The organism is Avibacterium volantium (assembly GCF_049366555.1).
GTDB classification, from domain to species: Bacteria; Pseudomonadota; Gammaproteobacteria; order Enterobacterales; family Pasteurellaceae; genus Avibacterium; species Avibacterium volantium_A.
This window is the reverse complement of sequence record NZ_JBMMGT010000002.1, coordinates 1-57,671: the sequence shown is the minus strand read 5'-3', so window position 1 is coordinate 57,671 and position 57,671 is coordinate 1. Positions and strand designations below refer to the sequence as shown.

Genomic DNA, 57,671 nt, shown 5'->3' with positions numbered 1-57,671 from the left:
TCGTTGGATAAACTCGCGCTGCTTAACTTGATAGCACTTCCGATTGCAGGAAAATTATTTTTTGCCTTAGTGGTTGATCATATACGCACGTTCTTCCAAGGAATGTACCGTGGCTGGCTAATCATCGCACAAAGTTGTATGACAATTTTATTAGCCATTTCTAGTTTTTTTGAGATTACTCAGCATTTTTCTATCGTATTAGTGCTATTTCTTTTGTACAGTGTGATGACCTGTATCCAAGATGTTGCCATTGATGGGTTAGCCTGTAAAATTTTTATAGAATCCGATCGCCAAAAAGCAAATGCACTACAATACGCCAGTAATTTATTTGGAAATATTATTGGCGGAGGCATAATATTAATATTCTACAATACGCTCCAATGGCAAGGTTCGCTATTCGTATTATCCGCACTGACTGCAATCTCAGTCGTTCAACTTATTTTTTATTACGAACCCGAAGCAGAAAAAGTGGCGTACAAAGAAAGTCGCAAAAAATACCCTCTGATTGCACAAATGACTGTTTTTATGAAGGCTAATAAAATGTGGTTTTTCCTTCTGCTTATCTTACCAAGCGGATTCAGCTCAGCATATACGCTCATTAACCCAATGTTAGTTGATGCCGGGTGGTCTATCGCGAATATAAGTATAGCTACAAAAATTTATGGCTCAATCATAGGCGTATTTTCAGCCTTACTAATCATTCCTTTAATCAAACGTTTTGGGCGGATTAAAACACTACAATATTTGTTAATATTACAAACGTTGCCATTACTCTGCTTACTGATGCTTACGCAACAAAAAATAGAAATATTAACAGCTTATGGCGTGATCGGCTTATATTCTCTTATCCAGCCTGCCTTATTAGCTTCAATAAGTACGGTTATTATGGATAAAGCCGCCCCAATGCAAGCTAAAGCCACGTTCTTTTCATTACAACTCAGTATTATCGTCATTATGGGATTTATTTATGCAACGATGGCGATGTCTTTTGCCGGTCAATACGGTTATTTCCCTGTATTACTTTCATCTATTGCACTCAATCTGATTGCTGCGATATTTACCTTTAATTTTAGTTATGGCAAATAAAGCATACATAATAGATATAAAATTTACGCCTCAAAAGCACCGCACTTTTTCTTTTTCCCCCAACTGCAAAATGATACACTTCAGGCTTTTAAATCAATTAGGAACAAAAATGCAATTACCTTCATTACAATCCGCGACACTCATTCGCCGTTATAAACGCTTTTTGGCTGATGTGGAACTGGCAAATAGCGAGGTGCTGACGATTCACTGTGCCAACACAGGGGCGATGACAAGCTGTGGCGAGAAAGGCGATACCATTTGGTATTCCACCTCCGATAGCAAAACCCGCAAATACCCCCATTCGTGGGAACTCACCCAGCTCAAAAATGGGCAAATGGTGTGCATTAACACCCACCGTTCCAATCAGCTTACCTTTGAAGCCTTACAAAATAAGCAAATTAAGGAATTGGCGGAGTACAGCGAAATCCTGCCTGAAATGAAATATGGTGAGGAAAACAGTCGCATTGATTTTCTGCTCAAGGGCGAAGGGTTACCCGATTGTTATGTGGAAGTGAAATCCGTAACGCTGGTAAAAGGCAATCTTGGAATGTTCCCCGATGCCGTAACCACACGAGGGCAAAAACATTTGCGTGAATTAATGGCGATGAAAAAGCTCGGGCATCGTGCAGTGATTTTTTTCGCGGGCTTGCACAACGGTTTTGATCATTTCAAAGTGGCAGAATACATCGATCCTGAGTACGCCAAATTGCTCAGCCAAGCGATAAAAGAAGGGGTTGAGGTGTATGCCTATGCAGGCGAATTTGAATTTTCGGGTCAAATTCCTACCGCACTTTCTTTGACCCATTGCGTGCCTTACATCGAATAAAAAATATTGAGAATTATTTTCATTTATCTATTGACTTTGTATTTGAGAACTATTATCATCTAACCATTCAAACAATAATAGATAATCACTCCAACACTTTAGTGCCTCTCCCCCCACAGAAAGAGGCACTTTTTTTGTGTGTGAAATTGAGAAGTGCGGGGATTTTTCCTTGATTTTATGCCATTGTCGCGGCATCTAAAATCAGTTGCGTTACCGCTTCGGCTTGCGACATTAGCGAAGCGTGGCTTGCATCAAGGCTGATGATTTTACGTGGAGAAATGCGTTCCGCCATCATTTTTTGGTTAGCAGGAGAGATCATTCTATCTTGAGTAGAAATTTGATAAAAACTTGGTTTCACCTTCCAAGCGGCTTGGCTGACGGTATCCGCAAAAGTGGAAGCTAATGGGGCTTTTTGTGTAATCGCCATTGGGTACGCTTCGTCCTCGCTCACATCTTGACAAAAACTTTGCTGATAACGACTGCGGTCAATCCATAAATAACCATCACTATCGCCAATAATGGCAGAAAATGCTTCAGGTGGATTTTGTTGACTAATTCCGCCCGCACTTTCACCCACTTCAGGGGCAAAGGCGGCGATATAAACTAAAGCTTTCACATTGGGTAAATCGCCCATTTCTGTAATCACTTTACCCCCATAAGAATGCCCTACCAGCACCACAGGCTTCTGAATTTGCGCCACCATTTTGCGTGTACGCGCTGCATCATCAGCTAATGAAGTGAGCGGATTTTCTACCGCATACACATCAAAATACCCCTGTGCTTTCAATGCGTTAATCACGTTATTCCAATGGCTTGCACCGCCCCAAAAACCGTGTACTAAAACAATTGCAGGTTTTTCCATTTTTTACTCCTAAGTTTACATAAAGTTTATGATAAATTTTGTGTAATCAAACGCTCATCATAAGCAAAAACAATAGGTAAAAATAGGGTCATCTCTCTAAATTCAATAGGCTTTACCAATAAGAAATAACAAAGTGCGGTCAAAATTTGGCAAATTTTTAGCATTCATTTAATGCGCGTAATTGCTTGCCCTCAGCATCAAAATTATCAGCTGAAAGCCAGCGTTGGAATTTGGGTTTCATTGCCTGCCATTCTTCTTGCAACATTGAAAACCACGCCGTATCACGGTTACGCCCTTTATACACCAGCGCACGCCTAAAAATCCCCTCAAATTGAAAGCCAAGGCGCTTCGCCGCATTGAAAGATGGCTGATTTAGACTATCGCATTTCCATTCATAACGGCGGTAATACAAGGTTTCAAACACATATTGCATTGCTAAAAATTGGGCTTCGGTTGCAACACGGGAATGTTTAAGGCTTTCTGAATAAATCACCCAGCCCATTTCGATAGTACGATTTTTCGGCTCTATTCGCATTAAAGAAAATAGTCCAACGGCTTTTTGTGTAGCTTTATCAATAATCGCCAAATAATAGGGATCTGAAATGCTTGCCCATTGTTGCAAAAGTTGCCGTGCGGCTTGTTCGTTAGGTTGCGCATCAATAGACAAATAAGTCCATTGGCTTTCAGGGCTATTTGGCCCAAAAAAATCATAAATATCGCTAAAATGACGAGATACACAAAGCCGTTCCAAACGGCAATATTGCCCTTCTAACGTTTGAATATTCGGCAACTCTCCCACTGTAAAATCTGCAATAAGTTCACCGATAGGCTGACCGAGATGGTTAATTGGCATTGTACTCCCTCATAAAAATAGGCGTAACACCTGTAATAATTGATATACTTGATGTTAAAGCTTTAAATGCTAATTTCAATACGCCTGTCGTACTGCATAATGACTTGTTTTATTGCACAACCTCTGGTTGTGATAATACTGTCGATAGCCTGAAAACTTTCAATTAAGCCAGTTAAAAAATCTTTCAATTAATACCGCACTTTTAAAAAGTGCGGTGTTTTTTTAGCCTTTTTTGTATAACTGTGGAATGTCAAAATAACACTTAGCTATACAGCATTGTGATATTACTTATCCACCACAAGTACACTTTTACTCAAACGTAATTGTTTCTGTAATTCAAGCGTTACCTTATGTGCTTTCTCCCAATCTTTCTTCGTTAGTAATGGGCGAATTTCCCGTAAATAAATTTCGGTACTTGTTTCCCCTGTATGATGTTCGTACCCCAATGGATGGCTACGCCAACGTTGAGGATCAATTAACACATCTTGAGAATAAAAAGGATCAGAATTATTTTGGATATGTTTGTCTAATTTCGCACGTAATTCCCGCTTAATCTCTCGATAATTTGGATCATTTGCTAAATTACGTGTTTCACCACGATCATTGACCATATCATAGAGTTCTTCTTCCTCGTCCTCTTTATAAAGCACATATTTAAACTCATTTGTTCTTAACATTCGTGCTGGTTGAAGATCAAGATTTCGATCCGTATTCCAATGGGCAACAACATATTCTCGCCACTCTTCGGTCGGTTTATTTTGTAGTAACGGCAACAAGGAACGCCCATAAATCGGATTAGGAACAGTTAACCCTACATAATCACAAAGTGTTGGCAATAAATCACATAAGGATACCAGCTCTTTTTTATGCTGATTTTTTTGAATATCTGGCCCGAGGAAGGTAAAAGGTACATTCATCGCTTCTTCATAAAACCAATTCATTTTTGTAACAAGCCGATGCGCCCCCATTGCGTCGCCGTGATCAGAGAAAAAGACAATGAGCGTATCATCATAAAGCCCGTTTTCTTTCAATGCATTAATGACTTGCCCAATATAATTATCCGCAAGTTCTGTATAGTAATAATAAGCTTTAAGATATTGTTGAAAATTCTTTTCATTCCATTTGCCTGCCTGTTTTACTCTTGTATGAGTACAGCAAGCATATTGAACAGCTTTTGGTCGATTAATTAAATCTGATTTTGTATCAAAATTATCTAAAAGCTCAGGCAATTCGCCGATCCCTTCAATATCGCCGTGTTCTCCTGCAAATTTGCCTACCCAGCCGTTAATATTATGCGGATTATTGAATTCAACCGCTAATAAAAATGGTTTTTTCTCTTTTCGTTGATTCAATCGATTAATAAATTTTAAGCTTTCCTCTAAGCAATATACATCTTCTTTAGTGTCATAATTCACAGGAAAAGCGGGTTCAGCGGGAAAATCTTTTTCAATTTGTTCCGCACTAATAAAACCTCTCAACGCACCGTGATCATGGCGTTTTCCAAAATGGTAGCATTCATAGCCCGCCTCACTAAAAATGGATCCCACGGTTGCCAATGTTTCAGGAATATCCGCATTATCATTGGCAACAACTCCCGTATGATGAGGTAAACATCCTGTCCAAAAGCTCGAGCGCGAAGGCGCACATAGCGGATAACTACAATAAGCATTCTCAAAGCTGACACCTTGAGCCATTAACGCATCAATATTCGGCGTTTTTACGACCTTATTTCCATATCCCCCAACCGCACGTTTAGCTAGCTGATCAGCGGTAATAATGACAATATTTTTAGCATTTAATAATTTTTCGCCTTCATTACTACAGGTATCCTTAGCCATAGTTTCTGGCATTACCACCATACCAGCAGAACCTAATGCGACATTACGAATAAATTTTCTACGTGTAATACTCATCGTTCCTCCAAGATATTTAAGTGAAACCCTGTAGAGAATGATATGACACTTTTCATTTTAAAACTGTGAAATAGCTCACACAAAATAAAACATAAAATTATTTTTTTTGAAAAAATGATTCAAAAAAATACTTTAATACGATACAGTAACATCATCTTCTTTTAATAACACTATGGTTATACTTTTGCTACAAAGATTTCAACGACACGTCTTTATTTCATAGATTTCATTTGAATATTGTTTTTTCCTATCTATAATAGTGAAATTCAAGAAAATAATTTACACATATAGGATACCTCAATGACTGATCTTTCACCTTTGCTTGCCGAGCAGCTTGCTGAGCTTAAACGCGGCACAGATCAACTTTTTTCAGAACAAGATTTAATCGAAAAACTCAAAGAAAACCGTCCGTTACGCATTAAATTAGGGGCTGATCCAACTGCACCCGACATTCATTTAGGACATACGGTGGTGTTAAATAAATTGCGTCAATTCCAAAATTTTGGGCATCACGTTATGTTTTTGATTGGGGATTTCACCGCCACCGTGGGCGATCCATCGGGGAAAAATGCGACACGTCCACCGCTTTCTCGTGAAGATGTGTTACGCAATGCGGAAACCTATAAAGAGCAAATTTATAAAATTTTAGATCCTGAGAAAACGGAAATCGTGTTTAACTCCGATTGGCTTGGGGAATTAGGCACGGTGGGTATGATCCGCTTGGCATCAAATTATACTGTCGCACGAATGTTAGAACGTGATGATTTCAAAAAACGTTTCACCAATAATCAGCCGATTGCCATTCACGAATTTATTTATCCGTTGCTGCAAGGCTACGATTCTGTGCATTTGAAAGCGGACGTGGAATTAGGCGGCACAGACCAAACCTTCAATTTGCTGATCGGGCGTGAACTGCAAAAATCTGACGGTCAAAAACCGCAAGTGGCAATCACGCTTCCGTTGCTCGTGGGCTTAGACGGCGAGAAAAAAATGTCGAAATCTCTCGGCAACTACATTGGGGTGAACGAAGCACCAAATGAAATGTTCGGTAAAGTGATGTCAATTTCCGATGATTTAATGTGGGATTGGTATGATTTGCTTTCTTTCCGTCCATTAAGCGAAATTGCACAATTTAAGCAAGACGTAGCTGAAGGTCGCAATCCGCGTGATGTGAAAGTGTTATTGGCAAAAGAAATTACCGCGCGTTTCCATTCTGAAGCCGATGCTGACGCTGCAGAACAGGCGTTCATTAACCGTTTCCAAAAAGGGGCGATCCCTGATGAAATGCCAGAATTTACCTTTGAGGGCGAAATTGGTCTAGCCAACTTGTTAAAAGAAGCGGGGCTTGTTAGCTCGACTTCTGAAGCCATTCGTATGGTAAATCAAGGCGGGGTAAAAATTGACGGCGAAAAAGTGGAAAATGCCAAAGCTATCATTTACGCCTCCACCGCCGTTTATCAGGTAGGCAAACGCAAATTCGCTCGCGTAACGGTGAAATAATCCTTTTAAAGATAGGCGTATGAGAATACGCCTTCTTTTTACCCGCAAGCTAAATGGATTTTGCAAATCCTTGAAAGATCAGCAACATTTCCATATAAAAACGCAACGTAATAAAACGTAAAATAAAAGTGCGGTAAAAAAATTAGCCATTTTTAACATTATCAATAGGTGGAATTATGTCAGAAAAAATTTGGGTATTAGGCGATGCCGTGGTGGATTTAATCCCTGACGGCGAACAACATTATTTACGCTGTGCCGGTGGTGCACCTGCCAATGTGGCAGTGGGCGTGGCTCGATTAGGCGGTGAAAGCGGTTTTATCGGCAAAGTGGGCAAAGATCCTTTAGGCGAATTTATGCAACAAACCTTACAACAAGAAAAAGTAGATACTGCCTTTATGACCTTAGATCCTGCACAACGCACCTCCACCGTAGTGGTAGGTTTAGATCAAGGAGAACGCAGCTTTACCTTTATGGTTAATCCAAGTGCGGATCAATTTTTGCAAATTTCTGAATTACCAACCTTTTTGCAAGGGCAATGGTTGCACTGCTGTTCCATTGCATTAATCAACGATCCTTCCCGCACGGCAACCTTCACCGCGATGAAAAATATTCGTCAGGCGAAAGGTTATGTGTCTTTCGATCCCAATTTGCGTGAAACCCTATGGCAAAGCCTTGATGAAATGCGTGAAGTGGTGATGCAAGCGGTTGCTTTAGCTGATGTGCTGAAATTTTCGGAAGAAGAACTCACTTTCCTAACCCAAACCGACAGCCTTGAAAAAGCCTTTGAAAAAATCACCGCACTTTATCCGCAAAAGCTGATTATCGTGACCCTAGGCAAAGAAGGGGCGCTTTACCATTTCAACGGCACAAAAGAAATTGTGGCAGGCAAAGCGTTGCAGCCTGTGGACACTACGGGGGCGGGTGATGCCTTTGTTGGGGGCTTGCTCGCGGGGCTTTCGCAAAATCCTGATTGGCACAGCAATCACGAAACACTCGTGAAAATCTTACGCCAAGCCAATGCCTGCGGTGCATTAGCCACCACGGCAAAAGGCGCGATGTCTGCCCTACCGAACCACGAACAATTACAAGCGTTTTTAAGCGAATAAGGAGAACGCCAATGATCATTTTCAATGAAGGGAAATACAAAAGCCTTTACGCTGCAGAGCAAGGGGAGCTAGAAAAAATCGCTCAAACCGTGGCGCAAGATCGGGATTTTCGCCCTGTTTATCATCTTGCACCGCCAACGGGCTTGCTCAACGATCCGAACGGGTTGATTTTTGACGGCGAAAACTATCATCTGTTCTATCAATGGTATCCTTTTGATGCCCTACACGGAATGAAACATTGGGCACATTTTATCACGCAAGATTTCCAGCAATTTAGCCAAGCAGATTTGCTTGTGCCTTGTGAATTATATGAAAGCCACGGCTGCTATTCAGGCGGTGCGGTGTTAATTGATGACAACATCGCAGTGTTCTACACAGGCAATACCAGACGTCCAAGCGATAATCAGCGCGTGCCTTATCAAAATCTGGCAATTTTCAGCAAAGACGGAAAATTGTTAAGCAAGCGTCCGCTAATCGAACAAGCGCCCCAAGGCTACACCGAACACGTTCGCGATCCCAAACCGTTTCTCACCAAAGACGGTAAAATCCGCTTTATCTGCGGTGCACAACGGGAAGATCTCAGAGGCACGGCGTTAATTTTTGAAATGGACGATTTGGCAGACACGCCTCGTTTATTAAGCGAACTTGCCTTACCAGCCTTTGATAATCAAGGCGTGTTTATGTGGGAATGCCCTGATTTATCACAAATGGGCGATAAATCGCTCTTTATTTGGTCGCCACAGGGCAAAGCGCGTGAGCGCGAGCAATATCAAAATAATTATCACGCTGTTTATGCACTGGGTAATCTTACCGATCGCCAATTCCACGCAGAACAGATTGCAGAACTGGATCAAGGCTTTGATTTCTACGCCCCACAAACCTTTTCAGGCACGCAAACAATGCTGTTAGGCTGGGTGGGGTTGCCGGATTTAAGCTACCCTACGGATCTCTACAAATGGCACTCAATGCTTTCAATGCCACGTCAATTACGCTTACAAAACGGCAAAATCTATCAGCAACCAATTGAAAATATTTATAAAAATCTCACCGCACTTCAATCTATTACGGTTGGAAAAGAGGCGGTGATTGCTGATTTAGATCGCGCTTATCTTAAATTTGATGCAAACGCCGAACCGTTCAGCCTGAAACTCTTTAATAATGCACAAAATCAGCATTTAACCCTAAGTTATGACGGCGAGTTGCTCTGCCTAGATCGCAGCCAAACAGAACAAACGGATTCAATGGAATCCTTTGGCGACAAGCGTTATTGCCGCATTGAAAATTTACGCCAAGTAGAAATTTTCTTCGATCGTTCGGTGGCTGAAATTTTTCTCAATAACGGCGAAAAAGCAATGACTTCACGTTTTTTCATCTGTGCAAGAGAAAATCAACTTTGTACAGATAAACCTCTTACATTGCAGGTCGGGTATCCAAAGAAAATTGAGGTTGATTATACAAAATAGCAAATAGATCTGTTTTTTTAAATTTATGTAACTATAATTAGTATCAAAAGGGTGGATAAATGGGAAAATCTGAAAAATTATTAGAAAAATTAGCTAACGCTAAAAACACCTTTATTTGGACAGATTTACTCACCTTATTAGCTCGGTTAGGCTATGAAAAACGTGAAATGGCTGGCTCTCGCGTTAGATTTTACAACGCAGAGCTTGATCACTTAATCTTGTTACATAAACCGCACCCTGAAAATTACATTAAAGGTGGTGCGTTAAAATCGGTTAAAGAGGGATTAAAAGGAGCGGGATTATTATGACCTTACTCAAATACAAAGGTTATGTCGGCACTATAGAAGCAGATTTAGAAAATAATGTGCTATTTGGCAAATTAGCATATATCCGAGATGTGGTTACCTACGAAGCGGAAACTTTGCCACAATTAGAGAAAGAATTTCAAACTTCTGTGGATCTGTATTTGCAAGATTGCCAAGAACTTGGGCGAACGCCTGACAAACCTTTCAAAGGCGTATTTAATGTGAGAATTAGCGAAGAACTTCACCGTAATGCCGTGTTAGCGGCGGGTGATCTTAGCTTGAATGCCTTTGTTGCCGAAGCAATTAAAGAAAAAGTGGAGCGTGCTGGCATTACAAATTAATACAATCTCGCATCATTCCCCCTACAAAATACAATAAAAGTGCGGTACAATTCCGCACTTATTTTTATCTGAAATTAGCCAATCGCCGAGAAAATATGGAACAGTTTAATCAATATATTCCTGATGAAATCACAATGTGTCGCTTTGGAGCGAAATTAATGCAAATTGTTAGCCAAATGGCGACAGAAAAAGGCATTGTGATTTATTTAAACGGTGATCTTGGCGCAGGGAAAACCACCCTAAGCCGTGGAATGATCCAAGGGTTAGGCTATGAAGGCAAGGTGAAAAGCCCAACTTACACCTTGGTGGAAGAATATCATTTAGCGGGAAAATCCATTTATCATTTTGATTTATATCGTTTAAGTGATCCCGAAGAATTAGAATTTATGGGCATTCGTGATTATTTTAATGCACAAAGTATTTGCCTGATTGAATGGTCTGAAAAAGGGCGTGGTTTACTTGCTGATCCTGATTTGATCATTCAAATTGATTATGTTGATGATGCACGCAATCTCACTTTGCACGCCAAAAGCAAGCAAGGCGAGCAGATTATTCAACAGCTCATCGCATAACTAATTAATAACGCCATTTAACCTAAGCTATTTTTTTGTGAAGTTTTAGAATGAGAAACCCTTACCGATTTATTTACCTTTTTTTCTTATACGGATTTTTCGCCGTTTCAAGTGCTTTCGCCAATGTTTGGACAATCGCCATTGACCCAGGCCACGGCGGAAAAGATCCCGGTGCGATCAGCCGTACACAAAAAATTTATGAAAAAAACGTTACTCTTTCCATTGCCAAAGAGCTGAAAGCCTTATTGGATAAAGATCCCAACTTCCGTGCCGTGCTGACTCGCAAAGGCGATTATTATATTTCCGTGCCTGAACGCTCAGAGATTGCACGCAAATATAAGGCGAATTATTTGGTTTCCATTCACGCCGATTCTTCCGTTTCCCCTGATTTACGCGGTGCGTCCGTGTGGGTGTTATCCAATCGCCGTGCCAACAGCGAAATGGGGCAATGGTTGGAAGATCACGAAAAACGCTCGGAATTATTAGGCGGTGCAGGATCGGTATTAGCCTCACACAGAGAAAAATATTTGGATCAAACGGTGTTGGATTTGCAATTTGGGCACAGCCAGCGAGTGGGCTATGAATTAGGCTCGATTGTGTTACGCCGTTTTGCCAAAATCACCACCTTAAGCCGCAGCACACCACAACACGCCAGCCTTGGGGTGCTACGTTCTCCTGATATTCCCTCTATTTTGGTGGAAACGGGCTTTTTATCCAATCCTGATGAAGAGAAAAAACTCAACTCGCAGGCTTATCGTAAAAAATTGGCGATGGTGATTTATGAAAGTTTGGTGGATTTCCGCCGCCGTAATGTGAAAAGTGAAATCAATGTTGCTAAAACGCCAGCGGTAAATAGTAAAAATGAAAGTGCGGGGCAAAATTCGCAAGAAAAATCCAATTCAAACAAAGATCTACCAAAAGACAGCGGTATTCGCCATAAAGTAAAAAATGGTGAAAGCCTTGGTGGATTAGCGGCTAAATATGATGTCAAAATGAGCGATATTATCGCCTTAAACAAACTCAAACGCCGTGAATTATGGATTGGTGAAACCATCAAAATTCCTGACAACGGCAAAAATAGCAAAGCTGCAACAAGTAAAGCTGAGCCGAAAAATAGTAAAGCAACAAGCAAAACAGAAAACAAAAAAGCAGGTAATAAAAAGACAGATAAGTTAAAAACCGACAACAAAAAAGCGGATAAAACTGCAAACAAAAATACCAAAACCGAAAATAACGGAAAAGACAAAACAACGCCGAAATACCATACAGTGAAAAAAGATCAAACCCTGTATGCGATTTCGCGTGAATATAACATTCCTGTGCCAACGCTGTTAAAACTCAATCCAAAATTGAAAAACGGCAAAGTACAAACAGGACAAAAAATTCAGCTACGTTAGGGCTGTTGATATAGGAACGCCAATGCCAATTCAAATTCTGCCACCGCAACTTGCTAACCAAATCGCTGCCGGCGAGGTGGTGGAACGTCCTGCGTCTGTGGTGAAAGAATTAGTGGAAAACAGCCTTGATGCAGGCGCGAATAAAATCCAAGTGGATATTGAAAACGGCGGTGCAAGCCTTATCCGTATTCGCGACAACGGCACAGGTATTCCAAAAGATGAACTTTCCCTCGCTCTTGCACGCCACGCCACCAGCAAAATTTCTAGCCTTGAAGATTTGGAGGCTATTTTAAGTTTAGGCTTTCGTGGCGAGGCGCTAGCAAGTATTAGCTCGGTTTCTCGCCTTACGCTCACTTCGCGTACAGAAAATCAAACCGAAGCGTGGCAAGTGTATGCACAAGGGCGAGATATGGAAACCACCATTACCCCTGCCTCACACCCTGTTGGCACGACTGTTGAAGTGGCGAATTTATTTTTTAACACTCCAGCCAGACGCAAATTTTTACGCACGGAGAAAACGGAATTTTCCCATATTGATGAAGTGATCCGCCGCATCGCGCTTGCAAAACCGCATATTGCTTTCACGCTTACGCATAATGGCAAAATCGTGCGCCAATACAAAAGTGCGGTGGATTTTTCGCAAAAATTAAAGCGCATTGCTGCCATTTGTGGCGATGAGTTTATTTCTCACGCCCTGCATATTGATTGGAAGCACGATGATTTACATCTTTCTGGTTGGGTGGCTGAACCGCATTTTAAGCGTTCGCAAAACGATCTCACTTATTGCTATGTGAATGGGCGAATGGTGCGCGATAAAGTGATCACCCACGCCATTCGTCAGGCCTATGCCGATTATTTAGGCGCGGAAGAATACCCAGCTTATATTCTTTTTATTGATCTCAATCCTAACGAAGTGGACGTGAACGTTCACCCCACCAAGCACGAAGTGCGTTTTCAGCAAGCCCGTTTAGTACACGATTTTATTTATCAGGGTGTACAAAATGCCTTACAAACGAGCTTTGAATTAGGGCGTAATGAGATTGCTATGCAGCAAATGTCGTCCTCAGAAACCGCTACACAACGAGAAGAAAATACTTTCCAAGTGCAAGAACCACAAGGCTTATGGCAGCCTAATCAGGGTTCGGTAAACCGTGCAGCAGCAGGACGCAATATTTTTCAGCCAATGCCTGATTATTCAGAACGGAATGAGCAAAACACGGTGGGAAAAAGCGGCGCTGAAAAAAATACGCCAAAAGAAAGTGCGGTAGAAAAATCAGCAAAATTTACACCGCACTTTGAGCATTACAGCAAAACACCTGCGGTATCCCAAAAGGAACGCCAAGCCTATGGTGAATTGCTACAAACAGGCGAATTACTGCAAACCACGCAAACGGCTGCACCGAATAAAATTCAATCTGCGCCTGAAATGCCCCTTGCGCAATCTAACCATATGCTACGCACCTTAGCCTTAGTGGAAAATAAGGCCTTGTTATTACAACAAAATCAGCAATTTTATCTGTTGCCAATTAAAAAATTACAACAAACGCATATTCAATTAAGTCTGCAACAAAATAATGTGCCACAGCAAGCGTTGCTGATCCCCATAATGTTTCGCTTAGACACGGAACAACAAGCCCATTGGCAGCAACAAAAAGCGTTCTTTGTGCAAGCAGGTTTTGATTTTAATGAAAATCTTGCCCAGCATCGCATCAGTTTAACCAAAGTGCCGAGCTGTTTGCGTCAGCAAAATTTACAGCAATGTGTGGGCAATCTGCTCAATCAAAACGTGGATAATTTCACCCAATTTTTAACCGCACTTTGTCAGCAACTGGATTATGCGGAAATTGAGATTTTCAGCGATGCGGTGAATTTGCTCAGTGAAACGGAACAACTGGCTCAGCAACAGGCAGAATTTCATTTATCCCAGTTATTTATCACCATTAATTGGCAAATCTATTTAGAGCAGGAACAATAATGTCAGCCAAACCTCGCGCGATTTTCTTAATGGGGCCAACAGCCTCGGGCAAAACAGACTTAGCAATCAAATTACGCCAACATTTCCCTGTGGAAGTGATCAGCGTGGATTCAGCCTTAATTTATCGTGGAATGGATATTGGCACGGCAAAACCTAACGCTGAGGAATTGGCACTTGCCCCACACCGTTTGATTAATATTAAAGATCCCAGTGAAAGCTATTCTGCAGCCAATTTTCGTCAAGATGCACTGCGTGAAATGGAAGAGATTAGCGCACAAGGCAAAATTCCGCTGTTGGTCGGTGGCACAATGCTTTATTACAAAGCTTTGCTTGAAGGGCTTTCACCGCTGCCATCGGCAGATGAAAATTTACGTCAAGAAATTGAGCAAAAAGCCGCACAAATCGGTTGGAATGGCTTGCATCAAGAGCTGGCAAAAATTGACCCCGTTTCTGCACAACGCATTAATCCGAACGATAGCCAAAGGATTAACCGTGCCTTAGAAGTGTTTTACCTCACAGGAAAATCACTCACTGAACTCACTGAACTCACCGAGCAAAAAGGCGAAGCACTGCCTTATGAGATCACACAATTTGCCATTGCCCCGCAGGATCGTCAAATTTTGCACCAACGCATTGAACAGCGTTTTCATAAAATGATTGCGCAAGGCTTTCAGCAAGAAGTGGAAAAACTCTATCAGCGTGGCGATTTGCACGCGGACTTGCCGTCCATTCGCTGTGTGGGCTATCGTCAAATGTGGGAATATTTGCAAGGCAATTACGATCACGATGAAATGGTTTTTCGTGGCATTTGTGCGACACGGCAGTTGGCGAAACGGCAAATTACTTGGCTACGCGGTTGGAAATCGCCCATCACTTGGCTTAATAGTTTAGCGCCAGAAAAATCCTTCCAGCAAATGACGCAAACGTTAAAATAATTAAATCTCAGTGATGACAACAGGCGTGATTATTGCTATATTGAGCCACGGAGACGATTTTTGTTCCCATAAAACCCTATAACTAATATAAGAAGGAAAATAACAATGGCAAAAGGACAATCATTACAAGATCCTTATTTAAACGCATTACGCCGCGAGCGTATTCCTGTATCCATTTATTTAGTCAACGGCATTAAATTACAAGGACAAATTGAATCCTTCGATCAATTTGTGATCTTATTGAAAAACACCGTAAACCAAATGGTTTACAAACACGCAATTTCTACGGTTGTGCCTGCGCGTGCGGTTTCTCATCACAATAACCAAGCTCACCAACAACAGCACAATGCAAACCAAGAAGTTGTTGCAGAAGCAGCCGCAGACGCACAAGCTGAATAATTTTGGATAATCCAACCTTTTCAAGCTTATTAGAACAAAGCACAATAGAAAAAAGTGCGGTAGAAAATTTAGACGAAATTTCCACCGCACTTTCGCCTTTTTCTCAATCTCTCTCATCACCAAATACACCTCAAGATCGCGGCATTATTGTGCAAGCGTTTTTTTCTGCGGATAAAAATCTGGACGATTTGGCTGAATTTCAACTTTTAGCAGAATCCGCTCAGGTGGAGATTGCCACCATTATCACCACCAGCCGTGCCACACCGCAAGCGAAGTATTTTATCGGTCAGGGCAAAGCGGAAGAAATTGCCCAAGCGGTAAAAGATCACAACGCCAATGTGATTTTGGTGAATCATTGCCTTACACCTGCACAAACGCGAAATTTAGAAAGCCTTTGTGAATGTCGCGTGGTGGATCGTACTGGGCTGATTTTGGATATTTTCGCCCAACGTGCACGATCTCACGAAGGGAAATTACAAGTAGAACTGGCACAATTAAAACACGTTGCCACCCGTTTAGTACGGCGTAAAACAGGCTTAGATCAGCAAAAAGGTGCAGTAGGCTTGCGTGGCCCAGGGGAAACACAACTAGAAAGCGATCGCCGTTTGATCAAAGTTCGCCTTGCTCAGTTGCAAAATCGCTTGAATAAAGTGGAAAAACAGCGCAATCAAAATCGTCAAACCAGAAAGAAAGCGGATATTCCAACCATTTCCTTGGTGGGCTATACCAATGCGGGCAAATCTACGCTGTTTAATTTGCTTACCAATGCAGAGGTTTATGCGGCGGATCAGCTTTTCGCCACCCTTGATCCCACCCTACGCCGCTTAAGCATTCCCGATATTGGCACAACAATTTTGGCAGACACTGTAGGCTTTATCCGAGATCTGCCGCACGATTTGGTTTCTGCTTTTAAATCAACCTTGCAAGAAACCACCGAAGCCAGTTTGTTATTGCACGTTGTGGATTGTGCCGATGCACGAAAAGAAGAAAATATCCACGCAGTGAACGAAGTTTTGCAAGAAATCAATGCGGATCAAGTGCCAACCTTGCTGGTTTATAACAAAATTGATCAAGTGGAAAACCTTGCTCCGCATATTGAATATGATGAACAAAATCGCCCTGTTGCGGTGTATATTTCCGCCCATTTGCAACAAGGCATTGCCCTATTATTCGATGCCATTCGACAAAAATTAAGCAAAAGCATTGTACAACTACAGCTTTGCTTGCCGCCACAAGCTGGAAAAATTCGCCATTGGCTGTATGAAATAGATTGTATCCGTGAAGAAAAAATCAGTGAGCAAGGGGAATTTTTGCTGAAGGTGAATATTGAACAAAGCGAATGGCAAAAATTATTGAAAAAACAACCGCACTTATCGGACTATGCACGCAAATAAACAAAGCCTTTCCGTTGGTTACTTGCTATTTCCCGATGCCATATTGTTTTAATTTATTGGCGATGGCGGTGTGTGAAACGCCTAACCTGGAAGCCAGCTTTCTAGTGCTTGGATATTCTTCATAAAATTTCTGCAGCACCATTGCTTCAAAATTATTCATAATTTCATCAAGGGTTTGATTGCCAAATTGCTCAATGCTTGGCAACGGAATTTCTTGCTCCACCAAGTGCAAATCGGCAATAGCTAGCTGATTATTTTCAGCCAATGAACAAGCACGGTACAAGGCGTTGTGCAACTCTCGTACGTTGCCTGCCCAAGTGTAATGGGTAAGATAATTAAGAAAGGCTTCATCAAAGTGCGGTGCAGAAATGCCCAATTCTTGGCTGATTTGCTGAACAAACATTGCTGTTAGCTGTGGAATATCTTCTTTACGCTCACGCAGCGGGGGAATGGTTAAACTCAGCACATTCAAGCGATGAAATAAATCTTCGCGCATTTTGCCTTTTTCCACATAATGGCTAAGGGGAATTTGCGAAGTGCAAATCACGCGCACATCAGCATAATGCTCTTTTTCCTCGCCTACGCGGCGAAACGTGCCATCATTTAGAAAACGCAACAATTTTGCCTGTAAGCTCAGTGGCAATTCCGCTACGCTATCAAGTAACACCGTGCCGCCGTTGGCATATTCAAAAAAGCCTTGGCTTTCCGCTTGTGCATTGGCACGTCCAAACATTTCGCTTTCAGCATCTTCACTTGGCAGCCCTGCGCAATTCACCGCAATAAATTGATTTTTTCGCCGCGGACTATAAAAATGACAGGCTTTCGCAATGAGATCCTTGCCTGTTCCCGTTTCACCTTGAATCAGCAAAGGCGCGTCTAGCAGGGCAAATTTTTTGGCTTTTTCCACCACTTCTTGCATTTTGTGGCTTTGCGTAACCACCTGTGAAAAAAGATCTTTTTCTGCTGACATTGCTTGCTCTCCACGCCATTTTTTGATGAAACTGGCAAGTATTGTAAACTTTTCCGTAAAAATGGAAAGAAAAATTTACAATTTTAATCATCTTTTAAGATACCCATTTATTTTTTAAGAATACATCTATTGAAATGATAACGGTTATCAATTAAAATCCACTACCTTTATTTTATTCGCCGTAGGAAATCTTGTGTTTGAATTAGATTCAGTGTCTTTTGCGTTACCTGAAAAAGTGTTATTGCAGCCTATTTCACTGCAATTCGGCACGGGAAAAATCTATGGCATTATTGGGCCAAACGGTTCGGGTAAATCTACCCTGATTAAACTCTTGGCGCGTCAGCAATTTCCTTCGAGCGGTACGTTGCACTTTGCCAATCAACCTATTCAGCAATGGAAAAACAAAGCCTTTGCTCGTGAAGTGGCATATTTGCCACAATATTTACCAAACGCACAAAATTTAACGGTGAAAGGGCTACTACAAATGGGGCGTTATGCGTGGAATGGGCTGTTAGGGCGTAATCCTAAACAAGATGAGCAAGCCATTCAAAATGCCCTTGAGTGGACAAATATGCAAGGCTATGCCGATCAATTTGTGGATACTCTTTCAGGCGGTGAACGCTCTCGTGTGTGGCTGGCAATGTTATTGGCACAGCAAAGCCGCTTTTTATTATTAGACGAACCTTTGGCGGCATTGGATATTGCCCATCAAGTGGAAGTGATGCAACTGATCGAAAAATTGGTGAAACAGCTGAATTTAGGGGTAATCATCGTGATCCACGACATCAATCTTGCCGCACGTTTTTGTGATGAACTCATCGCCTTGCAATCTGGCAAATTATTAATGCAAGGCACGCCACAAGAGATTATGACCCCACAAGCCCTTGAGCAAATTTACCACATTGATCTGCAAGTGCTATCCCACCCTGTGGATCAGGTTCCTGTGGCGTTCTTTTAGGGGACAATAATGAAAAAATATGCTTACTTATTGCACGCCCTTTGGCTTATTGTTACTTTGTCCGCGTTAGCGACACCAAAAGTTGCCACCTTAGATTGGACGATCGCCGAAACCTTGCTCGGACTAGGCGTAATGCCCGTTGCCGTAGGCGATAAACAAAGCTATCAAAACTGGGTGAGCGAACCTGCATTACCACAAAGTGCGGTGGATTTAGGCACAAGATTACAGCCGAATAAAGAACTACTCGCCCAGCTTGAGATCGCACATTTCCCCAATGGCGATATGTATTTCGCTACCGCCCAAGCCAATTTGCCTTATTTGTCCAACGTAAAAACCTTGGATCTCGTTAATTTCTACCAAGCAGGCGATTTCTGGCAAAACCAACTTCAAGCAACACGCCAACTTGCCAATATAGTGGGTGCGGATTCCACGCCGTTAATTCATCAAACCGAAACCCTTTTTGCTGCACAAAAAGCCTTGCTCACCCCATTTCAAGCACGTCCGTTGTTAATTGTGCAATTTATTGATGGTCGCCATTTGCGTGTTTATGGCAAACAAAGTCTGCCTGGTGTGGTGCTAACCCAACTTGGACTACAAAATGCGTGGCAAGAAGCAGTAAATTTATGGGGATTTAGCCAAATTAGCCTAAATCAACTCGCGCAATTCCCCCACGCAAAATTGGTGATCATTAAGCCTTATCCGCAAAATGTACCACAAGAACTGGCGAGTAATAGCCTATGGCAAGCCTTGCCTTTAGCGAAAGATCCCTTGATTTTACCTGCCATTTGGACATTCGGCGCTCTGCCCTCCGCTCAGCGTTTAGCCCTTGCCTTAAGCCAAGAATTACGTCAGCCACAAGGGGAAAGCCAATGGTGAAAATTCGTTTAATGCCAAGCCTTGGGCTGATTGCACTGGCGTTATTTACGTTGCTACTTTGGCAACAGCCCGAACAAAGTGAAACCAGCCAACTGCTGATTTTCAATTTTACCTTGCCGCGCGTGCTAATGGCAATTTTGGCAGGGGCAAGCCTAGGTGTGGCTTCGCTATTATTACAACAAATTATGAATAATTCGCTGGCTTCCGACAGCACCCTTGCCGTAAGCGGTGGCGCACAATTCGCCCTGTTTCTGGCTACCCTGTTTTTGCCAAATTTATTGCAATTCGGCACCACGCCGATAGCCTTTATTGGGGCATTATTCGCTTTAGGCTTAGTGCTATTACTGGCGTGGCGGCAAATGCTTTCGCCGTTGTTGATCGTGCTTGCAGGGCTGGTGGTGAGTTTTTATCTTGGGGCGTTTTCTTCCCTTTTAATGCTGTTTTACCCTGAAGAAAGCCGTGGCTTGCTCGTTTGGGGCAGCGGCTCACTGGTACAAGAAAGCTGGTATGACAGCCTAACCCTGCTGCCGTTACTCGCCCCTGCCATTGTCGGCATCGTGCTACTTAGCCCTGCGTTGCAAATTCTGCAATTACAAGAAAGTAACGCACAAAGTTTAGGCGTAAATGTGAAAAGAATCCGCCTGCTCGGTGTGTTGCTTGCCGCTTATTTAGTCGCCATTATTGTCAGCCGCGTAGGAATGATCGCCTTTATTGGCTTAGCCGCTACCACGCTCGCGCGGCAATATCCTGATTATCGCTTTAAGATTTTATTATGGCGAAGTGCCTATTTTGCTAGCATTTTATTGTTGATTGCCGATCTCTGTCTGCAACTGATTGAACAATGGCAAGGCATTTCCTTGCCGACAGGATCGGTTACCGCATTATTCGGCACGCCTTTATTATTATGGCTCGTGTTCAAACATCGTCAGCAATATGGACGCGTACAAGAAAGCCAAAGTGCGTGGAAAAATTCTGACAAAAAAAGCACCGCACTTTATTTACCGCTGTTTTTGGCTGCCGCGTTAGGCTGTTCTTTATTTTTAGCTCAAGGTGTAAACGGCTGGCAAGTTTACTTAGATCAAAGCCTGTTCAACTTGCGTTTCCCACGCCTTGCCTATGCCCTTTGTGCAGGTATAATGCTCGCTTTGGCGGGAACGATCTTACAACGCTTAAGCCGCAATCCAATGGCAAGCCCTGAATTACTGGGTATTACTTCCGGCGTGAGCTTTGGCGTGTTATTAGCGATTTTTGTTGCAGGGGCGAGCGTACTTAGCCAATATGTGTTATGGGGGGCGTTGGGAGCATTATTGATCTTAGGATTAATCTGGCTTATCAACCGCCGCAACGGCTTGCAACCTGATCAAGTGTTGCTCACAGGAATCAGCATTTCCGCCTTATTTGACGCCGTGCAACGCATACTTATCGCCAGCGGCGATCCCCGCGCGTGGCAATTATTAAGCTGGGGATCGGGTTCAACCTATTACGCCAACAATGAGGTAGCAATCCCAATGCTGATTATCGCGGCGGTACTTTTCGCCTTGAGCTTCATTTTTGTTCGCTGGCTAGATTTACTCAGCTTAAATAGCGTAGTGGCTCAATCCCTTGGGGTGAACCTTGTACAATCGCGTAGCATTTTGTTTTTATTTGCCATCTTACTCACCTTGCTCGCCACTTTAATTGTGGGATCGCTTAGTTTTATCGGCTTACTTGCCCCGCACTTGGCATACAGCCTAGGCTTTCGCCAAAGCAAAACACAGCTACTTGCCGCCGGCATATTAGGTGGCACGGTGATGATAATGGCAGATTGGCTCGGGCGGCAATTATTGTTCCCTTATGAAATCCCCGCAGGCTTGGTGGCTACCCTGCTTGGCGGAACTTATTTTTTATGGTTAATGCGAAAAATGTAACAAATTTACACCGCACTTTCGGCTAGCTGTTCAGCAAAGTGCGGTGCAAAAAACTCAATTTTTTATCAACAAATAGGAGAAATCAAATGAAAAAACTGACTAAACTCACCTTGCTTTGCGGATTAGCTTTACCTTTCACCAGCCAAGCACACGATTTATGGGCTTATGCACAACACGCAGAAGCAGACAAGCCGTTGCTTGCCGTATTGGGCTATGGGGATAAATTCCCATTAGGCGAAAAAATTGCGGAAAGCCGTTTAAATATCCTCAATCCATTGGTGTTACACCAAGCTGACGGCAAAAATACCACGCTCACTCAGCAAGGAGAAAATTATCATTATGTCACCAAAACCCCATTAGGTAAGGGCGAATTCAAAATTTCAGGAAGCTACAAACCAACTTTCTGGTCAAAAAATGAAAAGGGCTGGAAACGTGAAAATCTCACTCAAATGACAGACGCCAATTACTGTGAAGAATCCAGTATGTTCGCCACAACCTATGTGAACAACGGGGTTGAAGTAAGCGATTTCGCCATTGCCCCTGTGGGCTTGCCACTGGAAATTGTGCCATTGGTGGATCCAACCCAAGTTAGCGTAATGGACGTGTTCCCTGTGCAAGTGTTGTATCAAGGGCAGCCAGCCAAGGGCGTGAGCATTATCGGCACCACCAACGAATTTACCAAATTTGATGAAAAAGCCGTTTATGATCACCGCGAACCGCAAGCATTTTCAGGCAAAACGGATAGTCAAGGCAAAGTGAATATTCTGCCTGCTCTTGCGGGAACTTGGAAATTAAAAGCGATTTATGAAATGGATTATCCTGATCAAAAAATCTGCCAAAAACGTAAACTTTATAGCACTTATACTTTTAAAGTGAAATAACCTTTTTCTTAACTGGCGTGTTCACCACACGCCATTTTTTATTAACATAATAGGAGCTATATGAAAGCAAATATTTTTAAACTCTCATTAATTTCCACCGCACTTTTCGCTGCAAGCCAAGGGGTTTTCGCAGAAGAGGTGGAGCAGTTGGACGAAATTCAAGTGACTAGCGGTTCAATGTATCGAATGGGCGAAGTGCCTGTTTATCAAGCCAAATCAGCCGTTGCGATGAATGCGGAGCAGTTAGCCCAACAAAACATTACCAAAGCCGATGAAATTGGTCGCTACCAAGCCGGCTTTTCTACCCAAGTTTTTGGCGAAGATACCAATACAAACTGGTTTCGTGTGAGAGGCACAGAAGTCAGCCAAGCACTAAATGGCTTGCCTTTAACCTCTTACGGATTTTTTACCCCTTATGTGAATACGTTTGCATTAGAAGCGGTGGAAATAACCAAAGGTGCTGACGCAATGACGTTCGGCGCAGCAAACTCAGGTGGTTTGATCAACTATGTCACCAAGCGTCCGCATAAAGATCAAATTGGCAAAGGTGAATTTACCCTCAACGCTGGAAATCATCAATATGGCGTTGGCGTAGATTATACAGATCGCATCGGCAATAATGATGATCTGCGTTATCGCTTAGTGGGTGCATTCTCATCTAAAAATGGGCAATGGGACGCAACAAAAAATAAAACCGTTTATTTCGCACCATCTTTGGAATGGGATATTTCTGATCGCACTCGCTTAACCCTTTTAACCAGCTATCAATTTGATAAAGGCGTACCAAGCTCGAATTTCTTGCCACAAGAAGGCTCGCTCGTGCCGTTCCCTGATGGTAGCTATATTGGGCGTTCCACCAACCTGGGAGACCCAGTCAATGATCGTGAATACAACCGCCAATACAATATCGGCTATGAATTTAGCCATCAATTTGATGATAATTTAAGTTTTGACAGTAGCTATCGCTACACTTATGCCAATAACTACCACCGTGGTTCTTATGCTTATCCTTCCGCTTATAATGCAGACTGGACGCCAAAAGCACCAAGTGCGGCAGGTTATGAATTGGCTCGCGGTGTCGTATTTAATGACGGTACATCTATTTCTCATACTCTAGATAATCATCTCACTTGGAAATATAGCAACGATTGGCTGAAAAATACCTTGGTGGTGGGAACAGATTATCGTCATCAAAAAGTGAAAGCCTACTATACCCTATTTGGCAGCACCTCTGCGGTAAATTTAAAACAAGCTCGTTCAGGCTATAATCAGGCACAAACCATCAATGCCCCTTATACCTATATCACTGCGCGCCAACTTGGGCTTTATTTACAAAATCAAAGCCGTTTTATGGATAGCCTTGTGTTAAACCTTGGGGTACGCCACGATCGCGCGAAGCAAGATGAATACACATCTTCACAAAAAATCAGCAATACGTCCTATTCTGCTTCATTAATGTATGAAGCACCATTCGGCTTAAATCCATATTTTAGTTACAGTGAATCCTTTAATTTACCTGTGGGATTAAGTGGCAATCAAAAACTTTATGATCCAAATATCACTCATCAATATGAAGTGGGGATCAAATATTTGCCAGACTGGTTAAATGGATCAATCACCGTTGCTGCTTTCAAAGCTAAAGATAAAGGTGCGTTAGTGTCGAATGGTTTAGGTAAAACAGTGAGCAATGCCGATCCTGTGCATCGCAAAGGGGTGGAAGTTCAAGCCGATGTGAATGTAACTAACAACTGGAATATGGGCTTAGCTTATACCTATTTGAAATCAATCACTCGTAAAGAGAGCGGCGATGTGCGTAACCCATTAATTCCAAAACATACTTTTGCTGTGAAAACCGATTACACCTTTGATAACGGCGCATTAAATGGTTTAACGGTGGGCGCAGGCGTACGTTATATTGGTAAAAGTGTTACTTCTCAAGGTTCACTTTATTCAGGCAAAGAAGTACCATCCGCCACTGTGGTAGATCTAATGGCACGCTACGCATTTGATTCTAACTGGATTGCTCAGTTAAATGTAGAAAATGTCGGCAACCGCCGTTATGTCGCAGGTTGCGATTATTACTGCTACTACGGTGCTGAGCGTAATATCAATGCTTCGGTGTCTTATAAATTCTAACCACTTGTATCTAGGGGGATACTCTCCCCCTATGATATAAAATGCTTATTAAATGAAATTTAATCTTGTCCTATCCCATTCACTGATATAAGATGAACAAGGCAAGGTACTTGCTATTCTAACTTTTATTTAACTAAATAACCAAAGGGTGACAATTATGAACCAAACAGTAAAAATTACATTAGCAACATTAATGTTATCTGCATTAACAGCTTGTAGCAGTGGTGGTAGCGGTTCTTCTGATGAGCCAGCGGCTAACAATACTTCATCTAATACAACGACTTCATCAACATCTCAGCCTGATACATCAACAAATAATAACACAACAACTCAACCAGAAACGTCCACAAGCACAGGCTCGCAACCAAATACATCAAACTCAAGCAATACTGAATCACAACCTGCGCCAGCTAAATTCTCTGGCTATTCTTTTTCTTATAATGGCAAAGTAGGGAAAGCAACTAATCCAAGTAACGCAATAACCATTAGTTCAGATTCTATTGATACTATTGTAGTAAATGGAAAATCTTATTCCATTATTCCTGAGCTTGCTGGAATCTCTGGAAACGTAATTATTAGTACCATTTGGCAGCAGGATGATAGCAAAGTTGTTTGCTGTGGAACCAAAACGAATATTAAATCGGTAAAAATAGGTGCTTTATTAGATAATGAAACTGTACACACTTTTGTACAAGGGAAAGCGACACCAGAAGATCAAATTCCTACAACGGGGCGCGTGGTATATGAAGGAGAGCAAACAGCTAGACTCATTAATTTATCTACTTCAGACGATAAGAAAGGTATGCAAAATAGCGCATTAAGTACACATATTGATGCTGATTTTGATAATAAAAATGTGTCTGGATATTTATATGATGGCGATAAAAAATTCTTTGATATCACAGACGGTAAAATTACTGGTAACAATATTACCAATGGTAAAGTGAGTTTAACAATCCAAGATGAAGACAATAAACAAGCCCTCAATATCGAAAATGATTCCCAATTCTCAGCGCCATTAAATGCAAAATTCTATGGTGAAAATGCTAAAGAAGTAGCAGGTACTGCGCATAATGAAAAATGGGGCGTTGTTTTTGCAGCGAGCAAATCAGAATAATATTGTCAATTTTCTTACTAAAAGCCATTCGCTTGAATGGCTTTTTTCATAGTGAGGTTTTATGTTGAAACATCATCTAACATTTCCTTTTGCCACATTAGCACTAATGTTTACAATTTCAGCAAACGGAAATCAACAAGTTTTACCTGCAAACGAACGATTAGATCAAAGTGAACAACAAAATACTCCAGAGGTAAAAATTGATCCCTCTAAGCCATTAATTGATCGCCCTGATACAGCAAACACCAAAAATACATTATCTATTTCAAAGGAAGAATTAGCTAAACACCCTGATTTAATTATACGCGCTTTAATTCCAGCTGTTACCCAAAACAATAGTGAGGCAGTGGCGTTACTTTTTCCCCTTTATCAACAACAAACTAATACCGATCCTACTCTGGTTTTATGGTGTAAAGCAATTCTTGCTGCAAAAGAAGAAAATTATCATCAGTCTATTGATTTTTATCGTGAAATTATCAGTAATTATCCACAAATTACCCCCGTAAGATTTCAATTAGCGCAAGTATTATATTTAAACTATGATAATGAAGCTGCGCTCGATCAATTCACAAAATTACGTTCTGAATCATTATCCTCAACAAATTATCAAGTGATAGATAACTATATTACTGCACTGAAAAAACGACAAAGCTGGCGTTTCTATGGCGGTATTAGCTATGTTAAAGACAACAATATTAATAATGCCCCTAAATCAGATACCTACATAGGAAACTGGAAAGCTTGGGATTCTGAAAGTGCGGAAGGATTTTCCTATAATTTAGGCGCATCTAAACAATGGGAAATAAAAAATGGCTATTTTACCCAGCTTGATTTAGATCTAATTGGTCGCTATTACTGGGATAATAAAAAATATAATGAACTAGAATTTCGTTCAGGTCTTGGGATAGGCTATCATAGTGCCTATTTTGAAACCCTTTTAATGCCATTTACAAGTAAACGTTGGTATGGTGGTGGCGCATCAGGTAGTAAGAGTTTAAAACAATTTTCACAAAATAGCGGTGTCAGACTCAGTTCAAGTTATTGGCTAAATAATCAGTGGAAATTAGCTAATACTTTAGAATACTCTGAAATACGCTATAAAACTCGTAAGCATCTAAATGGCAACCGTTATTTTGCTGATATAAGTTTATTATATATCCCTAAAAGTACCCAATTTTGGTTTGTTGGTACAAATTATTATCGCAGCAATGCCCGCGATAAAGATGAGGCATTCAATCGCGTAGGTATTCGCATAGGTTGGGTGCAAGAATGGGATTTTGGATTGTCCACTCGTCTAGTATTTAGCTATGCACAGAGAAGATATTTAGCTGCAGGAAGAATGTTAGCAAAAAAGCAAATTGATCACGAATATTCTCCGCAGCTGACACTTTGGCATCGTAATCTCAAGTTTTTTGGTATTACACCGCAAATTACTTGGGAATATAATAAAGTAAATAGCAATAATCCTTTTTATAGCTACGATAAGCACAATATTTATTTTAACTTTAGTAAAAGTTTCTAATCAGCATAGGGCTAATATCAATTAGCCCTCAAAATATGTAAGGTTATTAATGCTAAGCTACTTCAAAGAAAAACTCTTTCCCCTAATTTTATGGCTAAAAAAACCAAGTAATGGGTTATGGCTCACGCCAATTCTAGGGGCGTTATTTGCCGTGTTTTTGGCGCTTTTCTCTGCCTTGATTGAAAACCAAGCACTGCCGATAGATATAATGCCTGATATTAGCGAAGAATTGCTCAATGATATTCTCAGCATTATGGCATCGAGTATGCTGGCGGTGAGTACCTTTTCCCTTTCTATTATGGTTTCCGCCTTTTCGTCTGCTTCTAACGGCGCCACGCCAAGAGCCACAGAATTGGTGATGGGCGACAATACCACTCGCCTTGCCATTTCAAGTTTTATTTCCGCCTTTGTGTATGCGGTGATTGCCAAAATCACGCTCGGAATGGGCTATTACAACGAAGCAGGACGCTTTGTGCTGTTTGTTGGCACAATTTGCGTGCTGATTTATTTAATCACAACTCTGATTACTTGGGTGAGTGCCTTATCGCAACTCGGGCTATTAAATAATACTTTAGAAAAAATTGAAACGGCTTCGCAACAAGCTCTAATCAATTACTGGCAATATCCCAATATGGGGGCGAAATCTCTTGACAAAATCCGCTTTACTTATGCGATCCACGCCCATAAAACAGGCTATTTAAGCCATATCAATATGCAAAATTTGCAAGATTTTGCTGACAAAAATGAATGCGAAATTGAAATTGCCATTCAACCGGGAAAATTGGTTCATACGAATATGCCACTGGCTTATGTCAATAAATCCATTGAAGAAATGGCTCAGCTGCAAGAAAATTTTATTATCGAAAACAACCGCTCTTATGCACAAGATCCGAAATTTGGTTTGATTGTGTTAAGCGAAGTGGCGCAACGTGCTTTATCTCAAGCGGTGAACGATCCCGGCACGGCAATTAAAGTGATTAGCGTTTTATTACGCTTACTACTTGATAGCAAAGCAGAAAAGCAAACGGTGAAATATGATCGTCTGGCAATGTTAAATCTCAATGAACAAGAACTTGTTTTACAACCTTTTACGCCGATTTGTCGTGATGGGAGCGCAATGTTAGAAATTCACATCAAAGTACAAAAAGCGCTCGCGATGCTACTGACACAATCAGATAACCAAGCCATTCGCGAAGCCGCGCTAAAACAAGCCAAAATAGATTTAGATTATGCACTAAATGGGCTTTCTCTTGAAAGCGAGAAAACTCAGATCCAAGCTTTGCATCAGGATTTATTTCATTAACAACATAAAAAACTGCACCTATTGGTGCAGTAAATAATGAAAAAGACAGATAAGAATTATTTTGCAGAAACTTTCTGTAAAAATAACTTTCTCGGTGTCGTTAATCCCAATTTTTCAGCTTCATTAACAAGGTTTAAGGCTCGGTTAATGTCTTTTTGTTTTAATGCTTTGAGAACGGCTTGATTAAAATAAGCTTCTGTTTCCTTTTCAACTTTTGCATTATTTCCATTTGTTATATTCTGTGATGATTGTGTTGTCGTTTGATTTGCAATTACAGTGCTTGCCGTCGGCGATTTTTTCTCCACGCCTAAAATTTGATTTAAACCGATAAAATTCGCTCCATTTGCAGATTGGAAATTGATCGTGAGTTTGCCATTTAAACTGTGAGCAACTTGAATATCGGCAATCGCTGGCGGTTGTTTACCTGTGGCTTTAGCAAATAATTTTGAAGGGTGAGGAACAAGCGTTTGTTTCGCCAAATCCGCTTTTGTGGTGTAAATTAATAAATAAAGTGTTCCTTGGTTCACTGGCGTTAAATTTAACGTCGCGACTAAGCGATTGGGTTTTAGCCCGCGTTCTTCTTGTAATTTGAAATAGCTGGAATCATAATGTGCGGCGACATTGAATTGGCTATCCAACACCACCACATTCGGAACAAAAACTTGCTGATTTTGCACCGCACTTTCAATTTCGATTTCTATCGTTCCTTGGTTAGCAGGTAAGCGGTATGCAACAATAGGGCTTTCGACACCAGCAAAAGGAAGCGTAACCGCTTGTTTTTGTACGGCATTAAGTTCTATCTTTACTTGCTGCGGTAAGGCAACATCTTGCCAATGTAATTGTGTTAAACTTTTCGATGGCAAAGAAAATTCTTCTGCCAAAATGGGATGCGTTGTTAAAAGGGTTGCAGCAAAAAGTGCAGTCAAAAAAATTCTCTTTTTCATTGTTACCTCGTTTGGAAAAGCCTGTATATTGTTGGAACTAGGCAAGCAAAAGTGCGGTGATTTTTTCGCAATTTTTGCTTGCCTATGCAGGGCGCTAAGCCGCTTTCATTTTCATAAAATCTGATGTCGCCTATTATTACAGCTTCGTAAGCAACTCGTTGTATAAGAATGAAATTAATTTAGCTATTTGACATTACCACCAAGCTTCAAATTGTACGCCAGCGATAAATTCGCCATCTTTGGCTTTATAGCCTGCGTCAGTGCGTTTGCTGGTATTAAATTTATCGTTCCAATGAGCATAAGTGCCGAACACACGGATTGCAGGTCTTGCCCAAATACTGCTACCGGCTTGCCATTGTTGGGCGAGGGTGTATTTCATTAGCTGATTTTTCAATCCTGTTTGCTGATCTTTGATGCGATCATAACCCACTTCAACCAGCGTACTCATTGTATCTGTCCATTTATACATTGGACGGATACCTGCGGAATACCAAGTTTTTCCTTGGTTATTGTCTAAATCAGTTTTTTCATAAATTAATGCATACATTAATTCCACTTTATCTGATGGAGCAACAACACCTTGATTGATTAAGCGAAGCATATGTCCTTTATTGGCATTTGATCCGCCTTGTGAGTGCCCTGTACTCCAAGAGGTCATCGCGTCTGTGGCGTATTGCACGGTAAATTTATTAAAACCGCCAAAAAATTCGCCTTGTGTGTGTTCGAGGGTGAGCATATACCCGTTTTTACTCGCTCCTTTTGCATAATCAGTCGTCTTTTTAGTATGTGAACTACCGTAATCTAGCCCGATTTCTAATTTGCCATTTTTATTCACCGCAATATCGGCAAGACGCACATCAAAGACATCGTTATACACGTCTTTCTGACGAATGTATTTCCACTCCTTCTTATTCTTATCGTCCTTATCTACGACATATTCCCAACTATATGCACTATCTCGTTCGGTATTGCGAGTTACGGCAAAAGACAATTTCCCTACGCCCACATCAATATTCTCTACCCCAGCACCGGGGCCTGAAATATCCCAATAATAGAAGTCATTAAGATGGACATCGTGGCGTTGATAAAAACGTTTCCCCGCCCATAAAGTGGCATCGGGTAGGCTGTCGAGGAAATTTTTAAATTGTACATTGATCTCACGCAAGGCGGGCGTGGTGGTTTCCCAATCGCCTTGCTGATTAATGGAATAGGCAAGATTGGAATCTAAATAAATGGATTTATTGCCCTCATTGAATAGCTCTTGCCCCAATTTAAATTCCGCATAGGTTTCCGCTTCATTACCTAAACGATATTTTGAACCACCACCGTTTACGGTGAAAGCAGTTTGCTCACCGCCACCTGATGTCCAACCAATACCTGAACGAGCATAGCCGTGGAAATCAACGGCATTCGCACTCAGTGCGATAAAATTTGCTGCAATAATGGTTGCAATGCGTGTTTTTGCGTTTTTCATAATCGACCTCACTTGAGAATAATTTAGGTTAGGAAAAGGAAAATATCGCCGTTTGATTTCTTAATAAGTGGGATAGCTTCAGTTTGCAGTATCGCTTTATACTGCTAGCTGCTTCGTCTTACTATGAGATTAAACGGTGATAAAAGCGTTTCTACACACCTTTTTCTTTAAAAAGCCTTGGGCAGGCTATGCCATTTTCTTTGAATAAATGACAACGTTCTGGCACGATCCCAATATCAAACTCCGCACCTTCATCCACCAGTACCACATCATTTTGGCGATAGACTAATGTAGGTTGTTTGATTTCAGGGATTTCTAGGTGGATTTGCGTTTCATTACCCAATAACTCGACCACTTGAACTTTGCCTCGCAAAGTCACTTCGGCGTTTTCGGAGGGAACGAGATGCTCTGGTCGAATACCAAGGGAAAGGTTATCTCCCACTTTCACACCATCACCGCGAACAGGAATCCAAAAGTTATGATGATTGGCATCAGGCAATTCGACTCTGACCCGCTCATTTTCAACGCCAGTTACTTTAACAGGCAAAAAATTCATTTTCGGTGAGCCAATAAAACCAGCAACAAAGCGGTTGGCCGGATAATGATAAAGTTCAAGCGGTTTACCCACTTGTGCTATTCCGCCTGCTTTTAGTACCACGATTTTATCCGCAAGCGTCATCGCTTCCACTTGATCGTGAGTAACGTAAATCATTGTACGATTGAGTTTTTTGTGTAATTTGGAAATCTCTACCCGCATCTGCACCCGCAATGCTGCGTCCAGATTAGAGAGGGGTTCATCCAATAAAAAGACTTCAGGCTGAGAAACTAAGGTTCGACCAATTGCTACGCGTTGTCGTTGACCGCCTGATAAGGCTTTCGGCTTGCGATCGAGCAAATGAGCAAGCTGCAATACTTCTGCCACCTGATTTACCCGCGATTCACGTTCTGCTTTGTTCACGCCAGCGAGTTTTAACCCGAAAGACATATTTTCTGCCACATTCAAATGAGGATAGAGCGCGTAAGACTGAAATACCATTCCGATACCTCTTTTAGCCGGCGGCACATCATTCATTCTTTTTTCGCCGATGTATAAATCCCCTGTGCTGATGTCTTCAAGCCCTGCGATCATTCTAAGTAAGGTGGATTTTCCACAGCCAGAAGGTCCAACAAAAACGACAAATTCGCCTTCATCAATTTCTAAATTAATGTCCGTTGAAATCTGTACATTGCCGTAGGATTTACCCACATTGCGTAAGGATACCTTTGCCATATTTAACCTCGTTTTGCATTTTTATCCGAAAGCTTAGGATAATTCAATGTGCCGTATCTTCCCCTATTCATTTATAAAAAAAATCCTCCTTGACGGATTTTTTTAAGGATTAGATGGAAAAATCGGCTGAAAATGATGTTGTGTGTTGAAAAGGACAATTTGGCGAGCTTTTGTGATAGCAATCACATTTTCTTCTTTCATTTTTGTGAGCTTGCTCACAGAAATAGAAAAAACTTGTCAGAACAGACTGATTTTTTAAAAGGAGGAGATGGGGGGAGGATAACAAATTGTAAAATTTACGCATAATGAAGCAGAAATCCTTATTACCCACTCACAATCAGGAGCGTAGTATTATGAAAAAAGTGATGAAAAAAACCTTATTGACTTTCACCCTAAGCACCATTGCCAGCCTTGTTTTCTCAGGGGCGGTAATGGCAAAAATGACAGAAGGAAAACTGGTGATTTGGATCAACGGCGACAAAGGCTATAACGGCTTGGCTGAAGTTGGGAAAAAATTTGAAGCGGATACAGGCATTCCCGTGTTAGTAGAACACCCTGATAAACTAGAAGAAAAATTCCCACAAGTTGCCGCAACAGGCGATGGACCCGACATCATTTTCTGGGCACACGATCGCTTTGGTGGCTATGCACAAGCAGGATTGTTAGCCGAATTGCACCCTAGCCCTGACTTTAAAGAAAAATTTGCCGATTTCGTGTGGGACGCACAAACCTATAACGGCAAAGTGATCTCTTACCCTGTGGCGATTGAATCCCTTTCGTTAATCTATAACAAAGATCTTATCAAATCCCCACCTAAAACTTGGGAAGAAGTTATTGAAGTGGATAAAAACTTAAAATCCCAAGGAAAAAATGCCATTATGTGGAATCTTGCTGAACCTTATTTCACTTGGCCTGTGGTGGCGGCTAATGGAGGCTATGCATTCAAATTTGACAATGGACGCTACAACCCACAAGACATCGGCGTGAATAACGCAGGTTCGCAACAAGGATTACAATTTGTCGTAAATTTGGTGAAAGACAAGGTGATCAATCCGGATATGGATTATTCCGTTGCGGAAGCCAGCTTCAACAAAGGAGAAACTGCCTTAACCATCAATGGACCTTGGTCGTGGGGCAACATTGAAAAAAGTGGGATCAATTATGGCGTGGCAGTATTGCCTACCCTCAATGGTAACCCCTCTAAACCATTTGTGGGGGTATTAAGTGCCGCGATCAATGCCGCAAGCCCAAATCAGGATCTCGCTGTTGAGTTTTTAGAAAATTATCTTTTAACGGACGAAGGGTTAGCCACTGTGAATAAAGATAAACCATTGGGTGCGGTGGCATTAAAATCTTACCAAGCCAAGCTCGCTGTTGATCCTCGCATTGCTGCCACGATGACGAATGCGGAAAACGGAGAAATTATGCCAAATATTCCGCAAATGTCCGCCTTTTGGTACGCTGAACGCAGTGCGATTACTAATGCGGTGAATGGTCGTCAAACGGTGAAACAAGCTCTTGATGAAGCTCAGGAAAGAATTTTAAAACAACAATAATTTTCTTAGGGGAGAATTACTCCCCTTTTACCTAAGCGCTAAATCTAAGCGTTAATAAAAGTGCGGTGCTTTTTTTCACAGTTTTTTTGAGGTGTAGTATGCGATCATCATTTTTAAGCTCCAACCTAACTCAGCGACATTTTGTCAGATACCTTTTAATTATTGCTATTTTACTACTAGATTTTTATGCGGTAATGTTGATGTATTCCCAAGGTGAGTATCTTTTTGCGATTTTAACCCTCGTAATCCTTACCTCTGGCGTGTATATTTTTAGCAGCCCTAAAGCCTATGCGTGGCGTTATGTCTATCCTGGTATCACGGGAATGATCATCTTTATTTTGTTTCCATTGGTAGCTACTATCGCCATTGCATTTACCAATTACAGCAGCACAAACCAACTTTCATTTGAGCGTGCGTTAAACGTTTTAACCGCTCAGAAATATTTATCTGGCGAAAAATATGATTTCAAGCTCTACCCACAAACTGAAGGAAAATATCAAATTGGCTTATCTCATAATGGCGAATATTTTCTTTCCGACCCTGTATCTTTAGTACCCTCACAAGTTCATTTAGCCCAGCAAGATTTGCCTGACATTAATGCGGCTCCGCTGAAAACCATCACGCAAAATCGCCAAGCCTTACAAGCGATGACTTTAATCTTGCCGAATGGTTCAGCATTAACAATGAGCTCATTACGTCAATTTTCGGCTCAAAGCTCACGCTATCGTTATGATGAAACCACACATCAGCTTATTAATAACGAAAACGGAAAAATCTATTTAGCCAATTTTGATACGGGCTTTTTTCAACAAATTGACTCTCAAGGCAACTGGCTTAAGGAAACGTTAGAACCGGGCTTCACTGTTTCTATCGGATTCGCAAATTTCATTAAAATTTTCACCGATGAAGGAATTCAAAAACCTTTTATCCAAATCTTTATTTGGACGATTGTGTTTTCAGTGCTAACAGTTATTTTCACCGTAATTTTAGGAATGATTTTTGCTAGTCTTGTACAATGGGAAGCCTTAAAAGGCAAAGCACTTTATCGTCTTTTCCTCATTTTACCCTACGCTGTTCCAGCATTTATTTCTATCTTAATTTTCAAAGGGTTATTTAATCAAAGTTTCGGTGAAATCAATATGATCTTGAACCAGCTTTTCGGCATTCGCCCTGAATGGTTTAATGATCCGTTCTTAGCTAAGGTAATGATTTTAATCGTAAATACTTGGCTAGGTTACCCTTATATGATGATTTTATGTATGGGATTATTAAAAGCGATTCCAAACGATTTATATGAAGCTTCGGCAATGGACGGCGCTTCAACTTGGCAAAATTTTAATAAAATTACCGTGCCGCTATTGTTAAAACCGCTTACCCCATTAATGATCGCCTCGTTCGCCTTTAACTTTAATAATTTCGTGTTAATTCAATTATTAACCAATGGACGACCAGATATGATCGGCACAACAACACCAGCAGGGCATACGGATCTTTTAGTGAGCTACACTTACCGAATTGCATTTGAAGGCGGCGGTAGCCAAGATTTCGGGCTCGCTGCTGCCATTGCAACCCTCATTTTCTTATTAGTCGCAGGGCTTGCTTTATTAAATATCAAAGCCACAAAAATGAAATTTGACTAGGAGGCATTATGGCTATTGTTCAAGCAAAATCCTTACGATATCGCCTATGGGCAACCCATTTCTTCTTAATTGCGTTTATTGCGTTAATAATGTTTCCATTATTGATGGTGGTTGGCATTTCTTTACGTCCAGGAAATTTGGCACTTGGAGATATTATTCCGCACGAAATCTCTTGGGAACACTGGAAACTCGCCCTCGGGTTTGATGTGGTGCATTCCGATGGCACTATCACCCCACCGCCGTTTCCCGTATTACTTTGGCTTTGGAACTCGGTGAAAGTCGCAACGCTGACTTCAGTGGGAATTGTTGCCCTCTCAACCACTTGTGCTTATGCCTTCGCCAGAATGAAATTCAAAGGCAAAAAAACGTTATTGCAAGGAATGCTTATTTTTCAAATGTTCCCAGCCGTACTTTCTCTTGTTGCCTTGTATGCATTATTTGACCGCCTCGGGCAATACATTCCGTTTCTCGGTTTAAACACACACGCTGGCGTGATTTTTGCCTATCTCGGTGGCATTGCATTGCACGTTTGGACGATCAAGGGATATTTTGAAACCATCGATGGCTCACTAGAAGAAGCTGCTGAATTAGATGGTGCAACGCCGTGGCAGGCATTCCGCTTGATTTTGCTTCCGCTTTCTGTCCCTATTTTGGCGGTGGTGTTTATTTTATCTTTCATCGCAGCTATTACAGAAGTGCCAATCGCCTCACTGCTCTTGCGTGATGTGGAAAGCTATACCCTTGCGGTAGGTATGCAACAATATCTTTATCCTCAAAACTATTTATGGGGCGATTTTGCCGCCGCAGCTGTGCTTTCCGCCATTCCTATCACTGCTGTCTTTTTATTGGCACAACGTTGGCTTGTAGGTGGCTTAACCGCAGGTGGAGTAAAAGGCTAAACCAATTAAAATAAAAAAATTATAAAAAATCTGACCGCACATTATTTTCCTTAAGAATAAAAAGTGCGGTCTTTTTTCTAATAAAACTTTAAAAAACTCCACCGCACTTTGCTTGTAAGACTTGCCAACTTTAAATGCCTTGTAAAAGCAATAATCACTAGCTATAGCCCATTAATTTCAAAAGCTCTCGCGTGTATTGGATCGCTTCATTACGATTTGCCACACCTAATTTTTGATATAAATTACGAATGTGCGTTTTAATTGTGGTAATCGCGACTTGTAATTCATCAGAAATTTGTTCGTTACTATATCCCGAATAAATTAACCCTAGTACTTGCCATTCCCTTTGGGTGAGAGGGCTAATTTTTAATAAGTCTGGCACTTGCGGATTTTTTAGTAAATTTTCAACAAATTCCTCATCAAAATGGGCAAACTTATGGCGATAGTATTGATTAATATGACGCAAAATAAATTGTGCTTTATGTGCAACTAATTCATCGAGGGTATTTTGTGCAAGTAACTGACGGATTTGTTGTGCCATTATTTCTCCTTCCAAAACAAAGACGCTGATAAAATTGGTCTGCTTGGTGAGGCTAAGCCCAAGGCTAAGATCAGCCATTGCCGCCTCTTTGTTATGGGTGAGAAAATGTAGGCGATTACGTAAAATTAACGCACGGTTTAAATCACTGATAAATTGCAAATTTTCCGCCGTTTGGATCAATTTATCTAAAATCTTTTTGGCCTCTTCATAATCACCAATGAGCATTTTGGCTCGGGCAATATTACGCCATTGTACTTGGCTGAAATGATTGGTATCCGTGCTCGGTGGTTGGTTTTGTATTAGCCAATTTTGAGCAGCTTGGTTATCGTTCGTCATTTGCCATAACACAATTTTGACCTGATCAGCATTGGCATTCCAATCGCTATGATAGTGATGAGCGTTTTGTAGTTGAGTGATTTTTTCTAGCTGTCGAGTGGCGTTATCTATATCACCTCGAACAAGAGAAATTTTGCATAAAATCGCAAGGCATTGCAGCCTTGCCTTTTCGCTATCTAACACTGAAATTCCCGCTGTTGCCATCGCTTCAGCTTTGTCTAGGTCATACCAATCCCATAAGATTTGCCCTTTCAATCGGAGCAAAAATTCATACATTGGAATTTGCTGTAAGTGGTTTTCTTTCACAAATCGCGAAGCTTTATTTAACATATCATAGCCCGCTTGCAGGAAACCTTGTGCAATCAAAATTTCCGACTGTTGTAGCAATGTCCACAATACATTATGTGAGGTGTGATACTGACGAGCCATTTTTTCCGCTTTTTGTAGCATTGTAATCGCATCAGCGAAATTGCCCTTAACGTGCCAAGCCTCGCCAATAATGGAGGTGGCAACAATTTTAGCATAGTGGGCGTTGTCAGCAAGGCGATTTAATGCGTTGGAGGCAAGTGAAAGTGCGGTGTTTTCATCGCCTGAATTTATGGCGACTTGGGCGAGCAACACGTCAAATTCCGCTTGATTTTCAGGGCTGAGTGCGATGTTTTGTTGTTCAAAATGGGCAAAAATGCCAGCCACTTCACTATGCCGATGTTGGCTTTGGGCAAGCCACGCTTTTAATAATACTAGATTAGGGTAGGCGACAAGCCCTGTATCATCAAGATGTTCTAGGCTTTGCTCTAATAATTTGAGTTCCCCTTGGTGGAATAATTGCCAGCCGTTTTGTGATAAAATTTGCAACAATAATTGTTTGTTTTCTAACAAGCTGGCGTGGTAGAGGGCTTCGGTAACATAGCCTTGAGCGAGCCAACCTTGTGCCGCTTGTTGGTGCAATGCGGGCATTTCATTTGCCAACTCACGCTGGCTACAATGAGCTAAGAAAGAGGCAAAAAGCGGGTGAAAACGCCACCAATTATCATCGCTTTCCATTCGTTGTAAAAATAGCCCTTGTTTTTCTAGCCGTTCTAAAATAAATCGGCTCTCTGTTTCGCCCGTTACTTCAGCCACGAGAGTTTCGTTCATTGAACGTAGAATAGAGCAACGCAAAATAAATTGTCTGGTTGCTTTATCCACAGGGGCAAGCACTTCGTCATTTAAGTAATCATTGATGTGAAAACTATGATGGGAAAGGCGTTTGGCAATATCTTGTAGAGTACTTCTCTGCTGCTTGGCAGAAAGGCTGATGAGTTGTAACGCCGTCGGCCAGCCCTCCACCTCATCACAAAGTGCGGTAATTTCTTGTTCCGTTAAGGGTTCTTCTAAACGAGATTGGAAAAATGCAATACTTTCTTGATGAGAAAAAGGCAGTTGATGGGCATTAATTTCTAATAATTGTTCTTGCACTCTTAAACTGGCTAAGCTCAATGGCGGCTGAGAACGTGAAATCAAAATGAGCGTCATTGCAGGCGGTTGGTGTTTGATCCAATATTTTAATGCATCGTGAATTTCTTCGTTTTCAATTAAATGATAATCATCAATCACCAGATAAAATGGCTGTTCGTAGGAAGCAAGATTGACCAACAACTGATTAAACAGTGAAAACAAATTGGAATAGGGCGGATTGTCTTCATTGTGAATGTGGTTGTTGGTAGCCCTCTCTAATGCCGCACAAAAGTAGCCTGCAAACCGCTCCGTTTGATTATCGCTTTCATCTAAAGAATACCAACCTAGATGTGGTTTATCCTTTGCCCATTGAGAAATCAACGTAGTTTTGCCATAACCTGCGGGAGCGGTAATCAGTACTAAAGGATAATCTGAAGCCTGTTCTAGCAAGGATAATAAAGCGGTTCTGGTTACGCTATTTTGTAGGCGGTAAGAACAAATAAGTTTTGATGGAATTAACATTGTTAATAACCCTTTTGTTGATGAAAGATGTCTTTTGGAGTTCTCCTCCCCCAAATAAGAAATTACTTCCTACTCGTCATACTGACAAGATTATAACAAGGAGGATTTATTTTTTCTCCTGCCGAGCATAATAAAACAAGAAGAATGTTTAATTTATGCCTCAAAAGGAGTTTTTATGTCTATCTCTCATACAAATGAAATGGCGTTATTTGATAATAATGTACAAAAATACTGCCGCTTTTTTGAACTTAACTCACCGAAACAATTTACCCCTGAGCAATGGTATCAGGTTATCGCCCGTTCCGTTCTCGAGATGTCCTCGCAAAAACCACAAGGAAAAATTGAGGAAACGCGCCATATCAATTATCTTTCTATGGAATTTCTTATTGGTCGCCTCACGGGAAATAACCTGATGAATTTGGGCTATTATGAGGACATCAAAGCCTATTTAGCCCAATATCAAGTTGAACTGGTTGATGTCCTCGAGCAAGAACGTGATCCTGCTTTAGGCAATGGCGGACTTGGACGCTTAGCCGCCTGCTTTTTAGATTCAATGGCGACACTGGGCCAAGCCGCAACGGGCTATGGGCTACATTATCAATATGGCTTGTTTAAACAGGCTTTCCAAGATGGAAAACAAATAGAAAGTGGCGATGAATGGGGAAGAAATCAATATCCTTGGCATCGCTACAACCCAAGCAAAACCAAACAAGTACATTTTGGCGGCAAAATTATTTCCCTTGGGGAAGATAGATATGAATGGAAACCTAAATTAACCATTGAAGGCAAGGCCTTTGATCTGCCTATTGTTGGGTATCAAAATGAGGTTATCCAACCTTTACGACTTTGGCAAGCTGATAGTCCTCAATCTTTTGATTTAAACCAGTTTAATGAGGGCAAATTTGTCGCAGCGGAAAAAACCTTAATAAAAAGCACCGCACTTACACAGGTGCTATACCCGAACGATAATCATCGTGCAGGACAACAGTTACGTTTAATGCAGCAATATTTCCATTGTGCTTGTTCTGTGGCTGATATTCTTTCTCGCCATTTAGCACAAGGCTTCTCGCTAGAAGAATTTCCGAAACGTCAAGTCATTCAGCTTAATGACACACACCCAACCCTCGCTATCCCTGAATTAATGCGGATTTTACTTGATGAGTATCAACTCACTTGGCAACAAGCGTGGTCTATTTGCCAACAAAGTTTCGCTTACACCAATCACACCTTGTTGCCAGAAGCACTAGAACAATGGGATCAACGCCTATTCAAACAATTATTGCCACGTCACTTTAAAATTGTGGAAAAAATTAATCACCTTTTCCATCAACAAGTGAAAGCACAATTTGGCGATGATGCCAAAGTATGGGAAAAACTGGCGATTTTGTTTGATTACCGAGTGAGAATGGCAAATCTTTGCGTAGTGAGTTGTTTTGCGGTGAATGGTGTTGCTCAAATTCATTCTGATTTGTTGGTTAGTCAGCTTTTCCCAGAATATCACCAACTTTTCCCAACAAAATTCTGCAATGTTACCAATGGTATTACCCCAAGACGTTGGATCCAACAAGCCAACCCTGCATTAAGCCAGTTGCTCGATCAAACCGTCAAAGGCGATTGGAAAAAAGATCTTGAGTTACTTCACCAAGTGGAAAATGTGGTTGATGATGTCAACTTCCGCGAGGCTTATTGGCATATAAAACAGCAAAACAAAGCGGCTCTTGCCAGAGAAATTGAGCAAACGCTTAGCTTATCAGTCAATCCAGATGCGATTTTTGATGTGCAAATTAAGCGTTTCCACGAATACAAACGCCAGCATTTGAATTTATTAAATATTATCGCCACCTATCAATGGTTAAAAGATAATCCGAATAAAGATTACACACCAAGGCTCTTTGTTTTTTCAGGCAAAGCGGCACCGGGCTATTATTTGGCGAAAAATATTATTCACGCCATTAACAATGTCGCAGAGATCATCAATAACGATAAACAGATGAAAGATAAGCTACAAGTGGCGTTTTTACCTGATTATCGTGTATCGCTAGCAGAAAAAATTATCCCAGCGGCGGATATTTCCGAACAAATATCAATGGCAGGGAAAGAAGCCTCAGGGACAGGAAATATGAAGCTCGCATTAAATGGCGCATTAACCTTAGGGACTCTTGATGGGGCAAATGTTGAAATTGCTGAAATGGTAGGACAAGAACACATTTTCCTCTTTGGACATACTGTTGAAAGTATTCAAACACTATTAGCAGAAGGCTATTCGCCGAAAACTTACTATCGCAATGATCCTGTCTTAAAAAATGCGGTGGATTTTTTAGCCAAAGGCAAAGCCAGCAAGGGGGATAAAACAACCTTTAATCTGATGTTAGACAGTCTACTCGAGCACGATCCTTTCCTTGTTTTTGCTGATTTTGAGAGCTATCGACAAGCTCAAGAGCGTATTGGTCAGGCTTATTTAGATCGTGACGCATGGCTACGCAGTGCCATTTTAAACACAGCACGACTTGGAAAATTCAGCTCAGATCGTTCTATCCGTGACTATCAATCACGCATTTGGTTAAAAAAGTAATGGATTGGCCACGCATTTTTATGCGTGGCAGCACGATAAAACAGGAAGCAGTATCATGAAAAGATTAACAAAGCGGTTTCAACAAGCTGGCATAATGCCTTATTTCTACGACGAACAAGGGATAAAAAAAACAGCTAGCCTCCAAACGCAACATCAATTATTCAACGCATTTTCAGGTAATACCCATTCTTATTCGGCAATTTTACCACCCGTAAAAATTCTTTACGAAAAAGCACCGCACTTTTTAAAACTCCATCGCACCGATTTAAAGAAAAATTTGCAAGGAAATTGGTGTCTTCAACTTGAAAATCAACAAGGGGAAATCACTGGGAAAGTAAAACGCAATACCATTTATTTTCCTCAAAATTTGCCGTTGGGCTATCACGATTTAACCTTAGCAATAGGAACAAAAACCTATTCTTGCCGTATTATTATTGCCCCAAAACGTTGTTATCAACCACCAGAAATGGAACAAAGTAAAAAGCTATGGGGATCATTTATTCAATTATATAGCTTGAAATCTGAGCATAATTGGGGCGTTGGTGATTTTGGCGATCTTAAACAATTTTTGCGTGAAATTGCCGCAACTGGCGCGGATTTTGTTGGGCTAAACCCCATTCACGCTCTTTTTCCTGCTAACCCTGAAAGTGCTAGCCCTTATAGCCCATCATCAAGAAGATGGCTCAATATTCTTTATATTGATCTCAATACATTGCCTGAATTTCAGCAAAGCCAGCCAGCACAGCAATGGTTTCAGCAGCCACAAATTCAACAAACTTTAGAAAAATTACGCACAGCAAGCCATATTCAGTACAGAGAAGTCATGGCATTAAAACTCGAAGGGCTACGACTTGCTTTCTCTTTTTTCCAACAACAGGCAAATTCTGATCGCCAAGCTGATTTTGAGCAATTCCTCCAACAAAAAGGGGAAAGCCTCATTATTCAAGCCACTTTTGATGCACTTCATCAACATCTCAGTGAGCAATTCCCTGAACAATGGGGTTGGAATTATTGGGCTACGCAATATCAGGATTATCATAGCGAAACGGTCGCACACTTCCAGCAAACCCACCAAGCAGACATTCGTTTTTATGCGTGGTTACAATTTATTGCGGAAACTCAGCTCAAAGAATGCGATGAACTCTGCAAAACCTTAAAAATGCCTATCGGGCTTTATCGCGATCTCGCTGTTGGCGTTTCCGATCAAGGCGCAGAAACTTGGTGTGATAAGCAACTTTATTGCTTAAAAGCCAGCATTGGCGCACCTCCTGATATTTTAGCGCCACAAGGGCAAAACTGGGGCTTATCGCCGCTCAATCCACATATTTTGCAGCAGCGAGCCTATCAACCCTTTATTGATCTCGTACAATCAAATTTGAATCATTGTGGTGCACTGCGTATCGATCATATTATGTCACTGCTACGACTGTGGTGGATTCCTAAGAATGGACAAGCACAAGATGGAGCATATATTCGTTATCCTGTTGATGATCTGATCGCCATTCTTGCCTTAGAAAGCCATCGACACAAAGCACTTATTATCGGGGAAGATCTGGGTACAGTTCCGAAAGCCATCGTGAGTAAACTCAAAAACGCGGGGATTTTATCTTATAAAGTGTTTTATTTTGAGTTTGACGAACAAGGAAAAAGTCGAGATTTAGCCGATTATCCTTATCAGGCAATGACAACCTTAAGTACGCACGATCTGCCAACTATTGATGGTTATTGGCGAGGCTATGATTTTGAACTTGGACAGCGTTATGGCATTTATCCAAATGAAAAAATTTTGGCGATATTGCAACAACAACGTCAGGAAGCTAAAGCCAAAATTTTAGCTCGTCTAACAGAGGCGGGAGTTGATCCTGATCAGCCAAAAGATTTATCCTCCCCAATTAGTAAAAAATTTAATCATCAACTACAAACCTATGTGGGGCAGGTGGAAAGTGCTTTGCTAGGGCTTCAACCTGAAGATTGGATAAATATGTCTGATCCCGTAAATATTCCGGGAACAAGCACCCAATATCCTAACTGGCGAAGACGCTTAAGCCAGAATGTTACAGAAATTTTTAATGATCCTGAAGTTCAGCAACTTTTACAGAAAATAAATACTTGCCGAAAACCGCATTAACTCTATGAAAATAGCCGATTAATCGGCTATTTTTTCAAAATGATTACTGATTTTTCAACAGACTGTTGACTAAACTCAATACTTCATCAATCTGTGCAGAAGAAAGTTTCCCCTCGTGAACAAACTTCACTTTGCCATTTTTATCCAACACCACGATCAAACTTTCTTTCTCTTTTAATTTCCACGCATTTTTCACCGCACTTTGATTATCCAGCACAATTTGGCTATGGGCATTTTCTTTTTTCGCTTTTTCGGCGCTGCTCCGCACAAAAGCGCCCGTACCAAAAATTGCATCATCTGCGTTGATAATATTTGTGGTTTGATATTGCGTGCCATTAAAATGTTGCGCTTTAATTGCGTCCATTAAAGCTAAATTTTTTTCTTTTACTGCGCTTCGCCCTGCAATATGCTGCAACACTCGAACCTTACCTTTAAGCTGGGCAGATTGCCAAGGTTTTGCACTCACCTCTTGATTTTTCACCACAAGCTCGCCTTTATCCGCTACGCTTACCGCAGGGAGCGTTGCATTCAGTTGCAGATTGTGTGCCTGACTATGAGCGCTGCTTAATAATGCGCTAAGCCCAAGTAATAAAACTGTTTTTTTCATTTTGTTCCTCACTAAAAAGCCCTTAGTTTAGCGAAAATTCCCCTTTCTGACATCTTAAAAATCATTACAGCGAAAGAGATTTGTTTGTTATACTTCGCTCTCATCCCAGTTATTCAATCAGAAAAAAACATAACTGATTGTTTATATTGAAATTTATATAAGAGGAAAAAATGGAACAAACAATCTGCCCAAAATGCCAAGGCGAATATGTGTATCACGATGGTTTAAATTTTGTTTGCCCTGACTGTGCTTATGAGTGGTCTGGCGAGGAAGAAAATGACACAGAAGAAAAAGTGGTAAAAGACAGTAACGGCAATCCACTACAAGACGGCGATAGTGTGATTTTGATTAAAGATTTAAAAGTGAAAGGTTCATCTATTGTGTTGAAAAAAGGCACAAAAGCAAAAAACATTCGCTTAGTTGATGGCGATCACGATGTGGATTGCAAAATTGATGGGCAAAATTTTTCATTAAAATCAGAGTTTTTAAAGAAAGCCTAAATCCCTAAAACATTGTAGGCTGTGCGAACAGCCTATTTTCTGCTTCCCTCTCAATGTAAAGTGCGGTCAGATTTTTCGTTATTTTTAGAAAATGTGATCTCGCTCACAAAAAATAGCAAAACGCCACAAAACTAAGAAATTTTCCTACATCATCTAAAGACTCCTCTCAAGTCAGCAAAACAAAATCGCCGTAAAATTTGACCGCACTTTCATTTTTTTATTGAGGAAATTATGTTCAAATTTTTACAACAGGTACGTAAACCTGTGCTAAATCTTCCTGTGGAAGAAAGACGCAAAATGTGGTTTAAGCCCTTTATGCAATCTTATTTAGTGGTGTTTATCGGTTATATGGCGATGTATTTAATTCGTAAGAATTTTAACGTTGCGCAAAATGATATGATCGAAACCTATGGGCTAACCAAAACCCAGCTGGGAATGATTGGGCTTGGCTTTTCTGTGGCTTACGGAATTGGGAAAACCCTTGTTTCCTACTATGCCGATGGGAAAAATACCAAACAATTCGTGCCGTTTATGCTGATCCTTTCTGCCCTTTGTATGCTTGGTTTTAGTGCAAGTATGGGCGGTGGCAGCGTGGCACTATTCTTGATGATCGCATTCTATTCGTTAAGTGGTTTCTTCCAAAGTACAGGCGGTTCATCAAGCTATTCCACCATCACCAAATGGACACCACGCAAAAAACGCGGTTCATTCCTTGGCTTCTGGAATTTATCCCACAACGTGGGCGGTGCAGCGGCAGCGGGCGTAGCGTTATTCGGTGCTAACGTGCTATTTGACGGACACGTTATCGGAATGTTCATCTTCCCTTCTATCATTGCGTTAATTGTGGGCTTTGTGGGCTTACGCTATGGTTCAGATTCCCCAGAAGCTTATGGGCTTGGCACAGCGGAAGAATTATTTGGTGAAGAAATCAGCGAAGAAGATCGTGATGCAGAAGAAAATCAGCTTACAAAATGGCAAATTTTCGTGCGTTATATTTTGAAAAATAAAGTGATTTGGTTACTTTGCTTTGCCAATATTTTCCTTTATATCGTACGAATTGGGATCGATCAGTGGTCGCCAGTTTATGCTTACCAAGAACTTGGCTTCTCAAAAGATGCCGCAATTTCTGGCTTTGCCCTATTTGAAGTGGGCGCATTAGTTGGCACATTCTTATGGGGATTCTTATCCGATTTAGCCAACGGAAGACGTGGTTTAACCGCTTGCGTTGCGTTGGTTTTAATCGTATTCACCCTTGAGTTTTATCAATTTGCGACCAACGAATATATGTATTTAATTTCATTATTCGTGCTAGGTTTCTTGGTATTCGGGCCACAATTATTAATCGGTGTTGCGGCAGTTGGTTTCGTACCGAAAAAAGCCATTGCCGTTGCTGACGGTGTGAAAGGCACATTCGCTTACTTAATCGGTGATAGCTTTGCAAAATTAGGCTTAGGAATGATTGCAGATGGTACACCAATTTTCGGCTTAACAGGTTGGGCGGGGACATTTGCTGCATTAAATACTTCTGCGATTGTGTGTATGGTGTTGCTTGCTTTCGTGGCGATTGCGGAAGAGAAGAAAATTCGCCGCCTAAAAAAAGCACAATAATTGCAAAAACGCAATAATTTTGCACCGCACTTAATTTTTTAATGTTCTTTACAATTATGCAGTGAGATTTTCACTGCATAATTTTTTTATTGGAGTACAATGCTCTCCCACTTTGCTTAACGCCTTATGGCTAGGATAAAAATGATTAATATCGTGTTAGTTGATGATCATCTTGTGGTGCGTTCGGGCTTCTCCCAACTGCTGTCTTTAGAGCCAGATATGTGTATCGTAGGCGAATTTGGTTCGGCCAAAGAAACTCGTCAAAATTTACCGCGCCTAAAACCTGATGTTTGCATTATGGATATTTCTATGCCCGATGAAGGCGGTTTGGAATTATTACCCGATATTCCGCAAAGCATTCATTGCATAATGTTAAGCGTAAACGATTCTGAATTTATGGTGAAAAAAGCCCTTGAATTGGGCGCCAAAGGCTACCTAAGCAAACGTTGTAGCCCTGATGAATTAATTCAAGCGGTTAGAACGGTTTATGCTGGTGGTGTTTATCTTATGCCAGAACTCACCTTAAAACTCGTTAATACGCCGATTAAAAATACCCTCTCTCAACTCACAAAACGTGAACAGGAAGTCTGTGAATTACTTTCTAAAGGGCTAACGGTGAAAGAAATTGCGGCAGAATTATCATTGAGCATTAAAACCGTTCACGTTCACCGCGCCAATGCAATGAGCAAGTTAAATGTGAAGAATAACGTTGAATTGGCAAATTTATTCCATAGTAACGGATAAAATGAACGCGATTTTCTTTTTTATTTATAGCTGGTTTTTTGTTGCGCCAGCCTATTTTTGTTTATGGATTATTTCTAATTATTTATTAGAAGATCCGCTACTTTCTTTTTTATTTTTTCCTTTTGCGCTACTCATTGGCATTCTCATTCATACAAAAATAAAATATTGGTTTTCCATTTATCTTGCTGAGTATAGCATTTTACTATTACTCTATATCGCATTTCCTGAAAACAATACATTTTCTATCATTTTTCTTGGATTACTAAATATTCCACTATTGCTTATCTTTAAAAAATACTATTTTGGCAGTCAATTACGCTGTTTATTGCTACAAGGCCTATTAATTACATTACTCAGCCTAATTAATGCACTCTACTTTATTGGCGCTGAAAGTTTTTATTTTACCTTTTTAGTTAGTTTCTCAAGTGCGGTGCTAATTATTCCAATTTGTTATTTAATTTATTATTTCCTGTTTGAAATAAAATGGCTGCCGCTAACTTCTAGCCTGATTAGAAAACCAATTAGCTTAAGATCTAAGCCTATCATCATTTATCTTTTACTCTTTATCTTAAACATTTATATTCAGACAGATTTGCCTGAATCTTTTAATCGTTTTTCGCTGTTTTTCTTATCCATTCCGATTATCTTGCTGGCTTTTCGTTATGGCTGGCAAGGGGCGTTACTCGGGATCTTATTAAATAGTTTAGCACTGATTAGCACAACACATCATTTTTCTAATTTAGAATTAACAGATTTATTACTTACGCTCTCTGCACAAACCATTACAGGAATTTTCCTTGGTTTAGGCATTCAGCATCAACGAGATTTAAATCAGCATTTAAGCCAAGAATTAGCAAAAAACCAATATTTAACCCAACAATTAATTTATCGTGAAGAAGAAATTAGAAAAGAAATTTCAAGAGAATTACACGATGAAATTGGACAAAACATCACCGCAATTAGAACGCAAGCGAGCATTTTAAAACGGATTGGAAAAACCCCAGAATATGAAAAACTCTCACAAATTATTGAGCAATTATCCCTAAATATTTACGATAGTATTAAAGGCTTAATTAATAAAATCCGTCCGCGTATTTTAGACGATCTTAATTTGCAAGAAGCCCTACAAAATCTGTTTATTGAATTAGATTTTTCCAGCCAAAACACACAAATTTATTTACATTGTAACAACCCTAAAAATAGGGCAGTTTCCCATTTACTGGAAATCACCTTATATCGCTTATGCCAAGAGGCATTAAATAATATAAAGAAATATTCTGGTGCAACAGAAGTTAATATTTATTTGAATATTGATGAAAAAATCACATTACATATTCAGGATAATGGCATTGGTTTTGATCTATCTAAAATCAATCATACTGGTTTAGGCATAAAAGGAATGAAAGAACGTGTTGCAATGTTAGGCGGGAAATTTGATATTCATTCTCTAAAATGGACAAAACAGCAACAAAGTGGCACAAGTATTTTTGTGGAATTACCTTGGATTAATTAATGAATACAGAAACACAACAGCAAATCAATCAACGTTATCAATATTGGCGCATTCATTTAATGTTTGCGATGTATATTGGCTATGCAGGCTTTTATTTTACACGAAAAAGTTTTAACTATGCTGTCCCTGCATTAATTGCTGATTTAGGTATTGATAAAAATGATATTGGAATGATGACTACTGCCTTTTATATTACTTACGGCATTTCTAAATTTTTATCAGGGATATTTTCTGATCGTAGTAATCCACGCTATTTTATGGCGATTGGCTTATTTTTTAGTGGCGTAATTAATATTTTCTTTGGATTATCAAGCTCATTATTGGTTTTTATGAGTTTGTGGATTCTCAATGCGTGGTTTCAAGGTTGGGGCTGGCCTGCTTGTTCTAAATTACTCACCACTTGGTATTCGCGCACAGAGCGGGGTGCTTGGTGGTCGGTTTGGAATACGGCTCACAACGTGGGTGGTGCATTAATTCCGTTAATTATCGGCTATGTAACCTTGCATTACAGTTGGCGTTATGGCTTTATTATTGCAGGAATTATCACTATTTTTATTGCCTTATTCCTTGCTCTACGTTTACGAGGTACGCCAGAATCCCTTGGTTTACCAAGTATAGGGCAATGGCGTAGAGATAAATTAGAGTTAATTCAAGAGCAAGAGGGAAAAGATCTTTCTTGGCAACAAATATTATATCGCTATGTTTTCCTAAATAAATATATTTGGCTTTTGGCGCTAAGTTATACCCTTGTTTATATTGTAAGAACCGCAATTAATGACTGGGGAAATATTTATTTAACTGAAAAGTATCATTACGATTTGGTATCTGCTAATAGTGCAATTTCTTTATTTGAAATTGGTGGTATTTTAGGCTCGTTAGTTGCTGGTTGGGGATCAGATAAATTATTTTCCAGTAATCGTGGCCCAATGGCATTATTATTTGCCATTGGTATTTTCTTTTCCATTTTGGCGCTATGGTTAATGGTGCAAGAAATCTTTATTTTGCAAAGTGCGGTGTTTTTTTCTATTGGATTTTTTGTATTTGGCCCGCAGATGCTTATCGGAATGGCGGCGGCTGAATGTTCACATAAAAAATCCCCTGGTGCAGCCACAGGGTTTATCGGTCTATTTGCTTATTTAGGTGCGGCACTATCAGGCTATCCGCTCGCGGTAGTAATGCAATATTTCCATTGGAATGGTTTTTTTGTGGTGATTTCTTGCTGTGCCTTTCTTATCGCATTATTGCTATTGCCATTTTTGAAAGCACAAAACTAAAAAAGCCTTAGCATATAAAAATACTAAGGCTTCTTGCTATGGCTTCTTTCGGTTACTGCTTAAATTATGACAACCCATCAATCATCGCCAAGACCATTGCAGAGGATTGTTTGGCGGCAAGGGGAAGAAATTCCTCAAAGGACATACTGGCCTCACCATCTCCACTATCAGAGATTGCGCGTACCACAACAAACGGTACGTTGAAAGCGTGGCACACTTGAGCAATGGCGGCGGCCTCCATTTCGACTGCCAACACATCAGCAAAATCTTGTTTAATTTGTGCTAAGGGCTCACCGCCGTGGATAAAGCTGTCGCCCGAGCAGATTAAGCCTTTATGCACTTTTTGCCCTTGGGCAGTCGCCACTTTTTGTGCAAGTGCGGTGAGATTTTCGTCAGAATTAAAGCGCACTGGGCAATTTGGTAGCTGACCTTTTTCATAGCCGAATGCGGTAACATCTGCATCGTGATGCGCGGTTTGGGTTGAAATCACCACATCGCCCACTTTTAGCCCTTGCGCCACACCACCTGCCGAGCCGGTGTTAATAATCACATCAGGCTGTGCTAGTTGTAATAACGCCGTTGTTCCCATTGCGGCGGCTACTTTGCCAATGCCCGATTGCAATAAAGCAATGTCTTTGCCGTTAATAGTGCCTTGGTAAATGGTCGCACCGCCAATTTGCGCAGTGGTTTTATTTTCCATTAGCTCAGATAAATAAGCCACTTCTTGTGCCATCGCACCTACAATTCCGATTTTCATTGTTTTTTCTCTTGTAATAGTTTGTTGATTAAAAAATCTAGCACCGCAAAGCTGTAATCATCGTTATAAAGCGTGCTTGCAGTCAGCACATATTTTCCTTCTACAATTAAATAAGGATAGGTAAACACGCCATAATCTTCGGTCAGTTGAATGGCATCACGCACCTGCAAACGCACGCCTGCTGAATGATACAGCTTGCGAAATTGCTCAATATCCAACTGTTGCGCTTGTAGCCATTTTAGCAAGTTAGAAAAACGAGATAATTCGGTGTAACGCTGTTTTTCTGAGCTTTCAAACAACAGTAAATCCGACACATTTTCCGCATTCATTGCTTGTAGGGCATAGAAAATATTTGCCGTTAAATTCGCTTTTGCCGTTGCCACGGGCGTTTCAATAAGCACAACGTTATCACGGTTAATTTGGCTATATAAATTAAGAATATCCTGCGCCACGGAACAAACTCGGCAATCGTAGTCAAAGAAAAATTGCAACAGAATTTTATGATCTGCGCGTGTGGGAATGGCTAGCGGTTCTTCATAGGAAAAATAATCCCGTCCATCTTCAAATTGATTAATTTGTAAGGTGGGTGGCGTTTCGCTTTCCGCTCTTGCGCTTTGCGCGAGCAGAAAACTAAGCCCTGTGATAAAGAAAATTAATCGCCACATCAGATTGCACTACTCTGCCAAAGGTTCAATATAATCCACCAACAATTGAATATTGCGTTGTCCACGATATTCATTGACGTCCAATTTATAAGCTAATTTCACCCTTTTTAACGAAAGATCAGGATAATAACGCGTATCCACGTTAAATGCGATGGCATCGAGTAATGGCCCGCCATTTTGCGGCTCAACCATCATTTTAAGATGACGCTCCCCCACTAAACGCTGTTGTAAGAGCTTAAACTCACCGTCAAACACGGGCTCGGGGAAGGCTTGTCCCCAAGGGCCTGCTTGTTTGAGAAGCTCAGCAGTATCCAAATTCATAAATTGGCTTGCCAGTTCGCCGTCCGTCCAGACTACGCCTTGCAGATCTTTTTCGTCTAAGCACTCTTCCACCACCTCGTTAAATAAGCGTTGAAAATCACTAAATTTTTCTTCTTGAATGCTCAATCCCGCTGCCATTGCGTGTCCACCAAATTTCAAAATGATGTCAGGGTGGCGAGAATGCAACCGTTCCAACGCATCACGAATGTGCAGCCCCTCAATGGAGCGTGCCGAGCCTTTAAGCACGCCTGCTTGATCCTGTGTAAAGGCAATCATGGGGCGATGAAATTGATCTTTCAATCTTGACGCTAAAATCCCCAACACGCCTTGGTGCCAATCCGCTTGATAAAGCACGATGCCTGTGGGTAACGGTGGGGTAAGTGCGGTCAATTTTCGGCAAATTTCTAGCGCTTCTAATTTCATTCCTTGCTCAATTTCTTTGCGCGTTTGGTTTAAGCCGTCTAGCTCTAAGGCCAAAGCGCGCGCGGTAGGCATATCTTCAGCCAATAACAATTCCACGCCAACCGACATATTATCCAAGCGCCCTGCGGCATTTAAACGTGGCGCAATGGCAAAGCCTAAATCTGACGCACTGAAACGGCTCATATCACGATTTGCCACTTCCGCCAAGGCTTGAATCCCATAGCGGCAATGCCCTGCACGGATACGCTGTAAACCTTGATAGGCTAAAATGCGGTTATTTTGATCAAGCGGAACTACATCAGCAATTGTGCCAAGTGCCACTAAATCAAGCAATTCGGTGAAATTAGGCTGAGTTTTGCTATCAAATAAGCCTTTTTCGCGTAATTTAGCGCGTAATGCCAACATCACATAAAACGCCACGCCCACGCCAGCTAAGGATTTAGAAGGGAAATCACATTGCGCTAAATTCGGGTTTACAATGGCATCGGCTTCAGGCAGCATTTCGCCAGGTAAATGGTGATCCGTCACCACCACTTGCACGCCCTGCTGTTTCAAAAATGCCACGCCTTCAAAGGAAGAAATGCCGTTATCCACTGTGATTAGCACTTCCACATTTTTTTCTAGTGCCTGCTTTGCCACTTCAACACTTAAGCCATAGCCTTGCTCAAAACGGTTTGGTACAAGATAATCCACCTGCTGGAAACCAAGCTGACGCAACGCCACTACGGTTAATGCCGTACTGGTTGCGCCATCGGCATCAAAATCCCCCACGATCACGATATTTTTTTGCGCTATACGCGCTTGCGCCAACAATTCCGCCGCCTTATCCATACCAAATAACGTGTGTGGCGAAAGCATCGCTTTCAAAGTGCGGTCTAATTGTTGCGGATTTTCGATTTGGCGCGCACGATAAAGGCGATCAAGCAAAGGGTGATCGCTAATCGGCTGTGCTGTGCTAATGGGGCGGCGTTGGATTGTTTTATTCATATTGAATTGATAGGCTTAAATCTCTCTATTTTTGGGCGAACAAATTAGCTCGCCCAGAAAAAAACTTGACAAAATTCCACCGCACTTATTCTTCTTGCAATTCCTGTAATAATTCTTTTGGCGGTAAATATCCTCCAATCAGCTCACCATTCGGCGTGATGATACTTGGCGTACCACGCACACCAAATTGCACACCAAGTTCATAGTGTTTCTTCACGATATTGGCATTTTTTAAGGTTTTCGGCAAGTTGCCTTTTTCCGCTTCATTTAAGGCTTGCGCAGGATCTTTCGCCTGCCAAATGGCTTCCATTTGTTTTGCTGTATTGTTATTTAAGCCACCGCGCGGAAATGCAAGGTAACGAACGGTGATGCCTAAATCATTATATTGGCTAAGTTGTTGATGTAATAAGTGGCAATAATGGCAGGTAATATCCATAAACACGGTTACCACATATTTTTCATTTTTTGCTGGATAAACAATCATTTCATTTTTATAACTATTTAATTTATCTAGCAAAAATTTTCCTGTTAAATCCACCGCACCTTTGTCAGTTAGTTCATATAGCTGACCTTGCAGCACATATTTGCCGTCTTCGGAAGCGTAAAAAATGCCTTCGTTGCTGATAACTGTTTTTAAGCCATTGATCGGCGATGACTTAATTTCCATTTGTGATACGCCAAGTTTTTTTAGTTGCGCTTCAATTTGCGCATCGCTCGCCACGGCATAGACCGACAATGTGGCTAACGAAAGTGCGGTAATGATTTTCTTCATTTTTCTTTCCTGATGTCTGTTCCTTGTGAAAGGCGGATTTTATCACAAGCCCAATCAACAAGCTAATAGGAAAAGGCTTTCAACATAATTGACCTACCAAATTGGGCTAAAATAGCATATAATTCGGCTCTTATATGCAAAATTAGATAGAACTGAATTTATGTTTGAAATTAATCCAATCAAAAATAAAATTGCCGACCTCGCTGAACGCACGGCAACCCTTAGGGGGTATCTTTGACTTTGATAGCAAAGTCGAACGTTTAGAAGAAGTGAATGCCGAGCTGGAACAGCCCGATGTGTGGAACGAGCCAGAAAAAGCCCAAGCCTTAGGCAAAGAGCGTGCCAGCCTTGAAAGCGTGGTGAATACCATCAACAATTTGCAACAAGGGTTAGATGATGTGGACGGCTTGCTTGAACTCGCCATTGAAGCGGAAGACGAAGCCACCTTCAACGAAGCTGTCGCCGAATTAGACGAGCTAGAACAAAAACTCGCTGGGCTTGAATTTCGCCGAATGTTCAGCGGTGTACACGACAGTGCCGATTGCTATGTGGATCTGCAAGCAGGCTCTGGCGGAACAGAAGCTCAAGATTGGACAGAAATGTTACTGAGAATGTATCTTCGCTGGGCGGAAAGCAAAGGCTTTAAAACCGAATTAATGGAAGTTTCAGACGGCGATGTCGCAGGTATAAAATCGGCCACTATTCGCATTTCTGGCGAATACGCATTTGGTTGGCTACGCACCGAAACAGGGATCCACCGCTTAGTGCGTAAAAGCCCTTTTGACTCCAATAATCGCCGCCACACCTCTTTCAGCGCTGCCTTTGTTTATCCTGAAATTGATGACAATATTGATATTGAAATCAATCCCGCGGATTTGCGTATTGATGTGTATCGCGCATCTGGTGCGGGCGGTCAGCACGTGAATAAAACCGAAAGTGCGGTGCGAATTACCCATATTCCAAGCGGTATTGTGGTGCAATGTCAAAACGATCGTTCACAGCATAAAAATAAAGATCAGGCGATGAAACAGCTCAAAGCCAAGCTTTACGAATTAGAATTGCAAAAGCAAAATGCCGAAAAGCAAGCAATGGAAGACAACAAATCCGATATTGGCTGGGGCAGTCAAATTCGCTCTTATGTGCTTGATGATTCACGCATTAAAGATCTGCGTACTGGAGTAGAAAACCGCAACACCCAAGCCGTGCTAGACGGCGATTTGGACAGATTTATTGAGGCGAGTTTGAAGGCTGGGCTATAAACTCAAGATAACAAAATGACAATGAATGACATCAACAAAATTCTCAAGGCTCTGCCCTTTATTAATGATGATTTGATTTATTTCTATAATTATCATTCCAATAAAATTGAGAATAATAGTCTGACTTTAGGGGAAACGGTTACCGTTTTAAAAGATGGTTTTGGCGTATCAAAACCCCTTAAAGATATTCGCGATGTAGAAAATCATCATCGTGCATTGCATTTTGTCTTTGAATTAGCAAAAGCCCAAGAACCTTTATCTTTGCGTACCATTCGTGAAATTCAGGCATTGGTTGAACCAGAAAGAACAGGATTTAGAACGCAGCTTGTTGAAATTCTAAATACTGATGTGAAAACCGCTGAGCCTTTTGAAATCAGTTTACGTTTGGAACAAATTTTAGAAAATTATCACCGCAAAGATGAAAATAAAGACGAGCAAGATTTTTTCTATAAATTAGCAGAGTTTCACATCGCTTTTGAGCGTATCCATCCTTTTATTGATGGAAATGGGCGTACTGGGCGGCTTTTACTGAATTTAGAATTACTCAAAGCAGGTTATCCGCTGACTACAATAAAGTTTGAAGATCGCCCAATGTATTACGATGCTTTTTCTGATGTGGAAAAAATGAAAATATTGCTGGAAAAAAGCGTCCAAGATACTATTGAGATGATTGTGGAAAAAGCAAAATAAACATTAAGATCACAATTTGTGATCTCAAAATCAAACAAATTTTATTTTTTAATAAAGGTAAAACAAAATGACTGAACAAACCCAAGAATTAGATTTAAACGGTGAAATGCTGGTTCGCCGTGAAAAATTAGCGGCACTGCGTAAAAAAGGCAATGCGTTTCCAAATACCTTCCGCCGTGATGCGCTTGCGCAGGATTTACATCAACAATATGATGAGGTTGATGCCGAAGCCTTGAAAGAACAAAGTGTGGAAGTGAAAGTAGCCGGACGTATTATGACACGCCGTATTATGGGTAAAGCGACTTTCGTTACCTTACAAGATATGAGCGGTCGTATTCAGCTTTATATTGCTCGCGACAACTTGCCTGAGGGCGTTTATGCCGATGACGTGGGCAACTGGGATTTGGGCGATATTGTGGGCGTGAAAGGGACGCTATTCAAAACCAAAACCAATGAACTTACCGTTCGTGCCAGTGAAGTTCAGCTTTTAACCAAAGCCTTACGCCCATTGCCAGACAAATTCCACGGTCTTGCGGATCAAGAAATGCGTTATCGTCAGCGTTATTTGGATCTTATTTCTAACGAAGAATCTCGCCGCACTTTTATTATCCGTTCAAAAGTGATTGCAGGAATGCGTGAATATTTCATCAGCAAAGGCTTTATTGAAGTAGAAACACCAATGCTGCAAGTGATCCCAGGCGGTGCAGCAGCACGTCCGTTTGTAACTCATCACAATGCTTTAGACATTGATATGTATCTGCGTATTGCGCCAGAACTTTACCTCAAACGCCTTGTTGTCGGTGGCTTTGAGCGTGTGTTTGAGCTAAACCGTAACTTCCGTAATGAAGGGGTTTCTGTACGTCATAACCCTGAATTCACAATGATTGAATACTACCAAGCCTATGCGGATTATCACGATTTAATGGATAACACCGAAGAGTTGTTACGCAAGTTAGCCTTGGATATTTTAGGCACCACTATCGTCCCTTATGGCGAATATGAATTTGATTTTGGCAAGCCATTTGAGCGTATCACAATGCACGATGCGATTTTGAAATACGGCGCAGATAAAGGCATTGTGAAAGAAGATCTGTATGATCTAGATCGCGCCAAAGCATTAGCTACCAAGCTAGGCATTGAAGTGCAAAAATCGTGGGGATTAGGCTCTATCGTCAATGCAATTTTTGAAGAAGTAGCTGAACATCACTTAATCCAGCCGACATTTTTAATGGCTCACCCTGCGGAAATTTCACCATTAGCACGCCGTAATGATGAAAACCCAGAAGTGACCGATCGTTTTGAACTATTTATCGGTGGCCGCGAAATTGGTAACGGCTTCTCAGAGCTTAACGATGCAGAAGATCAAGCTGAACGCTTTGATGCGCAGGTTGCAGCAAAAGAAGCAGGCGATGATGAAGCGATGTTCAAAGATGACGATTTTGTTACCGCACTTGAACACGGCTTACCACCAACCGCAGGCGAAGGCTTAGGCATCGACCGTTTAGCAATGCTTTTCGCTAACGCTCCATCAATCCGTGATGTGATTTTATTCCCAGCGATGAAAAACAAAGGGTAAGAGAAATTACATTAGAAAAGATAGCATAAGCTATCTTTTCTTTTTATGAATAGGTGAAT

General features: G+C 41.1%; 48 protein-coding genes (1 of these 48 running past the window's edge). 34 read left to right on the top strand and 14 right to left on the bottom strand.

The genetic code is table 11. The features are described 5' to 3' along the window. Together ACLS0A_RS00800 and sfsA are read left to right on the top strand one after the other, a co-directional pair. Window positions 1-1,086 carry the 3' portion of an MFS transporter gene (locus tag ACLS0A_RS00800; protein ID WP_416082027.1) on the top strand. It extends 123 nt beyond the left edge of the window, so 1,086 of the gene's 1,209 nt are visible here — the last part of the coding sequence; the start codon falls outside the window, past its left edge; it ends in the stop codon at window positions 1,084-1,086. Window positions 1,087-1,195: 109 nt separating this feature from the next. Beyond that, window positions 1,196-1,912: a DNA/RNA nuclease SfsA gene (gene sfsA, locus ACLS0A_RS00795; protein ID WP_416082026.1), complete on the top strand. Its 717-nt coding sequence runs from the start codon at window positions 1,196-1,198 to the stop codon at window positions 1,910-1,912. Window positions 1,913-2,087: 175 nt separating this feature from the next. Here the strand turns inward: sfsA and ACLS0A_RS00790 are convergent, their stop codons facing one another. The 4 genes from ACLS0A_RS00790 to ACLS0A_RS00775 all read right to left on the bottom strand — a co-directional run bounded on the left by ACLS0A_RS00790 (window position 2,088) and on the right by ACLS0A_RS00775 (window position 5,540). Then, a complete protein-coding gene (locus tag ACLS0A_RS00790) occupies window positions 2,088-2,774 on the bottom strand; it encodes an alpha/beta hydrolase (protein WP_416082025.1) in 687 nt (228 codons plus the stop codon). 26 nt (window positions 2,775-2,800) lie between these two features. Further along, a complete protein-coding gene (locus ACLS0A_RS00785) occupies window positions 2,801-2,938 on the bottom strand; it encodes a hypothetical protein (RefSeq protein WP_416082024.1) in 138 nt (45 codons plus the stop codon). Then, window positions 2,932-3,627, bottom strand: a complete 696-nt coding sequence (locus ACLS0A_RS00780) for a GNAT family N-acetyltransferase (protein ID WP_416082023.1) — start codon at window positions 3,625-3,627, stop codon at window positions 2,932-2,934. The genes ACLS0A_RS00785 and ACLS0A_RS00780 overlap by 7 nt, the downstream gene beginning before the upstream one ends. A 284-nt stretch (window positions 3,628-3,911) precedes the next feature. Beyond that, window positions 3,912-5,540, bottom strand: coding sequence for a sulfatase family protein (locus ACLS0A_RS00775; RefSeq protein WP_103853207.1), 1,629 nt, complete (start codon window positions 5,538-5,540; stop codon window positions 3,912-3,914). Between the two features lie 300 nt (window positions 5,541-5,840). On the opposite strand from ACLS0A_RS00775, the gene tyrS reads away from it, so the two are divergent. The 11 genes from tyrS (at window position 5,841) to hflX (ending at window position 16,927) form a co-directional block, all read left to right on the top strand. Beyond that, window positions 5,841-7,040: a tyrosine--tRNA ligase gene (tyrS, locus tag ACLS0A_RS00770; RefSeq protein WP_416082022.1), complete on the top strand. Its 1,200-nt coding sequence runs from the start codon at window positions 5,841-5,843 to the stop codon at window positions 7,038-7,040. A gap of 176 nt (window positions 7,041-7,216) precedes the next feature. Continuing rightward, window positions 7,217-8,146, top strand: a complete 930-nt coding sequence (locus ACLS0A_RS00765; protein ID WP_416082021.1) for an aminoimidazole riboside kinase — start codon at window positions 7,217-7,219, stop codon at window positions 8,144-8,146. Window positions 8,147-8,157: 11 nt separating this feature from the next. Further along, window positions 8,158-9,609, top strand: coding sequence for a glycoside hydrolase family 32 protein (locus tag ACLS0A_RS00760; protein WP_416082020.1), 1,452 nt, complete (start codon window positions 8,158-8,160; stop codon window positions 9,607-9,609). Window positions 9,610-9,668: 59 nt separating this feature from the next. Next, window positions 9,669-9,917 carry a type II toxin-antitoxin system HicA family toxin gene (locus tag ACLS0A_RS00755; protein ID WP_035687070.1) on the top strand — a complete coding sequence of 83 codons (249 nt, stop codon included), beginning with the start codon at window positions 9,669-9,671 and terminating at the stop codon, window positions 9,915-9,917. Then, on the top strand, window positions 9,914-10,255 hold the full coding sequence (locus ACLS0A_RS00750; protein ID WP_103853212.1) for a type II toxin-antitoxin system HicB family antitoxin: 342 nt from the start codon (window positions 9,914-9,916) through the stop codon (window positions 10,253-10,255). Before ACLS0A_RS00755 ends, ACLS0A_RS00750 begins: the two co-directional genes overlap by 4 nt. A gap of 95 nt (window positions 10,256-10,350) precedes the next feature. Continuing rightward, window positions 10,351-10,827, top strand: coding sequence for a tRNA (adenosine(37)-N6)-threonylcarbamoyltransferase complex ATPase subunit type 1 TsaE (gene tsaE, locus ACLS0A_RS00745; RefSeq protein ID WP_126373021.1), 477 nt, complete (start codon window positions 10,351-10,353; stop codon window positions 10,825-10,827). Between the two features lie 50 nt (window positions 10,828-10,877). Further along, on the top strand, window positions 10,878-12,224 hold the full coding sequence (locus ACLS0A_RS00740; RefSeq protein WP_416082019.1) for an N-acetylmuramoyl-L-alanine amidase: 1,347 nt from the start codon (window positions 10,878-10,880) through the stop codon (window positions 12,222-12,224). A 22-nt stretch (window positions 12,225-12,246) separates the two neighbouring features. Continuing rightward, window positions 12,247-14,199, top strand: coding sequence for a DNA mismatch repair endonuclease MutL (gene mutL, locus ACLS0A_RS00735; protein ID WP_416082018.1), 1,953 nt, complete (start codon window positions 12,247-12,249; stop codon window positions 14,197-14,199). Beyond that, window positions 14,199-15,134 carry a tRNA (adenosine(37)-N6)-dimethylallyltransferase MiaA gene (gene miaA / locus ACLS0A_RS00730; protein WP_416082017.1) on the top strand — a complete coding sequence of 312 codons (936 nt, stop codon included), beginning with the start codon at window positions 14,199-14,201 and terminating at the stop codon, window positions 15,132-15,134. Before mutL ends, miaA begins: the two co-directional genes overlap by 1 nt. A gap of 105 nt (window positions 15,135-15,239) precedes the next feature. Then, window positions 15,240-15,533, top strand: a complete 294-nt coding sequence (hfq, locus tag ACLS0A_RS00725; RefSeq protein WP_103853217.1) for an RNA chaperone Hfq — start codon at window positions 15,240-15,242, stop codon at window positions 15,531-15,533. A 2-nt stretch (window positions 15,534-15,535) separates the two neighbouring features. Beyond that, entirely contained in the window at window positions 15,536-16,927 is a 1,392-nt protein-coding gene (gene hflX / locus ACLS0A_RS00720; RefSeq protein WP_416082016.1) for a ribosome rescue GTPase HflX, read from the top strand. A gap of 25 nt (window positions 16,928-16,952) precedes the next feature. Here hflX and ACLS0A_RS00715 read toward each other — a convergent pair whose 3' ends face one another. Continuing rightward, complete coding sequence (locus tag ACLS0A_RS00715; protein WP_416080679.1) at window positions 16,953-17,897, bottom strand: sigma 54-interacting transcriptional regulator; 945 nt, start codon at window positions 17,895-17,897, stop codon at window positions 16,953-16,955. A gap of 193 nt (window positions 17,898-18,090) precedes the next feature. Here ACLS0A_RS00715 and ACLS0A_RS00710 point away from each other — a divergent pair, with 193 nt between their 5' ends. The 8 genes from ACLS0A_RS00710 (at window position 18,091) to ACLS0A_RS00675 (ending at window position 28,597) form a co-directional block, all read left to right on the top strand. Next, window positions 18,091-18,855 (top strand): ABC transporter ATP-binding protein, encoded by a 765-nt coding sequence (locus ACLS0A_RS00710; protein WP_416082015.1) that lies wholly within the window; start codon window positions 18,091-18,093, stop codon window positions 18,853-18,855. A 9-nt stretch (window positions 18,856-18,864) separates the two neighbouring features. Further along, window positions 18,865-19,731 carry an ABC transporter substrate-binding protein gene (locus ACLS0A_RS00705; protein WP_416082014.1) on the top strand — a complete coding sequence of 289 codons (867 nt, stop codon included), beginning with the start codon at window positions 18,865-18,867 and terminating at the stop codon, window positions 19,729-19,731. Then, window positions 19,725-21,638 carry a Fe(3+)-hydroxamate ABC transporter permease FhuB gene (gene fhuB, locus ACLS0A_RS00700; RefSeq protein WP_416082013.1) on the top strand — a complete coding sequence of 638 codons (1,914 nt, stop codon included), beginning with the start codon at window positions 19,725-19,727 and terminating at the stop codon, window positions 21,636-21,638. Before ACLS0A_RS00705 ends, fhuB begins: the two co-directional genes overlap by 7 nt. 86 nt (window positions 21,639-21,724) lie before the next feature. Further along, complete coding sequence (locus tag ACLS0A_RS00695) at window positions 21,725-22,519, top strand: DUF4198 domain-containing protein (RefSeq protein ID WP_416082012.1); 795 nt, start codon at window positions 21,725-21,727, stop codon at window positions 22,517-22,519. A gap of 60 nt (window positions 22,520-22,579) precedes the next feature. Further along, window positions 22,580-24,655, top strand: a complete 2,076-nt coding sequence (locus tag ACLS0A_RS00690; RefSeq protein ID WP_416082011.1) for a TonB-dependent siderophore receptor — start codon at window positions 22,580-22,582, stop codon at window positions 24,653-24,655. Window positions 24,656-24,812: 157 nt separating this feature from the next. After that, entirely contained in the window at window positions 24,813-25,772 is a 960-nt protein-coding gene (locus ACLS0A_RS00685; RefSeq protein WP_416082010.1) for a transferrin-binding protein-like solute binding protein, read from the top strand. 61 nt (window positions 25,773-25,833) lie between these two features. Next, window positions 25,834-27,294, top strand: coding sequence for a surface lipoprotein assembly modifier (locus ACLS0A_RS00680; RefSeq protein WP_416082009.1), 1,461 nt, complete (start codon window positions 25,834-25,836; stop codon window positions 27,292-27,294). A 49-nt stretch (window positions 27,295-27,343) separates the two neighbouring features. After that, a complete protein-coding gene (locus tag ACLS0A_RS00675) occupies window positions 27,344-28,597 on the top strand; it encodes a DUF2254 domain-containing protein (protein ID WP_416082008.1) in 1,254 nt (417 codons plus the stop codon). A gap of 56 nt (window positions 28,598-28,653) precedes the next feature. Here ACLS0A_RS00675 and malM read toward each other — a convergent pair whose 3' ends face one another. The 3 genes from malM to malK form a co-directional block, all read right to left on the bottom strand. Further along, entirely contained in the window at window positions 28,654-29,541 is an 888-nt protein-coding gene (gene malM, locus ACLS0A_RS00670; protein WP_416082007.1) for a maltose operon protein MalM, read from the bottom strand. A 193-nt stretch (window positions 29,542-29,734) separates the two neighbouring features. Further along, window positions 29,735-31,015, bottom strand: coding sequence for a maltoporin (locus tag ACLS0A_RS00665; RefSeq protein ID WP_416082006.1), 1,281 nt, complete (start codon window positions 31,013-31,015; stop codon window positions 29,735-29,737). Window positions 31,016-31,166: 151 nt separating this feature from the next. Next, window positions 31,167-32,285, bottom strand: coding sequence for a maltose/maltodextrin ABC transporter ATP-binding protein MalK (malK, locus tag ACLS0A_RS00660; protein ID WP_416082005.1), 1,119 nt, complete (start codon window positions 32,283-32,285; stop codon window positions 31,167-31,169). A 365-nt stretch (window positions 32,286-32,650) separates the two neighbouring features. Here malK and malE point away from each other — a divergent pair, with 365 nt between their 5' ends. From malE to malG, 3 genes are all read left to right on the top strand, one after another. Beyond that, window positions 32,651-33,841 (top strand): maltose/maltodextrin ABC transporter substrate-binding protein MalE, encoded by a 1,191-nt coding sequence (gene malE / locus ACLS0A_RS00655; protein WP_416082055.1) that lies wholly within the window; start codon window positions 32,651-32,653, stop codon window positions 33,839-33,841. A gap of 98 nt (window positions 33,842-33,939) precedes the next feature. Continuing rightward, the gene (gene malF / locus ACLS0A_RS00650; protein ID WP_416082004.1) at window positions 33,940-35,481 is read left to right on the top strand and encodes a maltose ABC transporter permease MalF; all 1,542 of its coding nucleotides are present in this window, start codon (window positions 33,940-33,942) and stop codon (window positions 35,479-35,481) included. Between the two features lie 8 nt (window positions 35,482-35,489). Continuing rightward, window positions 35,490-36,380: a maltose ABC transporter permease MalG gene (malG, locus tag ACLS0A_RS00645; RefSeq protein WP_126373050.1), complete on the top strand. Its 891-nt coding sequence runs from the start codon at window positions 35,490-35,492 to the stop codon at window positions 36,378-36,380. Between the two features lie 157 nt (window positions 36,381-36,537). Here malG and malT read toward each other — a convergent pair whose 3' ends face one another. Then, on the bottom strand, window positions 36,538-39,216 hold the full coding sequence (gene malT, locus ACLS0A_RS00640; protein WP_416082003.1) for an HTH-type transcriptional regulator MalT: 2,679 nt from the start codon (window positions 39,214-39,216) through the stop codon (window positions 36,538-36,540). 175 nt (window positions 39,217-39,391) lie between these two features. On the opposite strand from malT, the gene glgP reads away from it, so the two are divergent. Continuing rightward, entirely contained in the window at window positions 39,392-41,788 is a 2,397-nt protein-coding gene (gene glgP, locus ACLS0A_RS00635; protein WP_416082002.1) for a glycogen/starch/alpha-glucan family phosphorylase, read from the top strand. A 55-nt stretch (window positions 41,789-41,843) separates the two neighbouring features. Further along, window positions 41,844-43,916, top strand: a complete 2,073-nt coding sequence (gene malQ, locus ACLS0A_RS00630; protein ID WP_416082001.1) for a 4-alpha-glucanotransferase — start codon at window positions 41,844-41,846, stop codon at window positions 43,914-43,916. A 43-nt stretch (window positions 43,917-43,959) separates the two neighbouring features. On the opposite strand, the gene ACLS0A_RS00625 is transcribed toward malQ, so the two are convergent. Next, window positions 43,960-44,523, bottom strand: a complete 564-nt coding sequence (locus ACLS0A_RS00625; protein WP_415777016.1) for a YtfJ family protein — start codon at window positions 44,521-44,523, stop codon at window positions 43,960-43,962. Window positions 44,524-44,693: 170 nt separating this feature from the next. On the opposite strand from ACLS0A_RS00625, the gene ACLS0A_RS00620 reads away from it, so the two are divergent. The 5 genes from ACLS0A_RS00620 to uhpC all read left to right on the top strand — a co-directional run bounded on the left by ACLS0A_RS00620 (window position 44,694) and on the right by uhpC (window position 50,162). Beyond that, the gene (locus tag ACLS0A_RS00620) at window positions 44,694-45,023 is read left to right on the top strand and encodes a zinc ribbon domain-containing protein YjdM (protein WP_416082000.1); all 330 of its coding nucleotides are present in this window, start codon (window positions 44,694-44,696) and stop codon (window positions 45,021-45,023) included. A 231-nt stretch (window positions 45,024-45,254) separates the two neighbouring features. Beyond that, window positions 45,255-46,631 carry a hexose-6-phosphate:phosphate antiporter gene (gene uhpT, locus ACLS0A_RS00615; protein WP_046098405.1) on the top strand — a complete coding sequence of 459 codons (1,377 nt, stop codon included), beginning with the start codon at window positions 45,255-45,257 and terminating at the stop codon, window positions 46,629-46,631. A gap of 141 nt (window positions 46,632-46,772) precedes the next feature. Continuing rightward, window positions 46,773-47,375, top strand: a complete 603-nt coding sequence (locus ACLS0A_RS00610; protein ID WP_416081999.1) for a response regulator — start codon at window positions 46,773-46,775, stop codon at window positions 47,373-47,375. A gap of 1 nt (window position 47,376) precedes the next feature. Further along, a complete protein-coding gene (gene uhpB, locus ACLS0A_RS00605; protein WP_416081998.1) occupies window positions 47,377-48,888 on the top strand; it encodes a signal transduction histidine-protein kinase/phosphatase UhpB in 1,512 nt (503 codons plus the stop codon). Then, window positions 48,888-50,162, top strand: coding sequence for an MFS transporter family glucose-6-phosphate receptor UhpC (gene uhpC / locus ACLS0A_RS00600; RefSeq protein WP_415777014.1), 1,275 nt, complete (start codon window positions 48,888-48,890; stop codon window positions 50,160-50,162). The genes uhpB and uhpC overlap by 1 nt, the downstream gene beginning before the upstream one ends. Before the next feature lie 64 nt (window positions 50,163-50,226). Here uhpC and ACLS0A_RS00595 read toward each other — a convergent pair whose 3' ends face one another. The 4 genes from ACLS0A_RS00595 to dsbC all read right to left on the bottom strand — a co-directional run bounded on the left by ACLS0A_RS00595 (window position 50,227) and on the right by dsbC (window position 54,087). Next, window positions 50,227-50,919, bottom strand: coding sequence for a 5'-methylthioadenosine/adenosylhomocysteine nucleosidase (locus ACLS0A_RS00595; RefSeq protein ID WP_416081997.1), 693 nt, complete (start codon window positions 50,917-50,919; stop codon window positions 50,227-50,229). After that, window positions 50,916-51,584: a thiol:disulfide interchange protein DsbA/DsbL gene (locus ACLS0A_RS00590; protein WP_416081996.1), complete on the bottom strand. Its 669-nt coding sequence runs from the start codon at window positions 51,582-51,584 to the stop codon at window positions 50,916-50,918. The genes ACLS0A_RS00595 and ACLS0A_RS00590 overlap by 4 nt, the downstream gene beginning before the upstream one ends. A gap of 9 nt (window positions 51,585-51,593) precedes the next feature. Further along, window positions 51,594-53,315 carry a single-stranded-DNA-specific exonuclease RecJ gene (gene recJ, locus ACLS0A_RS00585; protein ID WP_416081995.1) on the bottom strand — a complete coding sequence of 574 codons (1,722 nt, stop codon included), beginning with the start codon at window positions 53,313-53,315 and terminating at the stop codon, window positions 51,594-51,596. Between the two features lie 85 nt (window positions 53,316-53,400). Next, window positions 53,401-54,087, bottom strand: a complete 687-nt coding sequence (dsbC, locus tag ACLS0A_RS00580; RefSeq protein ID WP_416081994.1) for a bifunctional protein-disulfide isomerase/oxidoreductase DsbC — start codon at window positions 54,085-54,087, stop codon at window positions 53,401-53,403. 160 nt (window positions 54,088-54,247) lie between these two features. Between dsbC and prfB the strand changes: the two genes are divergently transcribed. The 3 genes from prfB to lysS all read left to right on the top strand — a co-directional run bounded on the left by prfB (window position 54,248) and on the right by lysS (window position 57,612). Next, a protein-coding gene (prfB, locus tag ACLS0A_RS00575; protein WP_416081993.1) for a peptide chain release factor 2 occupies window positions 54,248-55,346 on the top strand; the annotation gives its coding sequence in 2 pieces (ribosomal slippage) (window positions 54,248-54,322 and window positions 54,324-55,346; 1,098 coding nt in all). Window positions 55,347-55,361: 15 nt separating this feature from the next. Further along, window positions 55,362-56,036, top strand: a complete 675-nt coding sequence (locus ACLS0A_RS00570; protein WP_416081992.1) for a Fic family protein — start codon at window positions 55,362-55,364, stop codon at window positions 56,034-56,036. 67 nt (window positions 56,037-56,103) lie between these two features. Beyond that, window positions 56,104-57,612: a lysine--tRNA ligase gene (gene lysS, locus ACLS0A_RS00565; RefSeq protein ID WP_416081991.1), complete on the top strand. Its 1,509-nt coding sequence runs from the start codon at window positions 56,104-56,106 to the stop codon at window positions 57,610-57,612. Window positions 57,613-57,671: the final 59 nt, after the last annotated feature.

Excerpts from the sequence above, each read along its gene's own strand:
- sfsA (WP_416082026.1), top strand. The coding sequence starts at position 1,196 with ATGCAATTACCTTCATTACAATCCGCGACACTCATTCGCCGTTATAAA.
- ACLS0A_RS00790 (WP_416082025.1), bottom strand. The coding sequence starts at position 2,774 with ATGGAAAAACCTGCAATTGTTTTAGTACACGGTTTTTGGGGCGGTGCA.
- ACLS0A_RS00785 (WP_416082024.1), bottom strand. The coding sequence starts at position 2,938 with ATGCTAAAAATTTGCCAAATTTTGACCGCACTTTGTTATTTCTTATTG.
- ACLS0A_RS00780 (WP_416082023.1), bottom strand. The coding sequence starts at position 3,627 with ATGCCAATTAACCATCTCGGTCAGCCTATCGGTGAACTTATTGCAGAT.
- ACLS0A_RS00775 (WP_103853207.1), bottom strand. The coding sequence starts at position 5,540 with ATGAGTATTACACGTAGAAAATTTATTCGTAATGTCGCATTAGGTTCT.
- tyrS (WP_416082022.1), top strand. The coding sequence starts at position 5,841 with ATGACTGATCTTTCACCTTTGCTTGCCGAGCAGCTTGCTGAGCTTAAA.
- ACLS0A_RS00765 (WP_416082021.1), top strand. The coding sequence starts at position 7,217 with ATGTCAGAAAAAATTTGGGTATTAGGCGATGCCGTGGTGGATTTAATC.
- ACLS0A_RS00760 (WP_416082020.1), top strand. The coding sequence starts at position 8,158 with ATGATCATTTTCAATGAAGGGAAATACAAAAGCCTTTACGCTGCAGAG.
- ACLS0A_RS00755 (WP_035687070.1), top strand. The coding sequence starts at position 9,669 with ATGGGAAAATCTGAAAAATTATTAGAAAAATTAGCTAACGCTAAAAAC.
- ACLS0A_RS00750 (WP_103853212.1), top strand. The coding sequence starts at position 9,914 with ATGACCTTACTCAAATACAAAGGTTATGTCGGCACTATAGAAGCAGAT.
- tsaE (WP_126373021.1), top strand. The coding sequence starts at position 10,351 with ATGGAACAGTTTAATCAATATATTCCTGATGAAATCACAATGTGTCGC.
- ACLS0A_RS00740 (WP_416082019.1), top strand. The coding sequence starts at position 10,878 with ATGAGAAACCCTTACCGATTTATTTACCTTTTTTTCTTATACGGATTT.
- mutL (WP_416082018.1), top strand. The coding sequence starts at position 12,247 with ATGCCAATTCAAATTCTGCCACCGCAACTTGCTAACCAAATCGCTGCC.
- miaA (WP_416082017.1), top strand. The coding sequence starts at position 14,199 with ATGTCAGCCAAACCTCGCGCGATTTTCTTAATGGGGCCAACAGCCTCG.
- hfq (WP_103853217.1), top strand. The coding sequence starts at position 15,240 with ATGGCAAAAGGACAATCATTACAAGATCCTTATTTAAACGCATTACGC.
- ACLS0A_RS00715 (WP_416080679.1), bottom strand. The coding sequence starts at position 17,897 with ATGTCAGCAGAAAAAGATCTTTTTTCACAGGTGGTTACGCAAAGCCAC.
- ACLS0A_RS00705 (WP_416082014.1), top strand. The coding sequence starts at position 18,865 with ATGAAAAAATATGCTTACTTATTGCACGCCCTTTGGCTTATTGTTACT.
- fhuB (WP_416082013.1), top strand. The coding sequence starts at position 19,725 with ATGGTGAAAATTCGTTTAATGCCAAGCCTTGGGCTGATTGCACTGGCG.
- ACLS0A_RS00695 (WP_416082012.1), top strand. The coding sequence starts at position 21,725 with ATGAAAAAACTGACTAAACTCACCTTGCTTTGCGGATTAGCTTTACCT.
- ACLS0A_RS00690 (WP_416082011.1), top strand. The coding sequence starts at position 22,580 with ATGAAAGCAAATATTTTTAAACTCTCATTAATTTCCACCGCACTTTTC.
- ACLS0A_RS00685 (WP_416082010.1), top strand. The coding sequence starts at position 24,813 with ATGAACCAAACAGTAAAAATTACATTAGCAACATTAATGTTATCTGCA.
- ACLS0A_RS00680 (WP_416082009.1), top strand. The coding sequence starts at position 25,834 with ATGTTGAAACATCATCTAACATTTCCTTTTGCCACATTAGCACTAATG.
- ACLS0A_RS00675 (WP_416082008.1), top strand. The coding sequence starts at position 27,344 with ATGCTAAGCTACTTCAAAGAAAAACTCTTTCCCCTAATTTTATGGCTA.
- malM (WP_416082007.1), bottom strand. The coding sequence starts at position 29,541 with ATGAAAAAGAGAATTTTTTTGACTGCACTTTTTGCTGCAACCCTTTTA.
- ACLS0A_RS00665 (WP_416082006.1), bottom strand. The coding sequence starts at position 31,015 with ATGAAAAACGCAAAAACACGCATTGCAACCATTATTGCAGCAAATTTT.
- malK (WP_416082005.1), bottom strand. The coding sequence starts at position 32,285 with ATGGCAAAGGTATCCTTACGCAATGTGGGTAAATCCTACGGCAATGTA.
- malE (WP_416082055.1), top strand. The coding sequence starts at position 32,651 with ATGAAAAAAACCTTATTGACTTTCACCCTAAGCACCATTGCCAGCCTT.
- malF (WP_416082004.1), top strand. The coding sequence starts at position 33,940 with ATGCGATCATCATTTTTAAGCTCCAACCTAACTCAGCGACATTTTGTC.
- malG (WP_126373050.1), top strand. The coding sequence starts at position 35,490 with ATGGCTATTGTTCAAGCAAAATCCTTACGATATCGCCTATGGGCAACC.
- malT (WP_416082003.1), bottom strand. The coding sequence starts at position 39,216 with ATGTTAATTCCATCAAAACTTATTTGTTCTTACCGCCTACAAAATAGC.
- glgP (WP_416082002.1), top strand. The coding sequence starts at position 39,392 with ATGTCTATCTCTCATACAAATGAAATGGCGTTATTTGATAATAATGTA.
- malQ (WP_416082001.1), top strand. The coding sequence starts at position 41,844 with ATGAAAAGATTAACAAAGCGGTTTCAACAAGCTGGCATAATGCCTTAT.
- ACLS0A_RS00625 (WP_415777016.1), bottom strand. The coding sequence starts at position 44,523 with ATGAAAAAAACAGTTTTATTACTTGGGCTTAGCGCATTATTAAGCAGC.
- ACLS0A_RS00620 (WP_416082000.1), top strand. The coding sequence starts at position 44,694 with ATGGAACAAACAATCTGCCCAAAATGCCAAGGCGAATATGTGTATCAC.
- uhpT (WP_046098405.1), top strand. The coding sequence starts at position 45,255 with ATGTTCAAATTTTTACAACAGGTACGTAAACCTGTGCTAAATCTTCCT.
- ACLS0A_RS00610 (WP_416081999.1), top strand. The coding sequence starts at position 46,773 with ATGATTAATATCGTGTTAGTTGATGATCATCTTGTGGTGCGTTCGGGC.
- uhpB (WP_416081998.1), top strand. The coding sequence starts at position 47,377 with ATGAACGCGATTTTCTTTTTTATTTATAGCTGGTTTTTTGTTGCGCCA.
- uhpC (WP_415777014.1), top strand. The coding sequence starts at position 48,888 with ATGAATACAGAAACACAACAGCAAATCAATCAACGTTATCAATATTGG.
- ACLS0A_RS00595 (WP_416081997.1), bottom strand. The coding sequence starts at position 50,919 with ATGAAAATCGGAATTGTAGGTGCGATGGCACAAGAAGTGGCTTATTTA.
- ACLS0A_RS00590 (WP_416081996.1), bottom strand. The coding sequence starts at position 51,584 with ATGTGGCGATTAATTTTCTTTATCACAGGGCTTAGTTTTCTGCTCGCG.
- recJ (WP_416081995.1), bottom strand. The coding sequence starts at position 53,315 with ATGAATAAAACAATCCAACGCCGCCCCATTAGCACAGCACAGCCGATT.
- dsbC (WP_416081994.1), bottom strand. The coding sequence starts at position 54,087 with ATGAAGAAAATCATTACCGCACTTTCGTTAGCCACATTGTCGGTCTAT.
- ACLS0A_RS00570 (WP_416081992.1), top strand. The coding sequence starts at position 55,362 with ATGACAATGAATGACATCAACAAAATTCTCAAGGCTCTGCCCTTTATT.
- lysS (WP_416081991.1), top strand. The coding sequence starts at position 56,104 with ATGACTGAACAAACCCAAGAATTAGATTTAAACGGTGAAATGCTGGTT.